This window comes from Pedobacter sp. ASV28 (assembly GCF_016428855.1).
GTDB lineage: Bacteria > Bacteroidota > Bacteroidia > Sphingobacteriales > Sphingobacteriaceae > Pedobacter.
The window spans coordinates 57,672-115,342 of the sequence record NZ_JAELTN010000006.1; the positions used below are offsets into that span (position 1 = coordinate 57,672).

Here is a 57,671-nt window from a genome sequence, read left to right on the forward strand (position 1 = left end):
GCATCGCCAAAGACCTGAAGCGAAAGCTCTCGCAGGACTTTTCAGATCGACTGGATACGGGATTGTACAAGGGCGGCGGCCACGACGAGCCTGTCATGAAACTTCCCCCAACGGCGCAGCCTGCGCCCACCGTTTCCCAACCGCAAGCCACCAGGCCTGAGCAACAGCCGCTCCCTGCTCCGGTAGCCAGCGCTACCGTTGCGGCAAAAGAAAGGCAGTTGAGCATTTTCGATTTGTTCGAAGACCTGGAAGAAACGGCCTTCGTACCCACGACAGTCGCAGCGAAAAGGCAGCCGCCAAAAAGAAACAAGCCTGCTCCGAAAAACCAGCCCGACCTGTTCGGCGGCCTGATGCGACAACCTGTTTCAGCCCCTCCAAAGAAGCAGGACGCTGCCGCCACTATCAATATGCGGGAGGTTATCGGTGACCTGTTTTCCGGCGGGACCGCGGGTGGCGGGACCGAACAGGCTCCTGAAGGAAACCCTATCCCCGAACCGGCCATTTACTCCAAAGGATTACAGCCTGTTCACCGAGACGGCTGCCTCGCCGTGGATAAGGGTTGGGTGGGCTATCTAAAGGATTTTGACAACGGCAAGGGCCAGGCAATGTTCCACCCATTGCCATTGCCTCCATTGCAGAAAACAAGGGCCGAAGCCTACATCTCCGTAAGGGATGCCTACCTCGATCTGTACCGTAAAGAAGCCCGGCTACAGACCGAGCATAAAGCGGAAAGGGAACAACTCAACACATTGTACGGCGCTTTTGTGAAAAGGTTTGGCAACCTCAACAGTGCAGATAACATCAAGCTCATCAAAACCGACAGTTCCGGTAAGGAACTGCCATATCTGGAACGCGTCGTGGGCGGCGTGGTCCATAAGGCGGACATCTTCGAGCGTCCCGTAAGCTTTTCCGTTACCGCATTGGCTGCGGGCAGCCCCGATGAAGCGCTGGCCGCCTCACTGAACAAATACGGCACGGTGGACCTGGACTACATGTCCGGGATCAGCGGCATGCCGGCCGACGACCTGAAGGAGGCCCTACGCGGACGGATTTTCTACAACCCGATGCAAATGCAATACGAGATATCGGAGAGGTGGATTGCGGGCAACATCGTCGAAAAAGCCCAAGCCGCAAAGAACTTCCTCGAAGGCAATCCCCATGCTGTCGAGGCAAAAGAAAGCCTTGCCGCTCTGGAAGCGGCCCGGCCAAGGCGTATCGAGTTTGAGGAGCTGGATTTCAACCTCGGCGAGCGCTGGATACCCACCGGCATCTATGCCCGGTTCGCCTCCAATCTTTTCGATACCGAGGTACGCGTCCACTATGCCGAAAGCAGCGATGACTTCAACGTAAACTGCACCAGCAAAAATGTGCATATATGGGACAAATACGCCGTCAAATCCGAGAGCCGCACGTACGATGGGATTGCTTTGCTTAAGCATGCCCTGGTAAATACCACACCGGATATCACAAAGAAAATTACCATTGACGGCAAGGAGGCAAAGGTTCGCGACATGGAGGCCATACAGATGGCGAACACCAAAATTGACGAGATCCGCAGCGCCTTCACCGATTGGCTGCACTCACAGAACGACGAATTCAAAAAACGCCTGACCGATCGGTACAACGACACCTTCAATTGCTTCGTGCGGCCGCAGTACGACGGCAGCCATCAGGATTTTCCGGGACTGGACAGAAAAGCCCTGGGCATCGGGGATCTCTATTCCAGCCAAAAGGATGCGGTATGGATGATAAAGCTCAATGGCGGTGCCATCTGCGACCATGAGGTGGGAGCGGGAAAAACACTCATCATGTGCACGGCCGCCCAGGAGATGAAGCGCTTGGGATTGGTGCATAAACCCATGATTATGGGGTTAAAAGCCAATGTCCACGAGATCGCCGAAACCTACAGGAAAGCCTACCCGCATGCCAGAATTTTGTATCCGGGAAAAGAAGATTTCACGCCGCAAAAGCGGCAGAGGATTTTCGGGGACATCCGGAACAACGATTGGGATTGCGTGATACTTACCCACGACCAGTTCGGCATGATACCTCAATCGCCCGAGATGCAAAAGGAAATCCTTCAGGCCGAACTGGACAGCGTACAGGACAACCTGGCCGCTCTGGAGGCGCAGGGAAAGGAAATTTCAAGGGGAATGCTCAAAGGCGTTCTCATAAGGAAACAAAACCTTGAAGTGAAGCTCAAGACGCTTGAACACGACATAGAAGGCCGCAAGGACGATGTGGTGGACTTCAAGATGATGGGAATTGACCATTTGCTGGTGGATGAAAGCCACCGTTTCAAGAACCTCATGTTCAATACCCGCCATGAGCGTGTGGCGGGTCTGGGCAATATGGCCGGCAGCCAAAAGGCCATGAACCTGCTTTTTGCCATCCGCACCATCCAGGAGCGTACCGGAAAGGACCTCGGGGCGACTTTCCTTTCCGGCACCACCATAAGCAATTCGCTCACCGAGCTCTACCTTATGTTCAAGTACCTGCGTCCCCTGGCACTGGAAAAACAGGGCATCAACTGCTTTGATGCCTGGGCGGCCATCTACGCAAGGAAGACTACCGATTATGAGTTTTCCGTGGCCAACAACATCGTATCAAAAGAGCGCTTCCGTTACTTTATCAAAGTGCCGGAACTGGCCCAGTTCTATTCGGAGATCACCGATTACAGGACAGCAAGGGACATCGGTATTGACCGTCCGGAAAAGAACGAGGTACTCTACAACATCCCGCCGACGCCGGAGCAGGACGCCTTCATCAAAAAACTGATGGAGTTTGCCAAAACGGGTGACGCAACCCTGCTTGGCAGGGCTCCGTTGTCGCAAAGCGAAGAGAAAGCCAAAATGCTGATCGCAACGGATTACGCCCGCAAGATGTCGCTCGATATGCGAATGGTCAGCAGCAGATACGGCGACCATCCCGACAGCAAAGCCTCGCATTGTGCCGCCAATATCGCCAGCTACTACAGCAGGTTCAATGCTCAGAGAGGAACCCAGTTCGTGTTCTCCGATCTGGGTACCTACAAGCCCGGTGAATGGAACGTGTATTCGGAAATCAAGCGCAAGCTCGTGGAAGACCACGGCATCCCCGCCCACGAAGTCCGCTTTATACAGGAGGCCAAAAACGACAGGCAACGCAAGGAGCTCATCGATGGCATGAACCAGGGCAGGATACGTGTGCTCTTCGGCTCTACCGATATGTTGGGTACCGGCGTTAATGCGCAGAAACGGGCCGTCGCCGTGCACCATCTGGATACGCCGTGGCGACCGAGCGACCTGGCCCAACGCGGTGGGAGGGCCATCCGCAAGGGAAACGAGATTGCCAAGTTTTTCGCCGGCAACAAAGTGGACGTGATCATATACGCCGTGGAAAAATCGCTCGACAGCTATAAGTTCAACCTGCTGTACAACAAACAGCTTTTTATTGACCAATTGAAGAACAACAACCTGGGCAAGCGTACCATAGACGAAGGCAGCATGGACGAGAAATCGGGCATGAACTTTTCGGAATATGTGGCCATACTTTCCGGCAATACCGACCTGCTGGAAAAGGCGAAGCTGGAAAAACAGATTGCCGGACTGGAAAGCGAAAAACAGGCGTTCAACCGTTCCAAGTTCAGGTCCAAATACAAGTTGGAGGATGTTACGGCGACGTTGGAGGCTGCCGGCTCGAGGTTGGACCGCATGCGCCTTGATTGGCAAAACTTGCAACAGCGAGTGCAAAAACGCCCGGACGGTACCGTTGAAAACCCTGTACGCCTGGAAGGTCTGCCTACAAGTGCGGAAACAAAGCAGATTGGCGCAAAGCTCAACCAGCTTGCGGACAAGGCACGAACGGGCGGTCAGTACGAAGAAATCGGTACGCTGTACGGATTTACGCTGTTGGTCAAAACCGAAATGTCGGAGAAAGAGGGCGTGGACATAAGAACCAACCGTTTTTTGGTACAGGGTGAGGGCAACATCAAGTACGCCTTCAATAACGGCATCATTGCCAAGGACCCCGAAACGGCGGCCATGAATTTTCTCAAGGCACTCGAAAAGCTGCCCGGCTACATCGAGCAGGAGGAAAAGAAAATTGCCGAACTGCAAAAGGATCTTCCCATACTTCGGGAAGTTGTCAACGGAACATGGAAAAAGGAAGACAGGCTGAATGAAATGAAAATCGAACTCGCTGCTATCGACAGGAAAATACAACTGTCTATCGCTCCGGACAACAAAGAGCAGGGCGAAACAAACACGACAAATGCTTCACAGGAAAATGAAATAATATCTGTACGCCTAAAGGCAATTTGATACCCTAATAAACCGCTGTTGGCGGCGGTTTTTTACTCAATTCCGAGTTCTCTGTGCATTTCTTGCCATTCTTTTCCAAATTCGATGCTTTCCAGTGCAGCTTTTCGCTTTTCTTCCGGTAGGCATTGAATACAGGTTGGATACTGAAGTCCTTTGTAATGCTGTTTACATTCTGGACATAGTTCCATCCTTTTTATATCAAATTGATAGGCACATTTTTTGCAGGCGGTTATGGTATCCTCAAAGGAAAGATATTTAATACAGTCGTCCAGATAAAGCAAAAACGCTTCTTTCTCAATCTCTTCGGCATCCTTATTTTTCGCTCGTGCTCTTTGCAACCAATACCTAACGCTTGACAGATTATTCTCGTTCCTCCATTTATCTTTTGATACAAAACACTTATCTCGAACCTCGTATGCCTCTTCATTTTCGTAAAAAATAGAAATGAGCTCATCTACCGATTTATAGATTGCTTCATCAAACTCGTGCTTGCAATCGGCGCAGCGATATTTTGGACTTTTTCTCACCCTTTCGTTTGGATTTTTAGCATCGCAATTTGGGCATAAGGGAACGGGCACGTAATCGTAATGCTTTAGTAGGTAACCACTAAGCTCAGATTTATCAATTTCGGAAGCGGCGTTGATGTATTCCTCGGTATATGCCCTTGTAACATCCCTTGAATACTGGGAATATCTTTTGGGATGCGAAAGGTGCTGTATTGTCAGGGTATGTTTACTGCTGCATATTTCACATTGGTCTTTGATAACTTTTGCCCTTCTTTCTTTCCAGTCCTTTGTATCCCAAGACTTTTGCCCCTCTTTAAAGTCCTTCCAATATTGTGCCTGTGCGGATTTAATGTCAATTCCACCGCTTGCTAGCTTATCCCGTAGGTATATTATTTCGTCAAATGTTAACATAGCAATGCCTAAGTTACTAATTTTTTAAACTTATTTTCTCCTAAACCCGTCGCTAACGTTCGGCGGCTAATTTCTTTGTTTTTTCGTTGCGATGATTGGAAATGTTTTCTCGGTTAAGGTAAATTTAGTTAAAAAATTGGTTGGTCGGCAACCCGAAAGGACCACTTGAAATTTTCTTTAAGGTATCATTTTTTAGGGTGGTCGCCTAAGGTTACCATACGGGCAAGAAATCTTTTTCGTTGACCAATTCCCATGAGCGTTTGATCCACTGCAAATCTAAGGATGTCAGTGTTCAAGTTAGGCTTTCGCGATCACCCTTGCGCTATCAAATGTTGCAGATCAGGGTTATTTTTTATCCGTTCCATTTCACTTTCAATGACCAAAACCTTCTGTAAGTTGTACTGTTACAAGCCTACACTATCCTCTGCCCAATATCCCTGAAGTTTAATGTTTTTTGGATTTATACCTGTTTTTTTCAATTCCTTTCTAAAAGCCTGAACAGAAGCTACATTTCCAGTGAGATAGAACACGGTATTGTTCAATGAAAAAGCGGACTGATTTATTAATTGTCTCAACTTATTGATTGCCTGAAGTCCAGGAGTTTCGGGTGTGCGCAGTACAGCTTCCATACTTATGCCCATTAAGGATGGCAATCCTTTATTCTGTGGCCTTGATTCAAGTATTCCGTAATAACTTCCATTGTATTTTTTTAGTTCGTCGATCAATATCAGCATTAAGCTCAGGCTTGTTTCATCTCCAAAAAAGAAATGGTGCATTTGTTCCGAAACATACATTTTTTTACCTCCGGGAACTGCCATCTTAAATATATCACCTACTTCCATCTTGGCGGCTAAATTGCTTCCGGGAGCGTCGCCGTGGATGTGAAAAATAATATCAAAATAGCCTCGTTCTCGGTCAAATAATGAGATGGTGTAATGACGCAGATCATTAGTTCCCGCTCTGAGCATGACAGCCCATCCGGGATGAAAGATCATATTTTGAAGGTCTGCTTTAAATGTCACCTTCAGAATTTCAGGGTTAATCAATGATTTGGAGACCACCTCCGTATCAAAGAATTTGGAGGACAGAACGTTTTCAATTGTATCAACTATCCATTCTGGTAAATGTGGCATATCGTATGATTATATATTACAGAATTTGTCTTCTGCAAAGTAAGGATATGGGTAGAGTGAAAACAATGAAAGAATGTAGGTAATCGCAGGACTATTTACGGTATTTGAGGCGAAAATGCTGAGGGGATGTTCCCGTCATCTTTTTGAAGAGCCTAATAAAATAGGAAGGATCTGAATAACCCAGAGCGTGGGCGATTTCTTTTACGGTATTGTTCGTATAGAATAGTGTTCGCTTTGATTCCATGATGATTTCCTGATGTATCCAATAACTGACGGGATAGCCCGTTGTTTCTTTAACGGCCTCGTTAAGGTACGACGGAGAAATATTTAACAATGCAGCATATTCAGCCGGACTTTTCATCTGTCTGAAATGGGATAACAATAAACTTTTAAACTGTCGATTGATCAGTGCTGGCCGCAGGTTGCTTTTTGTGTTGGTCTCGCTTGCCCGCTGAAAAGTTTGGACAAATAAACTCAGACAGACATTACACATGGATTGGACAACCTGTTTGGAAAGGATAGCGGCATGCTTATCAAATTTTTCAAACAACTGCATAGCATCGTTGAAAGCTTCTTTTTCTTCCGGAGAAGTAATGTCTAAGGCAGCCGCAGAACTAAAATTCTCCATAAAAAACAGACGGGTTTCCAATGGTACCCAATCTGCTGTTACGGAAATGATCCAGGCCGATGTATCCACTGTGAAGCTACCAAAGTGTATTTGTCCTGGCTGGATGCAGAATAAAGCATTTCCAGAGATAACAACGTCCTGAAAGTCTACAACAATGGTACTACTTCCGGTTTCCTGATAGATGAAAATGTAATAATCATCCCTGTGCTCAATGTCTACAGGGTAAATATTCAGTTCGCCATTACCTGGTTTTATCCGTTCTATTTCAAAATCAGATCTTCCCCTTTCCTTCAGGCTTCTTATTGGTATCTGGGTGGATCTCCTCATTTTTCTGCATACTTCTGATTCCGCAATACAAAGGAACAAAATATACTTTAAACTGACTATACTAAATCAGGGTAAAGGCAGGACAAATCGAGGTGGGTGATAGCCGTCTTATACACATCTCTTGGCAAACGCTATTCTAGGTATAAAGGAAAAGTTTCCATCTTTTAGTCCAGTTGAGGAAATCAGCTAACGTTTCTTTATTCAGTGTTTCAAAATGATAAATTTTGTGTGGATATGGAATAGCACTTGTATAAACTCCATCTTCAGAGAAGAACAGCACTATAAGATTCCTATGGTCTGAGAACAATTTGAAATCCTCCGCGTCAAAATCGCACTTATGCTTTGCAAAAGGTTCAAATGATTTGAATAGAACAATACAATCGCAATAATCCAGTGCATTTTTTCCGTCAATTTCCGAAAAACCAATTTCAAGGGCGTCGTTTAATAAAACAGTATTCCCGTTATTCCATAGAAAGTCTGAAATTGTATATACCAACGCTTCCTCAATTTGATTTTTGCCTTCTTTTATTAAAAATTTCATCTACATTTTATATTTCATTAACTCCATTCAAAAATTTGCTTACAAAATTCATCAGCATACTTTCTTGACTTTTTTCCTAACAGTATTTACAACTAGAAAAACGATGGCAACAGCGCATAGTACAGCGATCATCAACCAAAGATGCTGTTTCAGGTTAAAGTCATAATTGTTCAGAAGAAACGTATAGAGATAGTGCCCGGAAAGAACGATAGAGAAAGACCAAACTGTCGAACTTAAACTTACCAATACTACAAATCGGGAAAACTTCATACCGGACACTGAGGCAAGCAAAGGCATGAAAGTCCTGACCAACGGTATATAATGGGAGGATATTACAGCCCAACCACCATATTTCTCAAAGAAAACTTTTGACTTTTCTAAATATTTCTTTTTAAAAAAGAGACTATCGTTTTTACTGTCAAAGTATCTTTCAGTTCGCGATCCATAACTGTATGCTAAAAGGTTTCCTAAAATGGACGCAGATGCGATCAAGCCCGCCAGAGTAAAGGCACTCCCGCTTTCATTGGCAACAGGGATTAACTGATGAACAATTACATTGCTGTAAATGCCTGCTATAAACAGAAAGCTGTCACTTGAAAAAAGTAAGCCTGTAAACAGGGCGGCTTCTGAGAAAGCAATGAACAAAAGGAAGTAAATGCCTATAGAGTAGCCACCAATTTCCAGATTGACATACAATTCAGGGTCTGTGATAATTTTAATCCAATCATTCATAAAGCGTTGCTATGAAACTGCATTGGACTTAATTCGCCAGCCTTTTGCTCTTTCCTTCTCTCTCCAAAAATCTGCATATCGTCCTCCTGATCCGAGTAGTTCATGATGCTTGCCTTTTTCAGCAATGGCATTGTTGTCCAATACGATGATCTGGTCGGCTGCCATGATAGTCTGCAAGCGATGCGCCACAACGATCAAGGTGCGATTTGCACTCAGCGCACTTAATGCTTCTTGCACGAGTGCTTCATTTTCTGCGTCCAAAGCTGCAGTAGCCTCGTCCAAAAGAATAATAGGTGCATCCTTTAAGATAGCCCTTGCTATGGATACCCTTTGGCGTTCTCCTCCAGATAGAGAACCGCCTGCTTCGCCTACCTGTGTTGCTAATCCGTTTGGCAGTCTCTCGATAATTTCATCAACCCTTGCAGCACGGATAGCGTACTCCAACTGATCTTGTGTAGCGTCAGGTCTGGCCATCCTGATATTTTCTTCAATGGTTCCGGTGAATAAATAAACATCCTGAAATACAAAGGATACCAGTTTCATCAGGTCATGACTGGATAACGCTCTGACGTCTTTTTCACCGATGGATACCGTTCCCGAATCAACATCCCAAAAACGGCCGATCAATCTGGTAATGGTGGTCTTTCCTGAACCTGAAGCTCCAACTAAAGCGGTCATGGTGTTGGGAACTACTTTAAAACTGACATTTTTCAGTATCGTTCTCTTCTTATCGTATCCGAACGATACATTCTTAAATTCTATGGCAGTATCTTTTGGTTTTTCAGGATGGGTTGCCTCAGGAAGTCCCGGTGTAGCCATTAGCTTTTCTATACGTTTCAGGTTATTCCGGGCAACCCGGGAAGCCACTCCCAGTCCTCCTGCATCCATCAGGGGTTGTACAAAGCGAGTCACCAAAATCAGTAAGGCGATCAATTCCGGCGCATCAATATTTGCCCCCAATGCGCTTGAGGTACCCACAAAAAGAACAACGGTAAATGCTGCCTGCAATACCACCAGAAATAAAATCTGACCTATTGAACCGTTACTCAGACTTTTTTTTGTCGCATTTCTGCTGCCAAGTAAGGCTTCATCCAAATGCTGCACACTATTGTTTGTTCTGTTGAATGCCCGCAGGATCGGCTGTGCCTGAGCAAACTCCACAATTCTATTGGACATGTTAACGGAAGCCATATACCATTGGTCGTCAAATTTGTGCGTGATCTTTTCTGCCACAAAATAAGCGATGGCAATAAATGGTATTGTGGCGGCAACCGCCAATGCCAGTTTCCAATCAAAAATTGCCATCGTGATGATGACTACCGAAGGCGTTACGAATGCCTCCATCAACGGCTTTAGTAGGTTGGTGGATACGCCCATCACATTTAGCACCCCATCACTGGTCAGTTTAGCAACTTGTCCCACTTGTCCGCCTGAAAACCATCCTAAGGGAAGAATAGAGATGTGATCGCCCAGTCTTTTCCATAAGCGGCTTACCAGATCGGTTGAAATTTTCAGGCCCGTTAATCTTGCCCAATACGAAAGTAAGGAATAGATAACCAGTATAGCAATCTCAGCAAAAACCCAGCTCCAGGCTTCTTCGTATTTCCTTTCAAAAACATTTCGTAAAAGCGGAACCAAAACAGCAAAAGCAATTCCTTGTAAAACTGCACTGAAAAAATGCACAAAAATCAACCACCTTAATTTATAGGCATCGGTATCTAATATTCTTAAAATCTGGCGTAACATTTCTTTTTATTTACTGATTAATTGTGGGTTTAAGTGATTAGTATTTTGTCTTGTTTCGGGAAACCACTGCGATGAACGCTCATGGCGTTGCCATAATGCGGCATATTTCCCTTTCTGGGAAACAAGTTGAGTATGTGTTCCTTGTTCCGCTATCTTTCCCTTATGCAATACAATAATCGTATCGGCATATTGAATAGTGGAAAGCCTGTGGGCAATGACCAGCAGCGTACGTCCAATTACGAGATTGGAAAGGGCATCCTGAATAAGTGCTTCTGATTCGGGGTCTGCAAATGCAGTTGCTTCATCCATTACCAATATGGGTGTGTCCGCCAATAACGCTCTGGCTATGGACAAGCGTTGGAATTCCCCTCCTGAAAACAGAGCGTCAGTACCCACTACGCTGTCATACCCTTTTGGTAGTTCCATAATCCGTTTGTGAATATTGGCGGCATTAGCTGCTTTAAACACTTCTTCGTCACTGGCGTCGGGTTTGGCAAGGGTAATATTTTCCCTTACGGTTGCACTTAACATCTGCACTTCCTGAAAAACAAAACTGATATGCTTGTATAGTATCGTTGAAGGGATCTCTTTAATATCTACACCACCCAGCAAAATTTGTCCGGTAGCGGGATCCCAAAATCTCGGGATTAATTTAGCTACTGTAGATTTACCCGAGCCGGATCTCCCTACCAGTGCAGTAGTGGTTCCTGGCTTCAGTACAAAGCTTACATCCTCTAAAGCATTCGTCTTATTATCGTAGCTGAAAGAAACATTTTTGAACTCCAGTTCCAGTCCTCTGATCTTGTTACAAGATGAGACTTCTTCCAAAACAGGTGTGGTCAGTAGCGCCTTTACCTTTGTTGCGGCTACGGCAGCTTCCTGAAGTGCCGTTCCTCCATACCACATGGCCAGTAAAGGCGCCGCTATTCCTAATCCCAATAAGGTAAATGGAACTATGGCAACCGGCTCCATTAATCCGGACTGAATGGCGAATATGCTCGCTGAAGTGATGGTGACCAGCGCGATCAGGGGTGTTAGTAACAGCTCTGCAAAAGAAGTTATCCGTAATGTACTTTTCATCATATTCCACATCACGGAAAGAAAATTTTCGGCAGCTTCTAAAAAGCGGTTATACGCCTTTCCCGTTTGTCCGAATGTTTTCACCACGCTGATCCCCTGTACAAATTCGATAGCGGCACCACTGATCTTACCCATCGAGTCCGTATAGGTGTCCATCAATTTTAAACCTTTTTTCAGTTGTCGGATATACATGTAAATGCCGATGATTATTGGAAAAAGAGCGACCAGTGATAATATCCAGTTGATGGAAATCAGATAAATGATTGTGACCACAGGAATAACAAAAGCGGTAAGCAGTTCTAATGCCGCATGTGCGATGAGGTAATGTATATGCATAACGTCATCAGCCATTCCTTTTTTCACATCTCCGGCACTGCGATTGGTAAACCAGCCCAACGGTACTTTAACTAGGTGTTTAGCTAACCGTCTGCGGATATAGAGCTGAAAATCATTGTCCGTATCGTGGGAAATGTAAAATGCACAGTAGGTGGTTGCCATTCGTATAATTAATGCAAAAAAGGCAATCCAGCAGGCTTTCCAGGCAGCATTGGTGTCAATAGGACCTTGCTCAAGCAGGACCTTTGAAAGTTCTGCAACAGCGATAAATGGCACAACCGAGGCAACGGCAGATATGGTTTGTAAAATGCAGGCTATGATCATCCTGCCCTGGAAAGGTCTTATCAATTCCAACAGGTCCTTTAGCGAAAGTAATTTTGTATCCTTCTCATCCCGTGTTTTATTGCTGACTGCATCCATCTCTTTTGATTTTATATAACGTCAAAAATTTTTCCTTTTATCAGATATGATTATCCTTTGCAAAGGAACCAAGATGGATGATTTTAAACAATGGCAGTATGTGGGTAAGGACAGGACGATTTGCGGTATTTCGGATAAAGGCGTATATGGTTTACCGTCCTTCGATATAAGAGAAAAATTTAAATCAAAGTGATTTTTGTCAAATGTTATTGTTCATGCCCGGTTACTCTTGCTTTATCAAATGTTGCAGATCAGGGTCATTTTTTATCCGTTCCATTTCACTTTCAATGACCTGGACGATATCGCGTTTTATTTGCTTGTAGTTTGCTTCGATCTCCAGTTTCATGTTATCCGCGCCTTTGTCGTCCATAAAGGATAAAATGTCCGGTATCTTTTGATAGGCTTTGGTTTCTGTAGCAACCTTTTCATTATCTACCACGATCTCCGCATGGAAAATCTTCTGCTCGATGCGTTCGTCGAAATTATCGGATACTGCTCCGACAAACATGCCCTGTGTCAGCGTGGAAATCTTGGAAGCCGGTATCAGGCTGTCCAGTTGTGTGGAAATGGATTTGGAGGTGTCGTTGCGGTTGATGGACAGGCTCTCTCTTTTCTGGAGTACCTTGCCGAAACGCTCCGAAAGGCTTTTGGCGGTGTCGCCCACTACCTGGCCACTAAAAATATTGCCCACGGTGTTCTGGATTACCTTGCTTTCCTTGTCTCCGTAGTCCCTTGCCAGTTGCGAGTAATCCTGAAAACCCAGACATACGGCTACCTTATTGCTCCGGGCCGTGGCGATCAGGTTGTCCAGCCCCCTGAAATAGATGGTGGGGAGCTCGTCTATGATGACCGAACTCTTGAGTTGCCCTTTCTTGTTGATGAGCTTCACGATACGAGAATTGTATAAGCCCAATGCAGCCGAATAGATGTTCTGCCTGTCGGGATTGTTGCCCACGCACAGGATTTTTGGCTCCTTGGGGTTGTTGATGTCCAAAGAAAAGTCATCGCCGGTCATCACCCAATAAAGACTTGGTGAGATCATCCGGGACAGTGGGATTTTCGCCGAGGCGATCTGGCCTTGCAATTGGTCCTGCGCTCCGCCTTGCCAGGCGTCCATGAAGGGCGAAAGATAATTTTCCAGTTCGGGGTAGGAGGTCAAGATGGTGAACACGTCCGCATACTTTTTGTTGAGCAGCTCAATGGCGTGCGGGAACGTGCAATGCCTGCCATTGTCGTAAATTTTCAGAAACCATATGATGGCCGCCAAAAGGATGATCGGGCTTTCCACGAAGAAATCGCCCTGTTTCTGTATCCAGCTTCGATTGAGGTTCAGCATGATGGTGTAGGCTGCCTCGTAGGCATCTGAAATGTCGGTCATGAAATTGGGATTGAGCGGATTGCAGCGGTGGCTCCGTCGTGGGTCGTCAAAATTGATGACATAAAACTTTGGTTTGATTTCGTATCGGTCGTTATGCTTCAGTAAGTGGTTGTAGGCAATGGTTGAAAGGTCGTCGAACTTAAAGTCATAGATATACATCGAAAAGCCTTTTTCAATCTGCTGCTTGATGTAATTATTGACTATCGCATACGATTTGCCCGATCCAGGGGTGCCCAGGACAATCGTCGCCCTGAAAGGGTTGACGATGTTGATCCAGCCGTCGTGCCGTTTTTTGTTGTACCAAAACTTGGTGGGCAGATTTACCGAATACTCGTTTTCCATGAACTTGGTTTCCTGCATGAAACTTTCATTCTCGTTGTTGAAGACGTCCTCCATAAGGTTGTTGCTCAACAACCGGTGCATCCAAACCCCGGCCATCAGCAGGGCGATATATCCCATCGCAAGGCTGAGGATGTAAAAGAAGGTTCCCGCCGCGGGCGCCAGCCTTAGAAGCGGTGCGTTGAGAAAGAACAGCACAAAACCAATTCCCGATGCCAAATGGATTTTGGCCCAGGTAATCTTTTCGTTTTTCACCCCTTTGCTTCCCAGGCAGCTCAACCCCAGCAGGACGATGGCAAAAACCTTGGTGTAAAGCGTATGGGAAAACAGGCCGGCCGTGTGTTGGAAATTGCCCAGTATCTTGTTGATGAGCGGCAGTGTCCAGTTTCTTTCAAGGAAAAAACCGTAACAGTACCAGTATAGGTGCATCAGCACGATAAGTACGCTTACGGCCCTCATGAAGGCCATGATCTTCGCGAGCCCCCTTAAATCATCTTCTCCCTGCATCTTTGAAATTTTTAAATGTTCGGGCGTGAAATTATGGGCTGTGAAGACCTGCGGGAAAATTGTGGCAGTCAATGGCGGTAGGAGGTAGCATTTTGCAAACCCAAAAAAACAGTCTCATTACGGAAAACCGTAATTGGTGCTGCCTTGAATACTGTAGGTTTAGCCCATCTAAAATTTATAACCATGGTAGAATTTGATGAAAGTGATCTCGTTAACGACGATTACGAAAACACGACGACGAAGGGAGACAACCCCAACTACACGGCCATCCGCGACCGGGAACGCGTAAACAAGAAAGAACTTTACGAGGTGGTCTATTTTTGTGATGCCTTTGTAAAGGGATATCAGGTTCCCAAAACAAAAGCCAGTTTCCAAAAGGTCGAAAAGCTGATCAGGCTGCCGGCGGCCAGCAAGATTGTAATGCGGGATGAGCTGAACACGTTTGTTGCCCAAAACTGGAATAAAATTTAAAGGCACATTCCCGACCGGAACTCTCAGTTGGCTAAAATTCCCTGCTGGGAGTTTCGTTTTTATGTTCAGCGCCCCGTCTTGCGTTTGCGTTTTCTCATTCGGGTCGCAAAGTCCAGTTCCTCAAAGTCTTCGCCCTGCACTTGAGGCAGCAGGCCTCCAAGGGCTTCGATCAGGCCGACCTGTTGATGTTCTGTTGTTGTTGCAGCATCGAGGAAGTCAAATAGATGGTGCAGTTCTCCGGCGGGCAAATCTTCCGAAGTAGCGGGTAGGACGATTTTCGGCGGGGATGCCTGAGGCTCCTTTACCTGCGGACTGATCCGATGGTTCCAACAGCCTTCAAACACATTGGCTGGAAAATCAAGCCGCGAGCCATTGCATACTGATCTGGAGTTATGGTCAATGAAGGTGATCCCATAGATACGCCCCGTTTCGTTTCTTCTGACCACTACATTAATGCCCTGGTCTGCCAACAGCCTTTTGAAATCTTTCTCGTTGTCGGTGGAACGCACCGCGATGTCGATGGCGGCCTTGAGGGTATCTTTTGCCCCATTTCCCCTGAGGGCTTCTTTGGCCTTGGCAAAATGCAGTTCCAAAGCGGCAAGTCCGGCAGTTCTTCCGAACAATGAAGCCTTGAGTGGATGACCCGCCCTTTCGCCTTTTTCATCTAAAGGGATGTACAGCAACCCTTGCAACGCATTTCCTTGCGGCCCGACCTCTATTTTTTCGGCAGTGATGTTGAAAAGGGAAAGCAGTGCGTTGTATTCGCCCAAGGTTTGGAACAGATAATGTTTGGGCAGGTGGCGTACAACGGATGAAACCTGGCTTTTTGTATCGCCCCGTCGATAATCCACCGGACGGAAAATCCTCTCGTTCTGCAGGTGCTCTTTCTCGGTGGCGGGTATCAGTCCGTACCTGTTTTCCAGCTCGCGGCATACGCTCATCGACCGCCGTTTCTCAAACCTGTCTGAAATTTTTTTGCCCTCTTGGTCCACGCAGACCGATACGATGTGGATGTGCGTTCGGCTGGTGTCGGTATGCTTGAACACCAAAAAGGGCTGCTCCCCATAACCCATTTCCTGCATATACTGCTGGGCCATCTGCCGAAACTTCTCGTCACTAACTTCGTCCTTCGGGTCGGGATTTAGCGAAACATGCAGGGCGGTCTTCTCGGTGTTGCGGTTGGCCACAAGGTATGGCTCGAAAGATTGGGCCAATTGAGCCACCGAATAGTGGCCGGTGGGCGTTTCTATAATCTTATTCGCAAACAAAATCCGACCGTTTTCATGCGCCACTTTGAGCTGATTGTAGGCCAATGCCCCGTATAAATTTCCGCTTCTGCCGATTTTTGCGATCATTTTTAAGCCTATTTTTTCAGGTGCTTCGCTTCAAATTCGTGGGTAATCCCGATGATTTTTTGGCACAATGCCGCCATTTCTGCCGTCTGCTTTTCCAACTTGTACAGGTAGGCCGCTGCCTTTTTCTCCGAAAAATGGCGGTACAGCAGCTTCACGACTTGGTTGTAATTGACCCCGACTGCGCGAAACTGACTGTATAGGGAGGTCAACCGCATATAGAAATCGACCGCTCCTTTGTCAATTTTAACCGACCTCATCTCTTTTCCGAAAAGCAGGGAAATGATGAATTTAGCCTTATTGGTCATACCCGAGGCCTCAAAAAGCGAGAGCAGCTTGGCATTTTCCCGTTCCGTAAGGCGAAAAACGTGCCTATGGATACTCGGATCGTCTTTGGGTGCCCGACCGCCTCTGTTCCGTTTGTAACTCTTGTTCCCATCCATATCCCAATCCAGTTTAAATCTCCAAAAACCCTGACTTCGGAAGGTGTTTTTCAAGCCCCTGCGGGCAAGTTGTTTTGAGGCACCAACCCGGTTTCGGGTGCCTCAAAACACAACTTGCCGTGTTCCGGTGAACACAAAAATCCGCCCTGCGGGACGGATTGGATGTAAAAGGGAAAGACAGCCTCGGGCTGTCAGCCTTATTCCGGATGGGCGACATTGTCCTTTCGTAAGCCAGCGCATAAATCACTTTGCAAAGTAAGGTACTCTTCGGGAGAGTGCCGCCACGTGCCACCCGACCAAATGCTGCCTTTGAGCGCCAAATTGTGCCACCTGTCCACCAGCGCATAAATCAATTGCCTTATTTGCCTTATGGTATCAGGGCAGGCAATAAAAAAGGCGGGAAAACAGAGCATCTTGAAGGGTTCGCATACAGGCAGCCTGGCGTAAAGGCATATGCTTTTAAAAGCATAACGCCTTAAAAGCGTAAAAGCATGAAAACGGTAGGGCGTTTTGATACCTGCAAGGTTTGCCGCATGCCGAAACACGGGCTTGACAAGGCAGCAGTGAAAGTGAATGACTATGCAGAAAAGCGGGAAAAAGGGATAACAGGACTGCTGGAATGAAGAAATGTTCCGGTACGGGGCTATTCAGGCCCGTCTTTCAAACAGAATGGACAACAGTAAAATTTTAAATAATGGAAGCAACAAAGAAACCTTTAAAAATCAGTTTCTCCACCCAAAAGGGAGGTGTGGGAAAATCAACGATGACCACCTTGACGGCAAGCGCGCTGCATTACCGGCTAGGCTTTAACGTACTGGTTGTGGATTGCGATTTTCCACAGCATAGCCTGACCAATATGCGGGAGCGCGACAAAAAGGCCATCATGCAGAATGACCATCATAAAAAGGCGGCGATGAGGCAATTTCAGGCAATCAACAAAAAAGCGTACCCGATCATCAAGTGCAGGGCCGAAAACGCTTTGGACACAGCCTTGGACTATGTAGACCAATCTGCACTAGAGCCGGACGTCATATTTTTTGACCTGCCGGGAACGGCCAACACGAAAGGGGTGCTGACCACATTGAAGGCGATGGATTTCATCTTCTCGCCGATTACCGCAGACCGTCTGGTAGTGGAAAGTGCCTTGGGATTTACCAAAGCGTTCCTCGGGCTGCCGAAAGCGCACGAGAATGACAAGGCACCGGCGTTGTGGCTGTTCTGGAACCAAGTGGACGGTCGGGAGAAAACGGGACTGTACGACGCCTACCAACGGGTGGTTAAGGAACTCGACCTGCCCATAATGGAAACGAGGATCATGGACAGCAAACGTTTCCGAAAGGAAACCGACGATACGGGCAGCTACGTTTTCAGGTCAAGCCTGCTGCCGGCAGAACCGCAGCTGATGAAAGCGACAAAATTGGACCTGTTCATCGAGGAGTTCTTAAAAATCGTACACCTGTAATTCATTAAGGCTATGGCGACAGATAAAACGAGGAAAGATTTTGAAAAGCCCGAGGTTGATGAGGACTACCTGATGAACGTTATCAATGGCGATGGTCCACTAGGCAACGAACAACGGGAAACGGTAAAAGAACCCAAGACCAGGGAAAAGGTACGAAACGGCCCGTCCCGGAAAGTGGACTATGAGGAAACCTTTCTGGTAAACCGGTTTCCCTCGGGGCGCAACGGCAAGGTGGTCTACATCCGCCCCGAATATCACGAGAGGCTGCTTCGGCTGGTGCAATTGACAAGGGAAGAGAAAACGACCCTGTACTCTTACATCGACAATATACTGGAACACCACTTCAGGGAATTCGGCGAGGATATCACCAGTTATTTTAACGAACGTTTTAAACCTATTCTATAAGTCATGGAAACAGTAATAATCGTGTGCCTGCTGATCGTGATCTTTTTGCTTTTGCCGGATAAGTTTGCCGCCAAAAGACGATCGGAACCAAAACAAGAAACAAACCCGAACCTGCCCGACATTATGGGGCAACCCAGGCCGTTAAGAAGCCTCCTGTTGCCAAATGATGCCAATGGAGGCCACGTTCAGGATACTGATGAAATTCCCGATAATTTAGACATTGAATATGACGAAAATGAAAACGTCGGTATTCAGGTTCCGCAGGAAGAGCTGGACGAAGTTTTTAGCGATATGCCTGATTTTGAGCAGGAAGAAGAGGAATGGGACGGCTATGGGATATCCGGTGATGATGACGGTCTGGCCCAAGGGGTTACCTTCGAAGAACTGAGCGCCGTGGGGATGCTGCTCCAAAGAGAAAGATTGGAGCCATCCCAGAAGGAAACAGCGGTTGCGTTGGTTCAGAAAATACAGGGGACCGAATTACTCAGCCTACTGGAAAATTCCATGGAAGGCGCATCACGGAAGATAGCCGAGCTATTGGACGGAAGCCTTTCCGCTGAAACTAATGCCGGTTCTTCCACTTTGCGGAATAATGATTTGGAGGAGTTTGATATTGGGGAGTTTGTCTGAAAGGGCAGCTTCCCTTTGTTTTTCCGAGAATTACCTAAAATGATTGTTTAACCTAAACAGCACAAATATGATTTCGAAAAATGATCCGGACTTTATACTCGAGGAATATAAGGGTTATACCATTGCCAGCCACAAAAGCAACGTTGCGAAAAAGGATGTGAATAATTTCATCGTCGTATATCAGCCAAATGCCTTTCCGGAAAATGGTTTTATCATCGGGCTGGACGATTCGAAGTCTTCTGGACGGCGAAAAACTCTTCCCCATAATATGGAAGACGCAAAGCGCTACGTCGACTGTGTTTTGAAAGTCCGTCAGCAAAATGAAATTGCCCAGCCAAAAAAAGATAACCCGAGCGTCATTAAGCGTAAAGGCAGGAGATTGTAAGCTAATGTGCCGATTCGGCAGGAGCATACTGGTCGACTCGGCTATCGAGTATACAATTTTTAAAAATTGGCGTTACGAGATTTCCCTCAATGGATTATTCTCGTGATAATCGTCCTTGTCGAGATTAAATCTCTCGTTCAAGAACTCCTTAATGGCTACAAAATTTGGGGTCATTAATTTAGTCTCCAATCGGAACGTTTTGAGTAAGGAAGGCAAACTGATGTTAAACTGATCGTTAAATTCTTTTGTCTGGAAGGCCTTGAGTGGGAATTGCACATAGCAGTCCTTTTCATCCATACTCATAAGTTTATGAAATGTCTTTTGAAGATGCTCCATTTCCTCTTTCTTGGTGCCAAATTCTTTACGCTCCTGAAGTTGCACTTTATAGTTTATCATAAAGTTCTGCATGTTCATCAATATCTGCCAATCCTTGTAGCCTTGGTTTCGCAGACCATTGAGCCATAATGCGAAATCAGGAAGTTCCCTTAATTTACCCAGCGTCAGATATGTACATTTCTGCATATTGTTGAAACGGTTTTCGATGGCATGTAGACTAAACACCTTATCGTATTTTGCGCTCAACGAGCCGTCCCAAACCATCACCTTGTTCTCTCTTGGGAAATTCAGATCGAACTTTTCTTTCTCAAAAGACGCAGCCTGAAAAGCCTCAAAGTCATCTTTGGAATAAACATCTCTGTGTATCTTTTGATACAGGTTGATCACGGTCTGCTTCGAGTCCAGTTTTGATTCCTGGAAGAATTTCCAAAATAACCCATTAAACTCTTTTGACTCCAGAACGCTTATATTGTCCAGCAATAGCCGCAAAGATACCATGTTGAATGCAGAATGTTGGTTTATCTTTTCAGGTCCTACCGCTTGGGAAAAACAGATGTAAACTTTCCATTTTATTACTTCATTGGAGGCAAGCTGCTCCGGAGGAAGAGGTTTTTCAGTCAAAACCAACTCTATTTCGATAGTCGATCTCAGCAAATGAAAGTCAACTTCCGATAAGGCAATTTCCGCCAGAACAATCTGGATGGCCGAAATATATTCTTCGGCTACCGAACGCACTTCATGCGTATTTTCAAAGCTTATTCGCCACAAGCTCCCCAAGGCATAAAAATTGATAATCCTTGTCTTTCCCACATCGTTGAGCGGAAAATCGTCAACCTTGTTCTCGATAACTTTTTTGTACTTATCGTCAGGTTCCAATTCCTTTCGGATTTCGGCCTGGATAGATGAGACAATCTCATCCCCAACGTAATCGAGAAAGGAAATGTAATTTTCCTTGAAATACTTGAACTGGTTGGAACTTCTTTCCATTACGTAGAGCATAAACGCAATGTTAACCATGGCCATCTGCTCTGCTTCGGCATCCGAATCGTCAAAATTGCCCTCCAACTTTAGATGGATGTACCTTCCGTAAATACTTAACGCATTAAACCAGGAACCTTGCAGATAATCTGAGAAGGCCAGCAAAGAAAGACTGTCTTCGATTCTCTGGATAAGTTCTTTGTTGGTACTCATGCGGAATGCCGCCAGGGCATAGTTCTTGGCCGCAAAATGCATCCCTACGGAGTTGTAGAGTTGCGCGATATTCAACAAGGCCAACACAAAACCCTCTATCGTATCTTCCTGTAGGTAATTTTCCTTGGCCTTATGGAAATAGTCCAATGCCTTAAGCAAGTTTTTCGGGATTGTCGTCTTTAAGTAGCTACTGCCTCTTTTCACTTGCGATTGCGCAAGTTTTATCTTGCCTTCCCGTTTTTCGACCAGGGGAAATAGTTTTTCCGAAAAAATTTCTAATGCTGTCACAATGCCCATCGTATCTTGGGGATCTATGTTGAGATGCATTTTGATGTATTTTTCTATCCGGTCCCCAAATTGGGACAACTTGAATAACGGCGCTTGGTCGACTACCTTTAAAATGCTTTCAAAATATTCTATGAATTCGGTATTGCCCTTATTTCTTAACTTGTTTATGACCAACAGGAAAGTGCCTTTCTGTTCCAGTAGGCTGCACCTTTCGCTAATGTCTTTTTCAGCTGCTAATTTTTGACTGATTCTTCTGTAGAGTTGTACATACCAATGCCTTAACTCAACCTCGTCAATTGATGCCTTTCCGTTTTTGGAAGCAACGAATACCAGAGTGATAATGTTATGGACATTTTCGATGTCCGCGGCAGTTGTTAAAATGGGAATGGCGCTGAAGTAATATCGGATATCGTCTTCAAATCCTAACAAACTTCCGTCGGGACGCTCTCGAGCAGCCAGATTTTCGTAATCGACTTCGTAAAACTCATTATTGAGGAATACAATTTCATAGATTGCCTTCCTTCTGAAGAGCGGATCCAATTGGGCGTTACGTGCATAGTAGATGAGGAAAGGATTCCAGACATCTTTGTGTTTGTGCAGATACTTTTTTCGTCGGCAATAGTTTACAAGATCCAAAATCTCATAGAATTCCCCGATCCTGAAGTCCTCCAAAGGGTCAACAGTCTTGTAGAAGTCGTACCTGGTTGAATACCATTTGTCCTCAGCGTTGCCAATCGAGAGCAGGCTCTGTTCCAACTTGTCATAAGTCAGCCTGCGTTCCTGATCCCGGCTTTCGCTGACCGTCATAAAAACGGTATCAAGCAATACTCCAAAAACTTGTGCCGGACTGCTCTCTGCGATGTCGAAGGGCAATTTCTCTATCAGCGACTCTATATTTGCCCTTGTCGAAGAAAATTCGTCGTCAGGCGAGATTCCTATAAATTTCCATTTTATCATTTTGGCGAACTCTTCCCAAAATGTGTCGTCCAGTTTCTCGAATATTCCGATCGCCTCATCTAATCCGTCTTTGTCTTTCAGGGCTTTCTTTTGTTCATGTATGTAATCGGTCACTATGGCTTTTGTTTTACCGGCATACTTCGCAAGCTGTGCTCTGCTCATTTGGTATTGGTTCTCAAACCAGTCCCTCAGCAGATCGGCGTCGTTATCCAGGTATTTTTGGGCAATTTTTGTGTTGGTTTCAAAAACATACTCCTTGGAGAAGTCATTGTAGTCCGATTTAACGTGAAGCGTAAAAAAATGGCAGATACACTTTTTTATCTCTTCACTTGAGAATGAAAAGTTACTAGAGTAGAGTTTTATTTGACGAAACTTGAGTTTTTGCGCAAACGGGTCGCTATGGAAGATATCTTCTTCAAACTCACAGTAAATATCCTCCTTTATACCGACGGTAAAATTGCCAATCCAGGTTTCAAGAGTCTTTAGCGTCTGATAATTGTACCCCCGTTGCGAGGCAAACGCGTCGGTATTTTTCGAAAACAAAAACAGCCTGTTCAATTCCATTTGCACATCATTTTTTTTTAATCTTATCGCTGGTTAATCGTTGAGGCAAGATAGCCAACAGAACGACCCGTCAAAGATATAATTTGTTCTTGTAACGCCGCCCACCGCCAAGTAATTCCACTGAAGGACACATCATTACAGCGCGCATTTTTCCATCACACCTTTGTTGCGAAGCCCGCGTGAAGCGGGAAAAGCGATAAAACCAATTCAGTTCAATCATGGAAAAACAAAGCAAAAAAGTCGTGCTGACGGGCCTTGCGTGCCTGTCGGTAATCGGTGCGCTCGCACAGGGAAACGGTTCTGCCGGGATCAACGAGGCCACGCAGATGGTCACCAGCTATTTCGATCCCGCCACCCAGTTGATTTATGCCATCGGCGCAGTCGTCGGGCTCATCGGGGGCGTAAAGGTCTACAACAAGTTCAGCAGCGGCGATCCAGACACCTCCAAGACCGCGGCCAGCTGGTTCGGGGCCTGCATCTTCCTGATCGTGGCCGCCACAATCCTACGTTCCTTCTTCCTGTAATCCTTGCCATATGACCAACTACAACATCAACAAGGGCATCGGAAGGACGGTGGAGTTCAAGGGCCTGAAAGCGCAATACCTGTTCATTTTCGCCGGCGGCCTGCTGGGAACGCTCATCCTGGTGATGATCCTCTACATGGCCGGCGCGAACGCCTATGCGTGCCTGTTAACCGGGGCAGGCGGCGCGTCGCTCATCGTCTGGCAGACCTTCGCGCTCAACGCCAAGTACGGCCAGCACGGGCTGATGAAGCTTGCCGCCCAAAAACGGCACCCAAGGTATATCATCTGCCGCAAGGCACCACGCCGCTATCTCAAGGTCACCCCAAAATCCGCCGCCGTATGAGAAACGCAGCAAAAACCACGACACTCGAAAGCAGGTTCCCTCTGCTGGCGGTGGAACACAACTGCATCATCTCGAAGGATGCCGACATCACCGCCTGCTTCCGCGTGTACCTTCCGGAACTCTTCACCGTCGCCTCGGCGGAGTACGCCGCCATCCATGCCGCCTGGCACAAGGCCGTCAAGACCTTGCCGGATTATTCAATCGTCCACAAACAGGACTGGTACATCAAGGAAAACTATGCGCCCGATCTGGCCCAGGACGGACAGAGCTTTTTGGCCAAGTCCTACCAGCGCCATTTCAACGAGCGCCCTTTTCTTAACCATTACTGCTACCTGTTCCTCACCAAGACCACCAGGGAGCGGATGCGGATGCAGAGCAATTTCTCCTCGCTGTGCAAGGGCACGCTGATCCCGAAGGAAATAAGGGACAGGGAAGCCGTCCACCGTTTCATGGAAGCCGTGGCCCAGTTCGAGCGCATCATCAACGACAGCGGCTTTGTGAAACTGGAACGTTTGGACGAGGACGACATGGTCGGCACGGACGGCAAACAGGGCTTGCTGGATCAGTACCTCACCCTGTCAAGGGACGAGGCAACGCCGATGCAGGACATCGCCCTGGGGGGAGAAGAGGTCCGTATCGGCAACAAGAGGCTGTGCCTGCACACCCTCTCCGATACGGACGACCTGCCCGCGACGGTATCGGCAGATACCCGTTACGAGAAACTTTCCACCGACCGAAGCGACTGCCTTTTGTCCTTCGCTGCGCCAGTGGGATTGTTGCTAAGCTGCAACCACATCTATAACCAGTACCTTTTTTTGGACAACAGCGAGGATAACCTGCGGAAGTTTGAGAAGTCGGCCCGGAACATGCATTCGCTGGCACGCTACAGCCGAGCCAACCAGATCAACAAGGAGTGGATTGAACGCTACCTGAATGAAGCGCATTCTTTTGGTCTGTCATCCATACGCGCTCATTTCAACATCATGGCCTGGTCGGAAGATGCCGCCGAACTCAAACAGATCAAGAACGACTGTGGCAGCGCCCTGGCCCTGATGGAATGCAAACCCCGCCACAACACTACCGACACGGCCACCCTGTACTGGGCTGGCATGCCCGGCAATGCGGGCGATTTCCCGAGCGAGGAAGGCTTTTACACCTTTATCGAACCTGCCCTGTGCCTCTTCACCCAGGAGACCAACTACCACAATTCGCCTTCGCCGTTCGGCATCAAGATGGCCGACCGGCTCACCGGAAAGCCGATCCATCTGGACATATCGGACCTGCCGATGAAACGCGGCATCATCACCAACCGCAACAAGTTCATCCTCGGGCCTTCGGGAAGCGGCAAGTCCTTCTTCACCAACCACATGGTCAGGCAATACTACGAGCAGGGCGCACACGTACTGCTGGTCGATACCGGTAATTCCTATCAGGGATTGTGTGAACTCATAAAAGGCAAGACGAAAGGTGAAGACGGGATATACTTTACCTATACCGAAGACAATCCCATTGCCTTTAACCCTTTTTATACCGATGACGGTGTGTTCGACATCGAAAAAAGGGAAAGTGTCAAAACACTTATTCTTACCCTTTGGAAACGCGATGACGAACCGCCGACCCGCTCGGAGGAAGTCGCCCTGTCCAACGCGGTAAGCGGTTACATAGAACGTATCAAAGGCGATGAGGCATATCCGTCTTTCAACGGATTTTATGAATATGTTCGGGGCGATTACCGTGGCATACTCCAGGATAAACAGGTAAGGGAAAAAGATTTTGATATCGCCAACTTCCTCAACGTGCTGGAGCCTTATTACAAAGGTGGGGAATATGATTACCTGCTCAATTCCGACAGCCAGATGGACCTGCTCTCCAAGCGCTTTATCGTCTTTGAGATCGATGCCATCAAGGACCACAAGATCCTGTTCCCGATCGTGACGATCATCATCATGGAGGTCTTCATCAACAAGATGCGCCGGCTCAAAGGTATCCGCAAGCTCATCCTGATCGAGGAAGCCTGGAAGGCCATCGCCAAGGAAGGCATGGCCGAATACATCAAGTACCTCTTCAAGACGGTCAGGAAGTTTTTCGGCGAGGCCATCGTGGTGACCCAGGAAGTGGACGACATCATCCAGTCGCCCATCGTAAAGGAGAGCATCATCAACAACAGCGACTGCAAGATCCTGCTCGACCAACGCAAGTACATGAACAAGTTCGATGACATTCAGGCCATGCTGGGCCTTACCGAAAAGGAAAAATCCCAGATCCTGTCCATCAACATGAACAACGACGCCTCTCGGCTCTACAAGGAAGTGTGGATCGGATTGGGCGGTACGCACTCGGCGGTATATGCCACCGAGGTAAGCCTGGAGGAATATCTGGCCTACACCACCGAGGAGACCGAAAAGATGGAGGTCATGCAGCTCGCCGCCGAACTTGGGGGCAATGTGGAGCAGGCCATCAAACGTATCGCGCTGCAAAGGCGTGAGCGAACAAACAAATATTAACCCATTTAAAAATCAGACACAATGAAAAGAGTAATCCTATCGGTGTGTACGGCATGCATCCTTGCCGTCGCACCTTCCGCAAAAGCGCAGTTCGTGGTTACCGATCCGGCGAACCTGGCCTCGGGCATCCTCAACAGCGCAAACGAGATCGTGCAGACCTCCTCCACGGTTTCCAACGTGATCAAGAACTTCAACGAGGTCAAGAAGGTCTACGAGCAGGGCAAGGCCTATTACGACAAGCTGAAGGCCGTGAGCAATCTGGTAAAGGACGCCCGAAAGGTGCAGCAGACCGTACTGCTGGTGGGCAACGTATCGGAAATGTACGTGAGCAACTTCGGCAAGATGGTGAACGATCCCAATTTCACGCCGCAGGAACTCACGGCCATCGGCAACGGCTACGCGGCGCTACTCAGCGAGAGTACCGAGCTGCTCAAGGAACTTCGGCAGATCGTGACGGCCAGCGACCTTTCCCTCAACGACAAGGAACGCATGGACGTGATCGACCGCGTGTACAAAGAGGTCAAGGACTACCACAGCCTGGTGCGCTATTACACCAACAAGAACATTTCGGTGAGCTACCTGCGCGCCAAAAAGAAAAATGATGCCAAGAGGGTGCTCGATCTCTATGGAACCGCCAACCAAAAATACTGGTAGCCATGGAATGGAACAACCTTCACGAAGTCCTGCGCTCGCTCTATGACGACATGATGCCGCTTGCGGCGGACATGGCCGCCATAGCCAAAGGCCTGGCGGGACTGGGCGCACTGTTCTATGTGGCCCTAAAGGTTTGGCAGGCCTTAAGCCGGGCCGAACCGATCGACGTCTTTCCCATGTTGCGGCCGTTCGCCCTGGGCCTGTGCATCATGTTCTTTCCGACCGTTGTGCTGGGGACCATCAATGCGGTGCTCAGCCCGGTGGTCACCGGCACCCATGGCATTCTCGAGGGCCAGGTGCTTGACCTGAACAAGCTCCAGGAGCAAAAGGACCGGCTGGAATATGAGGCGATGGTCCGAAACCCCGAAACCGCCTATCTGGTATCCGATGAGGAGTTCGACAAGAAACTCGACGAGTTGGGCTGGTCGCCTTCCGACATCGGGACGATGGCCGGGATGTATATGGACAGGCAGGAATACCGGATGGAGAAAGCGATAAAGGAATGGTTCCGCAACCTTCTGGAGATACTTTTCCAGGCGGCGGCGCTTGTCATCGATACCGTACGGACGTTCTTTCTCATCGTGCTGTCGATATTGGGGCCGATTGCCTTCGCCATATCGGTATGGGACGGCTTCCAGTCCACGCTCGCCCAATGGCTCACGCGCTACGTGAGCGTTTACCTGTGGCTGCCGGTTTCCGATCTGTTCAGTTCGATGCTGGCCCGGATACAGTCCCTCATATTGGAGCGGGACATCGAGATGCTGGCCGATCCGACCTTCATACCCGACACCTCCAATACGGTCTACATCATCTTCATGGTCATCGGCATCGTGGGCTATTTCACCATCCCGACCGTTACCGGCTGGATCATCCAGGCCGGCGGGGCAGGCAACTTCACCCGCAACGTCAACCAGACGGCAATGAAAACCGGGAACATAGCCGGAGCCGGGGCCGGATCGGTTGCCGGAAACATCGGCGGCAGGCTCATGAACAGGTAAACCCAGAAAACAAAAAAACATATGGAATTCAAGACCCTAAGAAACATTGAAAACAGCTTCAGGCAGATCCGGCTCTACGCCATCGTGTTTGCCGTGCTCTGCGCCGCCGTGGCAGGATACGCGGTATGGAAATCCTACCGCTTTGCCGAACTGCAAAGGCAAAAGGTCTACGTGTTGGACAACGGGAAATCGCTGATGCTGGCCCTCTCGCAGGACGCCTCCATCAACCGCCCCGTGGAGGCCCGCGAGCACGTGCGCCGTTTCCATGAACTGTTCTTTACGCTGGCACCCGACAAGAATGCCATCGAGAGCAACATGAAACGGGCCTTCAACCTTGCCGACAAAAGTGCCTTCGACTACTATAGGGACCTTTCGGAAAAAGGCTACTACAACCGCATCATATCGGGAAACGTGCAGCAGCGCATCGAGCTGGACAGCGTGGTCTGCAATTTCGACACCTATCCCTATGCGGTGCGCACTTACGCCAAACAGTTCATCATCCGCTCCAGCAACGTGACCAGGCGAAACCTGGTCACCTCTTGCTTTCTGGTGAACTCCGTGCGGTCGGACAGCAACCCGCAGGGCTTCAATATCGAAAAATTTGCGGTGCTGGAAAACAAGGACCTAGAGGTGATCGAACGCTAGAAACGAGAGGACATGGAACAGAAACATGATCTGCAAACTTTCGCCAAGATCCTCACCGAGAAAGGCTACGACGGCTATTTTACCACCCAGGCGGCCTATCCCGACAAAATAAGGGAAAGCCTCGGCCGGTACATGGAAAGCTCCGGGAAAGGTTTGGAACCGCAAAGCAACAGGTTCATCCTGCGAGGCTACCTGCAATGGTCGGGAGAGGACAAGCCGCGTGTGGAATGCAGCATTTGGGTGAGGCACGAAAAGGGAAAGCTCGATCTGCTCAAGATGGAGATAACCAAAACGGACCGCTACGGGCAACCCGTCGGGCGGGCCACCCTGACCGGGCTTTCCGCAACCGAGCTGCCCAAGGCTACCGAGGCCGTAGCGATGGTGGCCGATACGGCAAAACGCCAGGCCACGCCCGTAAAAAACCGCTTCAAGCTGTAATCCCTAGATACTTAAAACATGAAAAAGATACGTGAAAATCTGGACAGGTGGTCCGGCCAGCTGCAAGAGCGCTGGCAGGCGTTGCCCGTCGGGGCGCAGCGCCGCTACACGCTGTACTTCTTTACGGGCTATCTGCTGCTTACCGCGGTGGCCATTTTTGAGGTGTGGCACGACACGGCGAACACCGGCAACGGTATGGCCATCGAACATATCGAAAACCCTGTCCCCAAAAACAAAAAAAGTCCCGCATCGCCGCAGGACACTTCGTCAACAATCCTAAAAAACAACAGTCATGAAAGAAAATGAAAAAAAGGTCAGCATCCGCCTCGGGCAGGACGACCCAAACGAAACCTCCCATGTGCCGGAGGATAAAAACGGCAGCAGGGAACGCCTTAAGAAGCCCCTGATATTCGCATTGATGGGCGTCGTGTTTCTGGGCTGCATGTACCTGATCTTCAAACCGTCCCAAAACCAGAAGAAAACCGGGGACATCGGCCTGAACGATGCCGTTCCCCAAGCCAGTGAAGCGGGCATGCAGGCCGACAAGCAAAAAGCCTACGAGCAGGAAATGCTGGAAGAGAAAGCGCAGGAAAAACGAAAGGCACTGACCTCCCTTTCGGATTACTGGAACACCGACAGTACGCAAAACGGCCAACAGGGCTCGCCCGAAAACGAACAGGGCAATGGGCATTCGGGCAGATCGGGCAATCCGACACTGAACAGCTACCGCGAGGCGCAGAGTACGCTGGGTTCCTTTTACCGGGAAGACAATGCCGAGACGCAGCAGCTGCGCAAACAGCTCGAGGAACTCAAGGAGAAACTGGCCGAAAAGGACATACCTGCGGGAATTACCGCCCAGGACCAACTGGCACTGATGGAGAAGTCCTACCAGATGGCCGCAAAATATCTGCCCGGTACCGCCAATGGCACAAAAGCCGAAGGCAACGAGAGTGCCGGCAGCGCGTCGGCCAATAGGCAGAAAGAATATTTCGTGGCCGTAACCCCGGTGCGGAACAACGCCGTATCGGCCTTGCGCCGCGGGCCTGCGGACAGCTCTTTTCTGGCCGGTTCTTCCCGGGAGATGAACCGGGATTTCCATACCGCTGGGCCCTTAGGGCAGGCGTCGCAGCCGAGAAACAGCGTGAGGGCCCGCATCGAGGAAACGCTCACCCTTATCGGCGAGGGCGTGGTGCGCCTGCGCCTGCTGGAGCCCGCCCAAACCCCAAACCGTACCATTCCCGGGGGAACAATCCTGACGGCCACAGGTAAGTTACAGGCCGGACGCCTGCAGTTGAAGGTCACGTCCATGGAAATCGGGGGCAACATCGTCCCGGTGGACATCACCGTGTACGACCTCGACGGACAGCAGGGCCTTTACGTGCCGTATTCGCCCGAACTCAGCGCCCTCTCGGAAATGGCCGGCAATATGGGCCAGACTTCCGGAACCAGCGTAATGCTCACCCAATCGCCGGGCCAACAGGTTGCCGCCGATCTCAGCCGTGGGGTGGTGCAGGGTGTCTCGGGCTATTTCTCCAAAAAAGTCAGGACGCCGAAAGTTACCCTGAAAGCCGGGTATCAGGTGTTCCTTGTCTCCAAAAAATAATGTTGAACGCAAATACATAAAGCAATGAAAAACCATTTGAAAACCCTTTGGGCAACCGCCCTGATGATCGTCGGCATTGCCGATGCGTCTTTTGCACAGCAAGCCCCGCTTGCCCTGGGCAGGATCGCCCCTTATGAGATGGAGGTCACCTACGACAAGACCTCCCATTTGATCTTCCCCGCTGCCATCCGTTACGTGGATCTGGGCAGTGATTACCTGATTGCGGCAAAGGCCGAGGATGCGCCGAACGTACTTCGCGTAAAGGCCGCAGTAAAGGGGTTCGGCCCCGAGACCAACTTTTCGGTCATTACAGACGACGGGCGCTTTTACAGCTTCGACGTATTCTACAGCCCGTATCCCCAGGCGCTGAGCTATGACTTGGTGGAGATGCGAAAGGCCACGGAGAAGGCCGTGGCGAACGACGTGCTTTTCGGGGAACTGGGCGACAGCTCCCCATCGCTGGCCGGGCTGCTGATGCAGACCATTTACAAAAAGGACAAACGCACCGTAAGGCACATCGGGGCCAAAAGTTTCGGCATCCGGTTTACCCTTAAAGGGATTTACATCCACAACGGCAAGTACTATTTCCACACCGAGCTGGCAAACGGCAGCAATGTGCCCTTCCAGATCGATTTCGTCAATTTCAAGGTCGTGGACAAAAAGGTGGCCAAGCGAACCGTGGTGCAGGAAAGGCCGCTCATGCCGCTTCGTACCTACAGGCCCTTGGAGAGCATCGGCGGAAACACCACCCAGCGGAACGTGTTCCTGCTCGATCAGTTCACCATAGCCGACGACAAGGTGCTCCAGATCGAGATTTTCGAGAAGAACGGCGGCAGGCAACAGCGCCTCCAGGTCGAGAATTCGGATTTGGTCAAAGCCCGTCCTGTTGGGAAGATGCACCTGAAATTTTAACGATCACCAAAAGACGACAGACATGAAAAAGCATATCTATACCCTGACGCTCCTGCTCATGGCCATCATGGCCGCGCAGGCGCAACGGATGTTACCCAAGCAGAAAGGACTGGAAGTGAATGCGGGCGTATTGTCCGACGATAAAATCGGCAAGGACTACTATGTCAACATGGCCATGACTGTCAACGGAAAAAACGGGAACTACCAGCTTTGGGCTTTGGAATACACGCACCGATACCACGCCTACAAAGAGTTAAGCATACCGCAGGAGACCTATACCGCCGAAGGCGGCTACAGCCTTTTCCTTCTGGGCGATGCCGGTAAGAACATTACGCTGAATGTTGCAATCACCGCTGTTGTGGGTTACGAAAGCATCAATCGGGGCCGGGCGACGCTGTATGACGGGGCGGCGATACTGAGCCGGGAGGGCCTCATCTTCGGGGCCGGCGGACGGCTCACTCTTGAAACGTACCTGTGCGACCGCCTGGTGCTGGTCCTTCAAGGGCGTGCCAAGGCCCTTTGGGGTACCGACCTGGAACGGTTGCGGCCGTCGGCGGGCGTGGGTTTAAGGTTCAATTTTTAAAACTAGACACAATGACTTCACTATTCAACACACTCAGAACAGAACTGATGCCGGTTGGCCTGACCCTGGCCATCCTCACGGCTTCCGTTTCCCTGGTATCCTGCGGCAAAGGCGACGACCTCGAAATACAGAACGATTTTCCGTTTGAGGTAGGCGTGATGCCGGTTCCCAAGGAGGTAGCCAACGGGCAGACGGTAGAGATACGCCTTACCATACAGCGCAAAGGGAATTACAGCAACACGCGGTATTTCCTTCGGTACTTCCAGTTCGACGGACAGGGCACATTGCGGCATTACGGTGATCCCGCATATCTGCCCAACGACCTCTACGCCTTGCCAGCCGAACAGTTCAGGCTTTACTACACCTCACATTCCACCGTTTCCCAGTCCTTTGACGTCTGGATCTCGGACAATTTCGGCAACGAACGGAAACTGAGCTTCGCCTTCAACAGCAGCGATTAAAGCCGGAAAGTCCTGCCATCCGGCAGGACTTTTTTGTTGGAATAATTTCTTTTTCGTAAATTCAAACTATTGAACCAACGTGTTTTTTATGGTGTCATCATTGGTCATAGGGATCATCTTTTTGGTTGCGGGCCTGGGCCTCCGCTACTGGATCAACCGCAGGAGATTCTATCGGCGCGGACCCATGGGAGGGCAGGGCTTTTCCTCCTATGAAAAGTCCGTTGCCGTTACCCTTCTGGAAAGGGTCGGAAAATGGATAGCGTATGGGCTGATCATCTTCGGGCTGTTGTCGCTATGGGTGTATTCCCGCGAGAAAGAGGCGAAAGAAAAGACAGTCCAAAGCGTCGGGACAGGCAAACAAAAATAAATGGGCAGCATTTCGTTACCGTCCGTTTCGGGTGACTTATGCGCCAAAATAAGTATCGGGATGCGGAACATCCCACACCATAGGCCGCAGCCCGTTGGGCAGGACGTTCCTTTTGCCACGTCCTGCCCAACGGGCTGCACCGCTTGACACGCAAAAAGGCTGTCCCGACCGCAGGAAGGGTGCGTCTTTTTGCCGCCCGATTTTCTTGTCAGGCCACCTTAAGGGGATGTGAGCGAAAATCGCGGAGGTTGAGGAAAAAGCCCCTGTTCTCGGTCATGCCATAGCGGAAAAGGCTCCATAGCAGGGAACAGCCCATCTGTGCCAGTGACGAATTGATGAACAGTTCCTGTTTCTCCAAGGCCTCGGCAAGCGAGCAGCTCGGGGTGTCGTCCTGCGCTTCGGACTGCCTGAGCAGTTCCCCGAACTCATCGGTGACAAACGGCAGGCCTGCCACCGTAAGGTACTTTTCCGAGCGGGGCTGTTTGATCTCCCCGACGGTGGACAGTATCGCCTGTCCCGTATGTTGGCCGTTGCCGAAGTCCAACCAGTATCTTGGCTCGTCGTGGTGGTGCCTGCGGTGGCCATCTTTCAGTTCCTTCAGGATTTCGGCAACCCCAAACCGTGCCTGTACGCTGTCCACGCAGGTAATGGTGATGATTGCCCTCGCATTCTCGGGCAGCCTTCCAACGCTGTCCTTGCCGAACTTTACCGTTTCGGCCTTCCAGTTCGTGCCGACGCAACGGTTGATGCGGTTGATAAGGGCAACGGATTTGTACAGCCCCGTTTCACATCCGAAAAATCGCTGTCTGCCCAAATTGGCCTCGGTCACGACATCGTCGTCCCAAAGGCGCACCTGCAAGCCCGCATGTCCCAAGGCAATCAGGCTCTCGTTTATTTCCATCAGGGCGGTCAACGCTTTTGATCCCGTTCCGCCCGCCCCGATGAGGTTTACCGAAATCGGGTTGGTCGGATTGAGCAGATAGTTGTCCGTGAAATGGACTGCCGTTTTTTGCGTACTCATCACAGTAGTTTTTTAAGGGTCTTGTTGTTCTTTTTCAATATTTCCTTCGGAAAGGGGCTGTCCGTATCGACAAGGCCTTTCCAAAGGCTTACAATGTTTTTGCGTGTCAGGTTTTGGCACAGCGAATGGCTGAAATAGGAATGGAAAAAATAATGCTCCCACGCCTGAACGAATTCCTCTACCGAGGCCGAGTTTTTGATCTCGACGCTTACCGTTCCCATGCATACCCTGCCGTCCTCATAAATGTTGAAAAAGGGGGCGTAATGCAGGGGCGTCTTTTCCGTCGGCCTCCTGTCGCTTGCCAAGGCGAATACCGAAAGGCTGTTTTTGTCGGCCGACCACAGCATCGCCGGGACGTGCGCTTTTCCGTTGGGTATGCCCAAGCCTTCCACAAAATACAGTTGCCGTTGCCCTGCCTTGGTGTACCAAAGCACCTTGCCCTTTTCTCGGGTATCGATGTGCAGGATGTTTGTCGGCAAAATCCCGTTCGGCCTTAAAAACGCGTTGTTCTTTTGCCCATCGGTCTGCAATGCCTTGGCCAGTGCGCTGGCTTCCTTTACGGTCAGCGGGTGGGCGTTGATGGGCATACCGTTGCCGTCCATATCGAAATGCTCTACGTAGGTGTCGGCTTTGGCTCCTTTGGCTTCATAAAAGACCAAGAGGGATTTTGGTTGGTACAGCGTGCCGAAGGTTTCGGTCAGGTCAGTTGAGTCTTCCATTTTCTTCCATTTTGTAATCGTAAAACAGTGAACACAGGTCATCCAAAAGGGCAAAGAGGCGGTTCTCGAAATCAAGGTCTGTCGCCGTAATCTCCCTTGCGTCGAAGGATTTGACAAGGGTCGGCTCTTCCATCGCACCGTATTCGTTGAACTCGCTGGAGATGCTATCGTTAAGGCTTTCGTAAAGCCACCCTTTGGTATCGGCAACGAAGGAGATGTACTTTTCCATCGCGACGGCTTCGTTTTCGCAGTCATAGCCGTCGTGGTCGTCATCGTGCACGGGCGCATTCCTGAAAATGGTCGCCGTGGGGTATTCGGTATAGAGGGCGAAAGCGTTGCGGGCCACCCGCCAACAGTCGGCATCGAAGGCGTCACGGCTGTTGAATCGGTCCAAACGCTGTCCGAAAACCCGCAGGTTGATGCGGTTGAAAAGTTTTCGTTCCATACTGTCCCCGATATGTTCGGCTTTCTCCAGTTCACTTCTGTAGATTTCGGTGGCGTCGGTTTCCTCGTCCTGTTCCACCCATTCCCTGTGCATCTCATATTGCCAGTACAGATAGCTGTTCTCCTGCCTGTAATACGGGACGTCGGCGATATGGTAGAGGTAACTGCATGCCGACAGCAGTAGCTGTGCCGCCCGTTTTCGCTTTGGGTCTTTGAGCATCAGAAAGAGCGGTACGACGGGAACGTAGAACAGGGTTGCACCCACATCGCACCGTTCCTCGCTCACCAAAGACGCTTTGCTGTCTTCCCGCACCAATCTGATGCCGACGCAGTTCTTGTTGGTACGCTTGACCTTGGCTTCCATATCCCACATGGCCAAGGCCATATTGTAGGGGAAACCAAAATCGCTGGTCTGCATCGGGTCAATGCCGTAATGCCCCGCAAGTCTGGAAAGGGACGCATAAAAATCCGCTTCCGTTCTCCGGTAATCCTCTAGGGATGGTGTCTTTTCCAGTTTGGGCAGGAACCTGCACTTTAGGATACCATCGGCAGCATTGCCACCGGTACGGACTTCCGTCCGTCTTTCAGCACGTGGCTCGCGTCCCTTGGTTTCTGTAGCCAAGTGGCGAACTCGCCCAACTGTCGGTGCAACTGCCGCTGTCGTTTTTCTTGGGGCAACCTGATGGTTCCCGATATAATGTTTGGTTGCATAGTTCATCGTTTTGTGATTTGTGTTCAACCTTTCGTACCCATTACGCTTTCAAATCTGTACTCGACCGCATCGTCCCTGATCTGCGGTGGGGATATTTTTGCGGTGGTCAAAATCGGGTACAGATTGGCGTAAAAATTCATTACCGCCTCCACGCTCCAACGTGGTTCGGGGTCGGTCAGCCTGATGTCCTGTTCCTTGTCCTTGAGTATAAATACCCGTTCCAATTGTGTTGCCAATAACATAACTCTTCGATTTTTGGATTAACAATTCTATTCTTCCCCGTCCGATTCATCGACGGTATAATCGGCAGTAGCTTCTTCCGCCTTTGGCGGTTCGGGTACTGCCGTCTCCATTGCCCCGAACAGGCTCGGTGTGGCGAACCTGTCGGAGAGTGAGGTCTTGCGTTTGCGTATCTCGTCCGCTTTTTCGGGAAACTCCGTTATGTCGGGCACTTTCATCCACGCCTCACGGAACTTGCCCTCTTTTTCGAGTTCATCCACCTTTGCCATTGCGCCCGTGTACTTCTTGTCCTTGGCTTCCTGCTCTTTCTTCTGCCTGTCGGCCTTTTCCTTTTCCATTGCCGACTGGCGTTTGACCTCCTCCAGTTGCTTCAGGAATTTTTCCATGTCAACCATAAGTCCCGAAACCTTTTGCACGGGCGCTGTTATCCGCTCAAAAAATCCTTCGTCGAACTCCTGAGGAGTGGTGTTGAACGTCAACGGCGGGATGCCGTTCTTGGCAACGTCCCCGCATTGCTCGTTCAGGAGCATTACCGATACGACAAGGTTGCCGCCCATGCCTTTGGCCATTGTCAGTTGCAGGTTTCCCGTAAAATCCAACTGCGCTATCTGGGTGAAAAAATTTGTGTTCATATTGCTGTATTTAATTGTCCGCTAATCATTCGCTATCGCCCGTAATTTTTCGTGCATGTCCGTCCAATAGGCGGCTAGCCTTTTGTCGAGGTCTGAAAAGACAGTCTCCCCGTGGCGATACCCTGCATACCGTTTGGCCATGCGGACCGCTTCCTTAAGGTCGGTTACCTCGATCAGGCAACCGTCCATGTCCTTTATGTGCATTGGGCTACCCGTTTGAGCTTATCGAAAGAAGTTTCTCGTTTCCGAAAAGCAGGTGGACGGCCTGTTTCAGTTGGGCGTTGCAGTCTGCCGTATCCGCATACTCGACAAGGCCGTATATCGTGAACAGCGCATTGTAGCCGTCAAAGAAATGGTCGGCAAACCATCTCGGGCGTCTGCACAGTTCCTTTTTGTACCTGCCGATGCGCTTTTCGGCATCCTGTACGAGCCTGTACCAAAACTCCGCCGTCACAAAGGCCTGCCGATGCCATGCCGTGCGGAATGCCTGTTCGTTTTGCAGAAAGTGGCCGCACTGTTTTTCTACGGCCTGCTGTAGGTTTTCGAGTTCTTCGGGAAAGAGCCTGCACAGCAGTTGCCCCTTGTCCAAATTGTCCATTTTGCTTAAAGCTTTCATATCATTTATTTTTTATAGCTACCGCCGATTGGGGCGGTAGCTTGTTGTCATCTAATTCAGGTTCAGTATTTCCGCACCGTCCAAGGCGAACGCACTGCACAGGTCGAACGCCTTCTGCGATTTCAGTTGGGCAGTGCCGCCCAATACAATACTCTGCAACTTGGCTTCATCGTCCTTGTAGTTTCTTACGTTTTGGTAGTAGCCCGTCACGGCGTTGTAGGCTCCGAACAACGTGCCCTTTGTGGTGTCCATCTGCTGTGTATCGCTCACCATCGCATAGGCGAAGGCATCCTCAACGGTGTTTTTAAATACGGTGGAAAGATCGTTTTCCGCACCTTTTTTGATGAGGTTGAGCGTCTCCGTGTTTGGGCAAAGTGCCAACTGGATAAGCTTTCTTACCTCCCTGTCCGTTACCTTCACCTTCGTCCAACTGTTGAAAATGCCCTCCAATTGGTCGCTGAACGTGTTGGCCAGTCCCATGACCTTGTGTGCGTCTTCCAATCGCTGATTGGCACCCGAGGTGTGTTTGATTCGCACCACGTTGCTCATGTTTCGGAGCGAGGCGTTCAGCGTGTTTTGGCAGACGATGCGGATCGGCGTGAATGCGGCGGTAATGCTTCCGCTACCGTCGTGCGAGGTGGTCAGGAAAATGTATTTTTCGGTCACGTCGTCGCCGTTGCCCACACGGATATAGCCGGGCAGTTTGGCTGTGATGAAGATGCGTTCCCCATCTCCCAAAGCCCCCGCAGTCTCGTACAGTATTCCGTCGCCACCGCCCACGATGGCATCGAAAAAGTTGAACGCCTCGCGGTTCTGCACGATGTGGTAATCTTTGCCCACCACGCCCAATACTGCGTTGCTGTCGGTGCGGACGGTAGCGAAATAGTCGGGAACTTCAAGTTCGGTGTTGCCGATCTCCGTACCGTCGGTAGTTTCGGTAATGCCCGAACCTTTGGCAAACAGCGGGGATTTTTCGACTTCGTAGTCCAGACCTGCATGCCTGATGGCTTCGGCGCTGGTCGGGTATTGTTCCACGATCTGCCCCAATCCGTGCCAAGCTTTCTGCTGAACGCTGAAGAAGGAATAGCGCCCTGTTTTTTCGTTGAAATTGATATTATGTGCCATGATGAAATATTTTAAAGTTTGATAATTGTTTAAGGGATTGGGTTAAAAAGGGAAGTCTGTCTCGGGCATGTCACCGTCGCTGTCTGCGGGAGCCTTTGCGGTTTCTGCTGTTGTACCGCCACCGTGCTTTTTTATCTGCGAGGCGTTGAAGCTCAGCGATGCACGGAGTTCCCCGCTGTTCGACGTCCATGCCCTTGCGCTCGGCCTGCCCGTGAGCTCCACGAGCGTTCCCTTTGTGAGGATTTTGGCCACTTTGGTGCTGAGCCAGTAGGCACAGTCGAAGTAGGTCGTCTGCTCGACACGCTCGCCCGCCTTGTTGCGGTAGCTGTCGTTGATGGCTACCGAAAAATTCACGACCTGCCTGTTTTCCGACACGTTGCGCACCTGCGCATCCGATGTCACTCGTCCGATGATGTTCATGTTTTCTGCTTTTTTTTGTGAATACTTTTTTTTGATTTATTATTCGGCAATGGAGAGGGGGCGCTGTTTTGTTTCATTTTTGCCGTTTTCGATATTTTTTCCAGTGCTGACATTTTTTTTATTCGTGTAAAGGTTCGGAGTATGCTATGTTTCGTTTCATGAGCATAAAAAGGTTAGTGCCCAGCGCTGGCAAGGCTTTGTCGGAAAATACGACCCGGATGGGTGGAGATTTTTTGGCAAATCCGCAGGACTTGGCCTTGCCTGTGCGTCACGGGCACGGAGTTACCTTTGCTCCTGAAATGGGACAAGAGCATACGGGGCTTTACTATAAAAAATAAGGGAAGCGGATGGATACCGTAACCCGCACTATGGGATCAGAAGGGAACGGTCGTTCCAGCGGATAGCGAAATATGGTGCTGGATAAGGGGAGCGAAGCGGTCAAAGTATGAGTGTTCGGGTGGAGAGTTGCTATTGCTATCGAATCTGATGCATAATGGACGTTGATTTATGTTAAAATTCATATTTTATCTATATTCACGATATAGAATCTAAATTAAAAGGCTCGTGTACAAAGAATTCGTTGATAAAATACATCAGGAAAAAGCTAAAAACGACAGCAATTCCAGGGACCTTGCCCATTCGCTGAATGTGTTGTCCAAAACAGTCTTCGGCGAAGTCAACCGTTTCATTTTTGAATTGCTTCAAAATGCGGATGACTCCTCTTCCGATGGAAGCCCCATCAATGTTCAATTCAAATTATTGGAGAACTATCTGGTGTTTTCCCACGACGGCAAACACTTCACAAAAGAGGACGTGCAAGGTATATCGGGCATTGGTAACCGGGCCAGTGAAAAAGACAAAAACGTCGAAAAAACGGGCTATAAGGGAATTGGCTTCAAATCAGTTTTTGGGTCATCCGATTACGCGCACATAGTATCAGGTGGCTTTTCTTTTCGGTTTGATAAGAATTTTGAGGGTTATCACGGTTCCGAAGAATTTCCTTGGCAGGTGGTGCCGATCTGGACGGATCAGCCGGCAAGGGAGGTCGCCGAGTGTTACGACCAAAAGCGGGTCAATACGATCATTCACATCAGCGACCGTAAAAACATCAAGAAGGAGATTATCAATGTTTTTGAGGATTGCCAAATAATTCTTTTTCTAAGGAAGGTCAAAACGGTCACGCTTTTCGATGGGGACACAAAAATATTTGAGGTTACCAAAGAAGTCGCGGACGGTGTGGTAGATCTTTATAACGGTGGCCGGTTGGAGAGTTCCTGGATACTCAAGACGATGGATCTGGCCATCAATGATGCGTTGTCCTTAAAACTCAAAGATCTGTCCGAGACAGCGTGCCCGCAGAAACTAAAAGAAGCAAAAGCGACGAAACTTACTTTTGCTGCAAAGGTTAAAGACCAGCAGATCGTGCCGGTCGAAAGAGCAGTTATTTACTCATATCTTCCGACAAAAGCGAAAAAGGATTTTCCGTTCCTTATCAATGGGGACTTTTTGACAAATGCCGAACGCACTGAATTAATGCCAAATATCTGGAACGAATTTCTGTTTAGGGAAATTGCGGTACGCCAATTGGAATGGTTCCGGGAGCTGCAGGATACCGAGTACCGCTTTGATGTGCTCAGTTTACTAAACGGCAAGTATCCGGATTACTCCGATTCGGTAATTGACCTTGCATATAACGAAAGCTTGGAGGCCGCCGCGGCAACCGTTGATTTTTTACCGGTCCAGCATGAGGAAGGACGTACCGTTGTGATAAAAGCGGCGATAGTAGATAATCCCGGCTTTTCTGAATACTTCCGGCCCTCTACAATAACAGGGTATTTAGAAATTACGGGAACACATAACGTTTTAGACTTACGTCTGAAAAATCAGGCCAAACTAAAATCGCTGGGGGCCATTTCCTTTACCTTTCCCGAGCTTCTTGGGCTCATCGAATCGAAGGCTATAAATGATGTTGCTGGTGCTATTGAAACAATAAGATTCTTCTACAATAAAACGCTCAACGGAAAAAACCAGACATGGCTGCTCCCGCTTGAGTCGGCGGCATTTATCATGGACGAATCCGGAGAGTACAAAACGCCGAAAGAGATTTTCATTCCCGCGCAGACTGCGGTTGCCGATGTCGCCTTCAGCCTTAGTTACGTTCATGCGGACATTTTGGCCCGCTATGCCTCCGCACCACAAGTCTTGGTATGGCTCCAAAATTTAGGGGTGCGGGAGCCTACTGATCTGGAAGTAGTTAAAAAGTCTATTATTCCGATGATTGCAAACGGTGGTGTAAATCAGCAAAATGTAATGGCCGTCACCCGCTTTGTCTTTAAAGTGTTCCGGGCAAAACAGCTTTCGGACAAAGATTACTCTGATTTGCGGATGTTGGAGGTTCTTACCGTAAACGGTCTAAAAATTCCAAGCCAATGCTATTTCTCAGATGATTATGTTCCTGAAAAAAAGCTCTCATCGGTATTGCCTCATGCCAATTTTTTGGTGAACGACTACATAGAAGATAGCGCAGATGTCTTGGACTGGAAAACATTCTTCAAAAAAATCGGAGTGCGGGAAAATATCTCCATTGAGCTTATTGAAGAAAAAATAGAAAGACAAGCTTTCGAGAGGCAACATCCAGAGGCCAGCAGATATTTTAGTTGGTTAGATAAAATAGAGGCATATCCGTCGTTGTACCATCCGTGGCGCAATAGCGGGCAGCATTACATACAGAATTACACTTCGATAGAATTCAGGTTAAGCCTGCTCGAACCGGCTTTCTCCAAATTTTTTTGGGGTAAAATGTTGGATAATTGGGATAATTTCATATCAAAATGCGATATCACCAAGTACTTTCGTCTCGGTGGTAGCGACACTGTTCCGAGCTACATCCAATACTACATTGAAAATTTTGAATGTATTCCGTGTACAGATGGAAAATGCTACAGGTGTGGCGATGTATTTGCGCCCACATTAAAATCTGTCATCGGAAAACATCTTCCTGTGGCAGACCTCCCAGTATCGATGACGGTGGAACAATTGAGTTTTTTCAAATTCAAAAGGAATATCAGCCCCGAGGAGTGTTTGAAGCTTCTTGGTCTAATCAGTTCTGAGCCCCTGGGCAGTGAAACCAACAGGCAGTTATTTTCGATATATGATCAGCTGACCGGAACACCTACCAACGTGGTGCGTTTATTGCGTTCTACGATAAATGAATGGAAAGCTAGTGGGTGTCTCCTTAACACGGACAACAATTTTCAGCCGGTTAGTGACCTTTATGTTTTTGGCTTACATAATACGCAGCCGCCAATGGGTTCCAATAGATTTCTTAAAGTGGCATCCCGTTCGAAAGACGAGATCAGCGCACTCGCTGACTTTTTTGGCCTTCAGCAGATCACGGAAGATTTATTGGAGTTTGTTCCTGTCGACGCTATCGAGAATACCGAAATACGACAGGCATTGTTGGAGCGTACACCACACCTTGCACTCATCTATTCTAAGAAAAGTACAGAGGATTATCGTAAAATACTTTCACGGATCGTCACATCACTTCAGAACACCACGTTCATAAATGCAAGTTCCCTTAGCTTGGTCTACAAGGACAAAGGTCAGGTGATTGTAGATTCCAAAATAGACTGTTGGCCAGGAAAATCTGGTGAATTTTATTTTACAGGCAAATGGAATTCTCCGATTACCGTGTATAGTCTCAGCGGTAGTCTATGTGATCTTTTGAACATGGAAGGCATGGCAAGAGAATTCGGGTTGGTCATGCAGCTCTCGCCAAAGGACATACACCTATGGCTTACCGAACAGGGATATCCAGTTAGTGAAATCAGTGAAGGAGATGACTTATTTAAAGCTGCCGCCGTCGAAGCTTCAATCGATCACACTGATGCGGAAAGTCCTTTTACCGGTGTTGATATCGCTTTTGAAAATGTATTTACACCAGAGCTGAATGTAGAGGATATTAACTTCAAAAATGTTACTGCGGTAGTAAACAATTTATCGCAAGTAACCATTAGCACGAATAAAACATACCAGCCGATTGAGAATTCGCAGGTTAAAATAGACATAGGAAGATGGTCAGAAGAATATGTTAACAGATACCTTCATGAGAATTCCGAACGTTTTACAGAGATAATTTGGCATAACGAGAATTCTGAAAGTTATCTTCCTTACGATTTTACAGTTAAGGAAAATGGGATCCCTAAGTGCATAGAAGTAAAAGGCACGCCTTCGCAGACAAAGGAAATGATAAAATTATCTTTAGAGGAATGGAAACAAATGTTCGCACATGGAAATAACTATTCGATATTCCGGGTCTATGGTGCAGGGTTGACCAAATACAACAGATTAGAGATAAATGACAATATCAGGCGCGAAATAGAAACGGGGAAACTATTAGATTTTCCAATGGAGATTTTTCTTCCTTAGCCTCTGTTGGCAAAGTTGAAAAAACCATCGCTCTAATGGAAAAATTGCCATTTGTTTGAGATACATCTACGAAAGAATAGGTGATGGTATGTCTAATCATGCTTCTATTAATTCGTAACTACTCTGAAAAATTAAATAATGTGAAGTGTTTTTTTCAATCAAATCAATTCGATTAACATCGTATGATTTTAAATAGTCCACTTAGGCTTCCTTCTTGACTAACGTCTAGCGTAGGAATATTGATGAAAAGTCTACCCTTGGCTCGGCTGATCCCTACATATCTGACACGCTGCTCTTCTACGTTTAGGTTTGGGGAAGTTAGATAGCCAACGTCTTGTGAACCGGTCATCACAACCAGTACGTTCTCAAACTCGTCGCCCTTCGCTTTATGGATTGTCTTACATTCCAGCACTTTATTTTCGGTATCTACGAACACTGCTACTTGCTGATAGCTGTGGTGATCATAAAAATCCCTAGGTCCCCCTCTTGTAAGAGTTGGCATGCTCGGACTTATATTGGCTTTCACGAGTTCATAAAACTTAAAGAGCGGTTCACCCTCAAAGGAGCTCCTTTCAGATAACAGCACGGCCAACTGATGGAACGCAGCTTTTCTTCTTAGTCCACTGTCTGTGATATGCAAAAAACTCTTCTCCATCTCTTTGATCGCCGCCTTGAAGTTTTTCTCAACCCCCAATTCTACGGATTTCATTGTACGAACAATGATCTTCCTACGGTCTGAAGAAGTATCTTTTTCATATAATTTGTCCAAGAGATTGACTGTTGGAATATCAACATTGTAGAGCCTTTTCATAGCGTTCACTGTAACATTGTCTCGTGAAAGCGTGACCAGTAGTTCTGCTCCACAAATCGCCAGTGCCTTTTCAAAAGCCTCGTCCTGCTTTCCGACAAAGATAATCGGCTTTTCACCAGGATCACGCCTCAAGGGATTCTGAGTGATATCGCTCCGAAGATAGTTGAGTACATCGACAATTTTATTTGTACTCCGCCTATTGTCCTTTATGACAAACTCCTGCTGACCCGGAAGCGAAAACCGTTCAAAGTCACTTACAGCAGCGCCCTGAAAACTGTAGATTGCCTGAGCCTTATCACCAATAATTCCAACTATCGTCTCTTTTTGTGCCAAGAGCTTTACGATAGCGGTTTGTACGGGACTGGTATCCTGAAATTCATCTATAAAGAAATAGGGAAATTTAGCCTGGAGTACTACAATGATGAACGGGTATTTTGTGATGAGCTGGTATCCAAAAAACAGCACGTCCTCATGGTGAAGCCATCCTTTCCTCCAGAATATCTTTTTATAGTCCATAAGCCCTGGGAAGAGAATGTCAAGACATTTTATCTTATTTAGCCCGGTACTAGCTTCATAGTCAAATGCCTTAGTATTGTCTACAGCAATTTCCAGATTATCCCCATTAAATTTAAAGTGAATGGAAGCCAGCCAATTCTTTAGGGCGTTAATATTGCCTGGTATCTTGATTAGCTGATTCGGCATCCAAGGGCTCTTTAGCCTTGAGACGTTTTGATGGGCGTCAATCCATTCCTTGACATATTTCCTTGAAACTATATGGTCATCGTGCCCATCCATATATTTCACTTCGAACTCATATTCATCCGCAATGAAATGCATATAAGGCCGGATGATATTGTTGTAAATAAAACTGTGGATGGTTGAAGTTTCCACCCGCTCTGTACCGACATTCAAGCGACTGTTGATCGTATCAACAGCAATATTGGTGTAGGTGATGCAGGCAACCTTTCGATAATTGCTCAATCTTTTCGACTCCGCAAGTACATGTTTAATATGGTTCACTAGCCAATGTGTTTTCCCGGCACCAGGGCCAGCCTTGATCTTGAATGGCAGTTCTATATCGATGCTATCGTTCGAGGTAATCGTATTTACTGGCATATCCAAACAATTGCGTCGTTGATATAACTGGGTACATTAAAGGCCTGCTGAACTGGCGTAGCCGCACCTGCTGGTGCACCTGTTGGAAGACCAAGGTTGATCTCGAGGAGGTTGGCAAGTTCCAATGCATTCTCGCCCTTGCCCACGGATTTTAGGTAACGGGTTGCAATGATTGCCTTATTTTTATCATCGTCTGTCCAATCGGGTGCCGTAAGCGAAATGATAGCATCTTTTAGATCTTCATTTGCTCTACTTTTTCCCAATCGACTAAGCAGGTCCGCAGTCGGCTTTGCCTGTGCATACAAATCCACCAGGTCCTCTAATTCCTTTTTGTTTGCGATTGATTTTGTGATGAGCAGCTTCGAGTCAATATTGACTAAACTTAGCTCATACTCAAAAGTCTTGCCCTTGGGATGGTTTTGACCAAAGAATCGGATGTTAGGGTGCCGGCTATATGCAGCAATCTTGGCGGCCAAATGGTCCCGATAAACGTAGTTTGCGTTATCCTGTTCGTACCGATAGGGATAACAGGACTCATAGTAACTTTCAGCATTTTCCTTTCGCTCAGGATCACGATCCTTAAGACACGCCACTTTTTTGGGTATCGCATAGGAATTGGTGGTATCGAACAGAGTAAGAAAATGATCGAAGAAACGGCCACCTACGGGCACGACGGCCACATGTTGGTCTTCTAAATTCTCACCACAGTATTTGGCCAGGGTGGGGATCAGCAGCTCTTCGGCAAGGCCCTCGACAAAGATGATCTTTTGGGCAAAGAGCATATCTGACCGCGTGGCATCGAGGAAACGCTGGACATACGCCTTGGCATCCTGTCCTTCAGCCGTATTGGGGAACACCTTTCCTGGATAGCCTGCTGAGATAACGCCTTTTTCATTATGCAGGCAGATGATCTCATCAAGGGATACCGCCGAGGTAATCTGCGTCGAGTGGGTAGTCACGAAGATCTGGCGAACCTTACGCTTGTTCTTGTTCTCCTTCAGAAACTTGAGGAACTTATACTGCATGGCCGGATGCAGATGTGCTTCCGGTTCCTCAATGGCCAATACCGGAAAGACCTTCGCATTGCCTCCAAGGTAATTGCCATCTGCATTGACCTGCATCTTAGCAAGGAGCAGGGACATAAAGATAAGGTTATTGTAGCCAAGGCCATTATGGGTGGCGGGTATGGTAATATCGAGTCCGGCGTAGCCGATGATCAGCTTAAGGGCAGAATACATTTCCACATCGGAGATTGCCCCATCGAAATCAGGAAGGGCATTATTAAAGGTAGCACCAGTCTGGGTGGCATAGGAAAGGATATGTTTCTTTCCCGCTTCCATCCTGGTCTGCAGGTCCTGAATAAGTCCTCCTGCCTTAGTTGTAAAACTGGCTTTAAGTGCCTTGATCTCCGCAAGCTTGACATCCTTGTTCTTGACAGCGTCATCAGCCGACTTGATCTCATAATCCATAAAGAAGTCCAGTACGTCCCGTAGCATTGTGTTCTTCCCCGTGAACATGTCCCTTTCCACATCCCGGATCGCGGTCAAGAATTGGAAGTCGAATTTTTGAAGGGCGGAGCTGTCTGCGATCACCCTCAGCGCGGGTTCACCTCCATATATCTTATTCTGGTAGAATCTTAAAAACTCATGCTTGATTACCAGCCACGCATCTTGCTTGGTTGTACATCCCGCGAGCGCGATATGGTAGTCTCCATGTTTTTCAAAGGGCAGTGAAAACCTGTAGGTCAGTTTGGCCTGATAGGGCGCATCAAGCTTAACCAGCCAATCCGCTACGGTGACTAGATCATCGCTGGTCAAATCCTCGCCTTCACTCTGGTCAATAACTAAACTGATAACAACCTCCGGCGCCTTCGCCTGGAGGTCTGCTATGCTAACGGCCTTGGAGAAATCATCAATTTCGAGTTTTTTTGTGAGATTTTGATCAATGATCAAAGCTATCGCCTTTAACAAACTAGTTTTACCTGCGTTATTGTGGCCAATAATAACGTTTACACCATCATTGAATTCGACAGTGTTTTTAGGGAAATTTCGAAATCCCTCAATGATAACTTTTGAAATGTACATAGAGCGTTGGTTTTAGCCGTTGTCGTCTTCAATACTACCTCATTTTTTTTTGCGAACATCATATAGCGAAGAGTCCGTAACGGGTATAATCAAAACTATAAAACAATTGTCTTACTTACAATTATAAAAACATCCTTTGCAAAAATGCCTAAAATACTTGCGTTTAATTTGGACGATCTCGTTTACGATATCTATCAATTGTGTAGTCTAAATACGTTCTGATAAAATAAAAGTTACTGTTTTACAAGCAACTAAGGACTAGCAACGCCAACACATTTTGTATTAAGTAATTTTTTAATACATTTGCATATATAAACGGTACATTGACTGACTGAAGTAAGATTAATAGGAAGCACAAAAGGCTACAGAGTAATTCATTTTAAATGAGACCTATTCGGTTACCCTTTTTTGATTTCGCTTGATAATATACGGATAATCAACGAATTATAAGGAGTAGTGGTAGCCCTGCCACCCCGACTTCAGAGGACAAATCAAATTTACTTTTGGTTTGTCCTTTTTTATTTCCCTCTGATTTCTTGTTAATCAAATAAATATATTGGGCAGGATAGTTTTCATTCTGACGGCTCGATACGCCAGCTAGAAGAACAGATAGAGTCTGTAAAGTAAACTATTTTGATAGGTTTGGTTGGTGATGAAAGATTGGTTTCCTCTTCAGGTTTTGTCGTTTCCGGTACGCCGCATATCCCTGTTTCGGTGCCACATAGCGCCGGATTTTTATTTTCTTTCGTATTCATATTTTAATATTATTCTTGGTTTACCTGTGATGAAGTTTAAATTGCAATAAAAAGACTTAAATCTCTTGTCCAGGCAAAGCAACCTCGTTTTGAAATTTTAGGTAGGAATAGTAGGATAATAGTGTTCACGTGCTAGGTTTATCATTTGAATAAATGGGCAGGTTCCAGTGGTAACGCAGGGCTAATAAACGTAATCCGAAGCATATAATTAAAGCAATAATGGAAGCCCAATCATTTGATATCCACTTTAAATGATTTCCCAAAACTACAATTGAAGCCCCTATAAGCGCTGCTGATGCGTAAATCTCTTTTTCAAATATAATGGGAATTCGATTGAGTAAAATATCGCGCAACACCCCACCTCCAACGGCTGTAGTGATGCCCAGAAGAACAGCGACTTCTGCATTATGACCATAGGCCAAACTTTTTTGAGCACCTGTGACCGCAAATAAAGATAAACCCAAGGCATCAAAAAATAATACTGGATGGTTAAGTCGTTGTACAAAAGGATATAAGCCAATAGTCATTCCTGCAGCCATAATTGCTGCAACTAAGTATCGCCAGTTTGATAATCCAGTAGGGGGAATAGCCCCAATGCAGAGATCACGGATAATCCCACCACCACAAGCTACCATAAATGCAACAGCACAAATTCCAAACAAATCCAGACCCCGCTGCTTTGCTGCTACCGCTCCGCTGATCGCAAATACAAAAGTACCTGCCAGATCAAGAAAATAGTAAAGTGAATGTAGTTTATCCATTTTAAGTAATTCCTTAATCTAACCAGGCTATTGCAGCTGTCATCATAGCCTGCAAACCAGTTTTTAATGTCGGATTTAATACCGGCGCAAATTTAGGAGAGTGATTGCTGGGGATAGAATTTAATAAGTTGTTCTTTTTAGCTTCCAGATACACCTTAGGTTCAGTTCCTCCTACGAACCAAAAAACATAAGGAACTTTCCAATTCCTACCAAAAACACTAAAATCTTCACTGGCAGAAGCTGGTTGTGTTTCATATGACCGATCGCCAAACTGAGTACGAAAAGCCTCTGCTACTTTCGCTGTAGCGATCACGTCATTGTCCGTAATTGGATAACTGTCCAGCATAGTAAATTCAGGATCTCTTGGGGCATTGGAAGCAGCACATTCAGCACAGCAAATACGCTTAACTGCAGAAAGGATATGATCTCTTACGCCGTCATTAAAAGTTCTGATGTTCAATTTCAATGTCGCATCATCCGGAATGATATTCTCCTTGGTGCCGGCCTGCAATGCGCCTATGGTGAGTACAGCATTTTCTATAGGGGCAACTTCACGGGAAATAATAGTTTGTAGTCGCATGGTGGTAGCAGCAGCCATAATCACAGGGTCAATTGAGGTTTGTGGCTGTGAACCATGTGCACCACGCCCAAAAATCTTAACTTTAATGCTGTTCCCCGCCGATAAGATTGCACCACCACGATAGCCAACTGTACCAGACTCACCAACCATGACATGCTGTCCCAGAATAATATCTGGTTTGGGAAAACGATCCATCAGGCCATCATCTATCATACTTTGTGCACCACGGCCAACTTCTTCCCCGGGTTGAAAAACAACCATTAAAGTTCCTTTCCATTGGTCTTTATGCTCCGAAAATAATCTGGAAGCACCCATTAGCCAGGTAACGTGCAGATCATGGCCGCATACATGCGATACACCAACCTCTATTCCTTCTTCATCGCGGGCTATTGTTGTACTTGCGTAGGGCAGGCCGGTCGCCTCTGTAACTGGAAGTGCATCCATATCCGCACGAAGCATCACCGTAGGCCCTTCTCCATTTTTCATCAAACCTACCACACCAGTTACCCCTATACCCGTAGAAACTTCATATTTATATTTAGTCAAATAATCTGCAGCAATTTTAGCCGTATGAAATTCTTGCATTGATAACTCGGGATTGCGATGAATGTCTTTATAAATCTCTTCCAGTTCGAGAAGTAACTGATCAATAAAGCTTTCCATTTTATCATTAAAGGTCTTAATTTGAGTATTTTCCATAATTTCTAAAGTATTATTGAATATAGATTGGATGCCCTGTATTTATTTAATAGCTGGTTTTAAATTACGCTTTGGAACGGTTAATACGATTGCTATAATTGCAACTACAACCATAAAAACATTAAATAATAATGCCATCGCAGCAGCATATCTAACATTTACATTATCAGTCCTTCCCATAGCAATTTCTGCCATCGGTGAAATACCTTTCATATGACTAAGTCCATAAAAAATGGCGGCTGAAATGGCCACGCCAAAAGCAGCTCCCAGAGAGGAGGCCATTTTATATATCCCAGATGCCGTACCTGCTTTATTGTCAGGGATACTACTTAAGGCCGCATCAGTAGAGGGAGTGGCATAAAATCCTAGTCCTATCCCAAAAAGGGTGAAACCAATAAATGCCGTAATGATGTATTCTTTAGCCAAAAGAAAGGTAAAGGTGGTCAGTAAAATGCCTAAGCCAGTGATAAAACAGCCAAGTAACATAGGTTTTCTTGGGCCCAATTTCTGCAATAATTTTTCTCCTATCCTGATAGTACTAAGGATAGCCACTAAGTAACCAACCGTAATTAGCCCCGATTGTAAGGATGATAGACCCGCCTGCTCTTGTACAAGTGATAAGGAGACCAGTAGGGTTCCCGCAGCACCATTGAGTAAAAAGTTAGATAATGTGGCCCCAGAGTACGTTTTGTTATTGAAAAGTGAAAGTTCAACGAAACTGTTTTTACTTCTCGCTTCAATCCTAAAGAAAATAACAGCTGAAATGATAAAAATAATAACCCCAGTTAATATAGGTGAACTTAACCATCCAAGCTCCGAACCTTGTCCGATCACAATGTTTAATGCCACCATGGCTATGATAAAAGTGATGAGCCCGGACCAGTCAAAAGCCTTTTTTTCTGTAGCTGCAACTTTACTTTCCGGCGTACCTCGTAATACCAAATAGCTGATAATAGCAACAACGATAGATAACACAAAAATCCAACGCCAGCCAATTGTGGAAGCGACGAACCCACCAAATAATGAGCATAAACCAGAGCCACCCCATGAGCCGATAGACCAAAAACTTAATGCACGTTGTCGTTCTTTACCATCAAAGTACGCTTTCATCAAGGCCAATGTTGCAGGCATAATACAGGCAGCAGATAATCCTTGGAAAATGCGTCCAACCAATAGAAATGCTGCAGTTCCAGATGGCGATATGACAATTAACAAGGATCCAACAATGTTTAACAATATACCGATATTTGTTATCTTCATTCTGCCTACTCTGTCTGCTAATCCACCGGCGACCACAATAAATATTCCAGAAAATAGTGCGGTAATACTAACGGCAATACTATTTAGGTTATTACTGATTTTTAAATCTGCACTCATTGTTGGTGCAATATTCAGTGTGGTTTGAGCGAAGAGCCAGAAAGTGATTACGGCTAAAACAATTCCTAAAATGAGCCTGTCTGTTCCACGATAATTTGTAATCGCGGCAGATTTTTGTCCGGAATAAGCCATATTGGTATTATTTAGTTCTAGAGGAACTCTATGATAAAACAACAATAAAAATAAACTATAATTCATTAATGAACAATTAAACCATATAATAGTTTTAAAATTTAAACCACAATGAAATGCCTAAGAAACGGTTCGAAAATTGTACAGGCAGGTCAACTTCAGAGGACAAATCAAATTTACTTTTGGTTTGTTTTTTTTATTTTCCTCTAAAATCTTGTTGATCAAGTATATTATGGAATTCTGTATTGTGCCTAGAGATTTGAATAACATAACCATCAAATTAGAAATTATTAAATCTGTTTTGGAAGCATATAATGCCAAATTAGGTTTCAATGAAGAACCCATTAATTGATATCCAAAAACGGCCATTTCTTAACACAGAATTAATGTACTTAAGTTAGCTTTGCTACAAATGAAAGAAATTGCAGATAGTGAACTGCTCGAACTGACTAAGCAATCAAGCTATCCGGCATTTAATGAACTTTACCAGCGCTATTGGAAATATATCTATACCATCGCCTTTAAGAAACTTGGAGATAAGGACGATGCTGCCGATCTGACGCAAAATGTTTTTATGGAGTTTTATCATAAAAGGGAAGGATTGGTCATCAATATCCCAGTCAAAAACTATTTGCGTACGGCAATCCTGTTCAAGCTTTCCAACTACTTTCGTGCCAAGGGCTTTCAAGAAAAACACTACCTGAATTTCAGGCAGTTTTTTCAGCAGTCCCAAAATTCTGATAGCTCATTTGATATACTGACCACAAGGGAAAACGAATTGGAATTTGAAGAAATGGTTGAACTGATCTACAGAACAATAGACGAAATGCCAGAGAAGATGAAGGAAATTTTTCTGATGAGCCGCAGTGAACAACATTCCATTGCAGACATTGCCGAAAAACTGGGATTGTCTCCGCAAACTATCAAAAATCAGATCAGTAAAGCTTTTGTCCGTATCAGGGAGGCTGCTGCAAAAACCAATTTAACTGCTAGTCAGGTAGTGATTTTGATTTGGTTAACACAGCCTTAATAAAAAGTTAACAATTTTTTTGTGGTACTTTTTCAGATCTGTGTTTAATAGTTATGAATGCAGAACAGAAAAAAACTCACAGCCTCGTTTAGACGGCTGTTCCGTAAAAACACAGACTATCGGGAAAAACAACTCTTTGCCCGCTGGTTTATCAGTCTCGATCTTTCTGAGGGACAGATATTTGATGACGAGCAGGAAGAACTGAAAATAAAAAATAAAATTGAACAGAATTTACATGCCTATTTTTTTCAGGTACGACACAAGACACTCTTAAGGAAGTGGTATTCTTGGAGGCCAATGGCAGCGGCGGCCGCTGTACTGGTCATGGTAGTCGGTACGATATGGTTAAGTACACCCAAGAAACATGCAAAGCTCCTTTTTGGAAAAACCATTACCCGGGCTGGTGAGCGAAAGATTATTACGCTTTCCGATGGTTCTGTTGTTACCCTTAACAATGATAGCCAACTTAAATATCCCCAAATATTTAGTGATACACTCCGCGAGGTCTATCTGGAGGGAGAAGCATTTTTTGAGGTCTCCAAAAATAGGCAGAAACCTTTTGTGGTAAAGACTGGAAAACTGAACATCAGGGTATTGGGCACGTCATTTAACGTAAAGCACTATAGTGCCGATAAGGTTATGAATGTGGTAGTGGCTACTGGAAGCGTCGGCGTAAATGTAAGGGGAAGCAAGAGGGGATGGTTATTAAGTTCTGGAAGTCAACTATTGTACGATAAATTGACAGCGGACGCATACCAAAATCTAGTGGATCCGGCTGACTATACCGGATGGAAGAGGAACGAGCTGATCTTTAAGGACGAAAGGCTAGAAGATATCTGTAAGCGCTTGGAAAGATGGTACGACATAAAGATAAACATACATGCCGTGAAACTGAAAAATAGACGCATTAGCCTGAAGCAACACAACGAAAGTCCCGGCACCGTACTCAAGATGTTAGCCATTGTGGGAGACTTCCGGTACAAAATAAATGGCAGAATAGTTGAAATCTGGTAGGCCGCCGATACCAATTCAAGAAATTAAAAAGAAAGGAAAAACTATGGAATAGACAATTTCAGCAAGCTAAAAAGAGCGGAAGAATCTCACCTCTCCCGCCCAAAAGCTTTTATAATCATTAAGCTACTAACAAAATAATCATTTAAAAAAAGCCATGTACAATTCTACAAAAAGAAGTGCAATTAAACTACTATATTTTATGACGAGATTAACTTTTCTGATTGCCATCGTTACCCTGACCTTTTCGGGCGTAATCTTGGCATCGGATGTCAAATCTCAAAGCCTAAAGGACGTTAAGGTAAGCCTTGGCGCCAAGCCCAATACCCTACGAGAACTGTTCCGAGCATTGGAAGAGAAATCTGGGTTCAGTTTTACTTACGCACAGGAGATTGGAGATATGTCGGGGATACATATCGAAGATAGTACCTATACGCTCTACGATATCCTGAAGTCGATTTCAATACAAAAGCACTTACGCTTTATTCAGGAAAACTTCCTGATTGCAGTAATAGCTGTACCGATACCCCAGCAGCCCGGCCGCATTTCAGGAAAAATTATAGATGATCGGGGCGAGATATTACCTGGAGCCTCCATCAAAATAATAGAAACCGGACAGTTTATACAGGCCAGCGTAGATGGGACCTATCAATTTAGCATCAAGCCTGGTACCTACACTTTGGAAGTGAGCTACATTTCCTTCCAAACAAAACGAATCACCGAAGTTATTGTAAAGGAAGGAAAAATGACCCCGCTAGATGTCATCATACAGCCTGCGGCCAATGCCTTGCAACAAGTTATAGTTACTGGAAGTTTTAAAAAGGAGAGTATAGCCGGCCTGTACGCACAACAACAAAACAGAATCGCACTTTCTGATGGGATCAGTGCCGAACAGATTGGTGCCACACCAGATAAACATCTTGGAGAGACATTAAAGCGTATTACCGGGGTAAGTACCACAGATAATCGGAAAGTAGTGGTCAGGGGTATTGCCGAACGGTATAATGTTTCGGTTCTAAATGGAAGTACCTTGCCCAGTACCAATGTTCAGGAGCGTGACTTTGAATTCAACCTTATTCCCACAAGTTTGGTAGAAAATGTAGTGGTAGCCAAATCCATCACTGCCGATATGCCTTATGGCTTCGCTGGTGGTCTGGTTCAGATCACTACCAAATCGGTGCCTAATCAAAATTTTCTATCTATTAGTGCGGGAACATCCTTCAACTCTCAGACTACAGGTAGGGACTTTATGGGTTACGGAAGAGGTAAATATGATTACCTGGGCTTTGATGATGGGGGAAGAGATCATTTTCCGGAGGGCCTGGTTGACCTCGGGGGGTATGACCCAAGGATCTCAGATGCCCAGAACAAATTCAAGGCGGCACAAGTTGCCGAGCAGAATAAAAGAATTGGCGGAACAGAAAGATTAGGTACCAGAATATATCAGGCGATGCCTTCACAGCACTACCAGTTTAGCTTGGGCAGGACCTATGCTTTAGACACCAGCGATAGAAGTAAGATTGGATTCGTAGGATCGGTGAGCTACCGTAATACGCAGTCTAATGACAATATTGCGAGTATGCGCAGGGGGGATTGGAGCAGGCAACCGGTCAAAGCGGACGACCTTACCGACATAAATACGGGGAACATTTACGGTTTTAACACTACATTAGGGGTTTTGCTAAATGGTGGATTTAAATCGGCCAATCACCAGGTAGATACCTATAATCTATACACCCGTATTTTCGACAACAGGTTTTCCAGGATTACGGGTTGGAGCGACGAAAACCCTAAAAATGATCTCGAGCAGAAATTTCCAGGAACATCAGAAGATGATCGTCCTAAATTTACTGACCTCTTGCAGAATAAGTTAAGTGGTGCACATCGGTTCGGTAGTCTTAAACTGGAGTGGAGTATGGCAAGAACTGCACTACAATCTTTCGAAAAAGATGCGGTGGCCGCTGCGCTCAACGCCCGTGAAATCGTCAATAAGGCACCGCTATACTTTTACCAGCCAAACAGCTCATCAGATCCAGGTTTTGGTGTGGTGCATCGAGACCAATACGTCTACAATGAAAAAAACTATGATGCCGTTGTCACGGGATCTTATAACTTTAGGATTGGCACCACTGCTCATACTTTTAAAACAGGGATCAATTACCTGAAAAAAGATGCGACCTACCATTGGGGGATACTGCCCATTAGTGTGGGGACCAATTCGACCATACCGTTTGCCCAAATCCCCATCCAGGAATGGGGCAACTACATGACCATGCAGGGAAAGGATAGTAATATTTTCTATTTTCCTGCCAGCTATTCCCTGAATTCATTTGCGGCAAAAAGTACCAGCAAAGGCGGATTTGTGATGATGGACCACAAGGTGTTTTCAAAGCTTAGGATTGTTTATGGTCTAAGGGCCGATTACTTTAAGTTGGATACCGTGAAGAATTCGGCCAGTCTTCTGACTGATAAAAACAGTAGGCTTACCTTTGAGGAAAAAAAGGATTGGTATTTCCTGCCTTCGGCAAATATTACCTACAGCCCTGTTAAAGAACTCAATTTAAGGGCGTCCTATGCAAAGTCTGCAGTTAGACCAGGGTTAATGGAAAATTCAAGGTTCTCTCGTTTCGATCCTAGTTATGGATCACAGGTAAAGAGTAGCGGCGTTTCTAGTACGATCATTGATAATTATGATGTAAAGGTAGAGCTGTTTCCCGGAGCTGGCGAACTTTTATCGGCAGGTTATTTTTATAAGTATTTCGACAAGCCTGCAGAGTTCTATAGGTTGGATAGGGAAAATAATGGCAGGGGCTACATCAACATCACCAATTCAGATTGGGCAAAGGTAAAGGGATGGGAGTTTGAGTTGCGCAAGAGCCTAGGTTTTGTTTCGGATAAAGTCCCATTTATGGCCAATGTTTTCCTCAGTGGTAATCTTACCCTACAGCAATCGACCGTAAGAGCTAGGGAACTACAGTCAAAGACTTTGCCAGACAAAACAGACTCCCTATATTATACTTATTCCAAATATCCCCGGGCACTTTATGGACAGGTACCATTGCTTTATAACGTTGGCATACAATATGCGGGCAAGAAACTTGGACTAAACTTTACATTCAACCATGCGGGGTATAAAACTTTCATTACCGCAATTGATCCCAATTTTGTTGAATACGAGAGACCAAGGTCACAGTTCGATGCGCAGATCAGTTATAAATTTTTCAAGGGAAAAATGGAAACAAAACTGAACATGAGCAACCTACTAGATGCCCCATTTAGGCACTTTGTAAATGATCATACTACCTATGAGCAGAAGCCAGGTACAGAAGGGGGCTTAGATCTGGAATGGCATGACAAATATGCCTATAAATATGGTTTCTCAGAGAAATTTGAGGAAGGTTATATAGATACTAAAACCAATAGACGGGTTGGAGACAGGCAAACTTCTACCCGCTATGTAGGCCGCACCTTCAGTTTATCCTTTACCTACAACTTTTAATCTAATCATCATGAAAATAAATCACAAACATTATATCATCACCATGATTGCAGTACTGTTTTTAGGCAGCTGTAAAAAGGAAGGTGAATTTTTGACCAGGCCCATCAAAGCAATCAGACCCTTTAATATGACCGGTTATGCAATCGGAGATGCCCTAGAGCTATATTTTGATGATGTCAAGATCCGCGACTATTATGGCAAGATATCACTTGGGACAGTAAGTCCGCAACTGGCTTTTGAGAACGATGTAACAATTATGCAGTTGAGGAAAAAGAGCACAGGTGAAGTCGTTTACGAACAAAAATTCAACATCGCTGATGCAAAAAATGAAGTGCCCAAATTTTATTTCAATGGTACCAGTATTGCAAAAAGCTACACATATCCAAAACCCCAGGGAAAGGATTACCTTGTGAACTTCTACTTTGATGGGCCAAAAGATTTGGGGCCGGTTGATGTACAGATGGAAGTGCTGGAGTATTATTATGATAACAATAATAATCTGGTAGTGGTAAACATTACAGGTTTCCCCATTGCAACTGAAATAGCTATTGGCAA

The 57,671-nt window shown here is 46.8% G+C and carries 52 protein-coding genes (2 of these 52 cut by a window edge); 27 read left to right on the forward strand and 25 right to left on the reverse strand.

The features are described from left to right. On the forward strand, window positions 1–4,301 hold the 3' portion of the coding sequence (locus tag JHD79_RS03455) for an N-6 DNA methylase (protein ID WP_199117803.1). 1,054 nt of this gene lie to the left of the window's left edge; only the last 4,301 of its 5,355 coding nucleotides appear in the window; the start codon falls outside the window, past its left edge; its stop codon occupies window positions 4,299–4,301. 32 nt (window positions 4,302–4,333) lie between these two features. Here JHD79_RS03455 and JHD79_RS03460 read toward each other — a convergent pair whose 3' ends face one another. From JHD79_RS03460 to mobC, 8 genes are all read right to left on the reverse strand, one after another. Beyond that, window positions 4,334–5,218: a hypothetical protein gene (locus tag JHD79_RS03460; protein WP_199117804.1), complete on the reverse strand. Its 885-nt coding sequence runs from the start codon at window positions 5,216–5,218 to the stop codon at window positions 4,334–4,336. Window positions 5,219–5,622: 404 nt separating this feature from the next. Next, the gene (locus tag JHD79_RS03465) at window positions 5,623–6,351 is read right to left on the reverse strand and encodes a siderophore-interacting protein (RefSeq protein ID WP_199117805.1); all 729 of its coding nucleotides are present in this window, start codon (window positions 6,349–6,351) and stop codon (window positions 5,623–5,625) included. Window positions 6,352–6,442: 91 nt separating this feature from the next. Next, complete coding sequence (locus JHD79_RS03470) at window positions 6,443–7,306, reverse strand: AraC family transcriptional regulator (protein WP_199117806.1); 864 nt, start codon at window positions 7,304–7,306, stop codon at window positions 6,443–6,445. Window positions 7,307–7,442: 136 nt separating this feature from the next. Further along, window positions 7,443–7,847 carry a hypothetical protein gene (locus JHD79_RS03475; protein WP_199117807.1) on the reverse strand — a complete coding sequence of 135 codons (405 nt, stop codon included), beginning with the start codon at window positions 7,845–7,847 and terminating at the stop codon, window positions 7,443–7,445. A gap of 51 nt (window positions 7,848–7,898) precedes the next feature. Next, the gene (locus JHD79_RS03480; protein WP_199117808.1) at window positions 7,899–8,579 is read right to left on the reverse strand and encodes a DedA family protein; all 681 of its coding nucleotides are present in this window, start codon (window positions 8,577–8,579) and stop codon (window positions 7,899–7,901) included. Window positions 8,580–8,588: 9 nt separating this feature from the next. Beyond that, entirely contained in the window at window positions 8,589–10,325 is a 1,737-nt protein-coding gene (locus JHD79_RS03485; protein WP_199117809.1) for an ABC transporter ATP-binding protein, read from the reverse strand. A gap of 6 nt (window positions 10,326–10,331) precedes the next feature. Further along, the gene (locus JHD79_RS03490) at window positions 10,332–12,161 is read right to left on the reverse strand and encodes an ABC transporter ATP-binding protein (protein WP_199117810.1); all 1,830 of its coding nucleotides are present in this window, start codon (window positions 12,159–12,161) and stop codon (window positions 10,332–10,334) included. A 223-nt stretch (window positions 12,162–12,384) separates the two neighbouring features. Beyond that, the gene (gene mobC, locus JHD79_RS03495; protein WP_199117811.1) at window positions 12,385–14,385 is read right to left on the reverse strand and encodes a conjugal transfer protein MobC; all 2,001 of its coding nucleotides are present in this window, start codon (window positions 14,383–14,385) and stop codon (window positions 12,385–12,387) included. A gap of 183 nt (window positions 14,386–14,568) precedes the next feature. On the opposite strand from mobC, the gene JHD79_RS03500 reads away from it, so the two are divergent. Continuing rightward, window positions 14,569–14,856, forward strand: coding sequence for a hypothetical protein (locus tag JHD79_RS03500; RefSeq protein WP_199117812.1), 288 nt, complete (start codon window positions 14,569–14,571; stop codon window positions 14,854–14,856). 65 nt (window positions 14,857–14,921) lie between these two features. On the opposite strand, the gene mobB is transcribed toward JHD79_RS03500, so the two are convergent. Together mobB and mobA are read right to left on the reverse strand one after the other, a co-directional pair. Continuing rightward, complete coding sequence (gene mobB, locus JHD79_RS03505; protein ID WP_199117813.1) at window positions 14,922–16,211, reverse strand: conjugal transfer protein MobB; 1,290 nt, start codon at window positions 16,209–16,211, stop codon at window positions 14,922–14,924. 8 nt (window positions 16,212–16,219) lie between these two features. After that, entirely contained in the window at window positions 16,220–16,651 is a 432-nt protein-coding gene (gene mobA, locus JHD79_RS03510; RefSeq protein ID WP_199117814.1) for a conjugal transfer protein MobA, read from the reverse strand. A 248-nt stretch (window positions 16,652–16,899) separates the two neighbouring features. Here mobA and JHD79_RS03515 point away from each other — a divergent pair, with 248 nt between their 5' ends. The 6 genes from JHD79_RS03515 (at window position 16,900) to JHD79_RS03535 (ending at window position 19,533) form a co-directional block, all read left to right on the forward strand. Beyond that, window positions 16,900–17,130 (forward strand): hypothetical protein, encoded by a 231-nt coding sequence (locus tag JHD79_RS03515; RefSeq protein ID WP_199117815.1) that lies wholly within the window; start codon window positions 16,900–16,902, stop codon window positions 17,128–17,130. A 12-nt stretch (window positions 17,131–17,142) separates the two neighbouring features. Further along, window positions 17,143–17,274, forward strand: coding sequence for a hypothetical protein (locus JHD79_RS22930; protein WP_255533744.1), 132 nt, complete (start codon window positions 17,143–17,145; stop codon window positions 17,272–17,274). 71 nt (window positions 17,275–17,345) lie between these two features. Continuing rightward, window positions 17,346–18,113 carry a ParA family protein gene (locus tag JHD79_RS03520; protein WP_199117816.1) on the forward strand — a complete coding sequence of 256 codons (768 nt, stop codon included), beginning with the start codon at window positions 17,346–17,348 and terminating at the stop codon, window positions 18,111–18,113. A 12-nt stretch (window positions 18,114–18,125) separates the two neighbouring features. Then, complete coding sequence (locus tag JHD79_RS03525) at window positions 18,126–18,518, forward strand: DUF3408 domain-containing protein (protein WP_199117817.1); 393 nt, start codon at window positions 18,126–18,128, stop codon at window positions 18,516–18,518. 3 nt (window positions 18,519–18,521) lie between these two features. Beyond that, window positions 18,522–19,148, forward strand: coding sequence for a conjugal transfer protein TraD (locus JHD79_RS03530; RefSeq protein ID WP_199117818.1), 627 nt, complete (start codon window positions 18,522–18,524; stop codon window positions 19,146–19,148). Window positions 19,149–19,215: 67 nt separating this feature from the next. After that, window positions 19,216–19,533 carry a hypothetical protein gene (locus JHD79_RS03535; protein ID WP_199117819.1) on the forward strand — a complete coding sequence of 106 codons (318 nt, stop codon included), beginning with the start codon at window positions 19,216–19,218 and terminating at the stop codon, window positions 19,531–19,533. 72 nt (window positions 19,534–19,605) lie between these two features. Here the strand turns inward: JHD79_RS03535 and JHD79_RS03540 are convergent, their stop codons facing one another. After that, window positions 19,606–22,869: a hypothetical protein gene (locus JHD79_RS03540; protein WP_199117820.1), complete on the reverse strand. Its 3,264-nt coding sequence runs from the start codon at window positions 22,867–22,869 to the stop codon at window positions 19,606–19,608. 218 nt (window positions 22,870–23,087) lie between these two features. On the opposite strand from JHD79_RS03540, the gene JHD79_RS03545 reads away from it, so the two are divergent. From JHD79_RS03545 to JHD79_RS22700, 13 genes are all read left to right on the forward strand, one after another. Then, window positions 23,088–23,393 (forward strand): DUF4134 domain-containing protein, encoded by a 306-nt coding sequence (locus JHD79_RS03545; RefSeq protein WP_199117821.1) that lies wholly within the window; start codon window positions 23,088–23,090, stop codon window positions 23,391–23,393. A 10-nt stretch (window positions 23,394–23,403) separates the two neighbouring features. Next, a complete protein-coding gene (locus tag JHD79_RS03550) occupies window positions 23,404–23,736 on the forward strand; it encodes a DUF4133 domain-containing protein (RefSeq protein WP_199117822.1) in 333 nt (110 codons plus the stop codon). Next, the gene (locus tag JHD79_RS03555) at window positions 23,733–26,240 is read left to right on the forward strand and encodes a TraG family conjugative transposon ATPase (protein WP_199117823.1); all 2,508 of its coding nucleotides are present in this window, start codon (window positions 23,733–23,735) and stop codon (window positions 26,238–26,240) included. Before JHD79_RS03550 ends, JHD79_RS03555 begins: the two co-directional genes overlap by 4 nt. Before the next feature lie 21 nt (window positions 26,241–26,261). Next, window positions 26,262–26,894: a DUF4141 domain-containing protein gene (locus JHD79_RS03560; RefSeq protein ID WP_199117824.1), complete on the forward strand. Its 633-nt coding sequence runs from the start codon at window positions 26,262–26,264 to the stop codon at window positions 26,892–26,894. A 2-nt stretch (window positions 26,895–26,896) separates the two neighbouring features. Then, window positions 26,897–27,892, forward strand: coding sequence for a conjugative transposon protein TraJ (gene traJ, locus JHD79_RS03565; protein WP_199117825.1), 996 nt, complete (start codon window positions 26,897–26,899; stop codon window positions 27,890–27,892). Between the two features lie 21 nt (window positions 27,893–27,913). Then, the gene (gene traK, locus JHD79_RS03570; protein WP_199117826.1) at window positions 27,914–28,537 is read left to right on the forward strand and encodes a conjugative transposon protein TraK; all 624 of its coding nucleotides are present in this window, start codon (window positions 27,914–27,916) and stop codon (window positions 28,535–28,537) included. A 12-nt stretch (window positions 28,538–28,549) separates the two neighbouring features. Continuing rightward, window positions 28,550–28,975: a hypothetical protein gene (locus JHD79_RS03575; RefSeq protein ID WP_199117827.1), complete on the forward strand. Its 426-nt coding sequence runs from the start codon at window positions 28,550–28,552 to the stop codon at window positions 28,973–28,975. An 18-nt stretch (window positions 28,976–28,993) separates the two neighbouring features. Next, window positions 28,994–29,281: a nitrogen regulatory IIA protein gene (locus JHD79_RS03580; RefSeq protein WP_199117828.1), complete on the forward strand. Its 288-nt coding sequence runs from the start codon at window positions 28,994–28,996 to the stop codon at window positions 29,279–29,281. Beyond that, a complete protein-coding gene (traM, locus tag JHD79_RS03585; protein ID WP_199117829.1) occupies window positions 29,268–30,578 on the forward strand; it encodes a conjugative transposon protein TraM in 1,311 nt (436 codons plus the stop codon). Before JHD79_RS03580 ends, traM begins: the two co-directional genes overlap by 14 nt. 24 nt (window positions 30,579–30,602) lie before the next feature. Next, window positions 30,603–31,490, forward strand: a complete 888-nt coding sequence (gene traN / locus JHD79_RS03590) for a conjugative transposon protein TraN (RefSeq protein WP_199117830.1) — start codon at window positions 30,603–30,605, stop codon at window positions 31,488–31,490. A 22-nt stretch (window positions 31,491–31,512) separates the two neighbouring features. Further along, entirely contained in the window at window positions 31,513–32,073 is a 561-nt protein-coding gene (locus tag JHD79_RS03595) for a conjugal transfer protein TraO (RefSeq protein WP_199117831.1), read from the forward strand. Between the two features lie 11 nt (window positions 32,074–32,084). Beyond that, window positions 32,085–32,534, forward strand: coding sequence for a DUF3872 domain-containing protein (locus JHD79_RS03600; protein WP_199117832.1), 450 nt, complete (start codon window positions 32,085–32,087; stop codon window positions 32,532–32,534). Window positions 32,535–32,622: 88 nt separating this feature from the next. Further along, complete coding sequence (locus JHD79_RS22700) at window positions 32,623–32,901, forward strand: molybdenum ABC transporter permease (protein ID WP_233164544.1); 279 nt, start codon at window positions 32,623–32,625, stop codon at window positions 32,899–32,901. 208 nt (window positions 32,902–33,109) lie between these two features. On the opposite strand, the gene JHD79_RS03605 is transcribed toward JHD79_RS22700, so the two are convergent. From JHD79_RS03605 to JHD79_RS03640, 8 genes are all read right to left on the reverse strand, one after another. Further along, complete coding sequence (locus JHD79_RS03605; RefSeq protein WP_199117833.1) at window positions 33,110–33,922, reverse strand: PRTRC system ThiF family protein; 813 nt, start codon at window positions 33,920–33,922, stop codon at window positions 33,110–33,112. Beyond that, entirely contained in the window at window positions 33,922–34,641 is a 720-nt protein-coding gene (locus JHD79_RS03610; protein WP_199117834.1) for a PRTRC system protein B, read from the reverse strand. The genes JHD79_RS03605 and JHD79_RS03610 overlap by 1 nt, the downstream gene beginning before the upstream one ends. Beyond that, the gene (locus tag JHD79_RS03615) at window positions 34,625–35,803 is read right to left on the reverse strand and encodes a hypothetical protein (RefSeq protein ID WP_199117835.1); all 1,179 of its coding nucleotides are present in this window, start codon (window positions 35,801–35,803) and stop codon (window positions 34,625–34,627) included. The genes JHD79_RS03610 and JHD79_RS03615 overlap by 17 nt, the downstream gene beginning before the upstream one ends. A gap of 17 nt (window positions 35,804–35,820) precedes the next feature. Continuing rightward, window positions 35,821–36,039 (reverse strand): PRTRC system protein C, encoded by a 219-nt coding sequence (locus tag JHD79_RS03620; protein ID WP_199117836.1) that lies wholly within the window; start codon window positions 36,037–36,039, stop codon window positions 35,821–35,823. 27 nt (window positions 36,040–36,066) lie between these two features. Continuing rightward, window positions 36,067–36,669, reverse strand: a complete 603-nt coding sequence (locus JHD79_RS03625) for a prtrc system protein e (RefSeq protein ID WP_199117837.1) — start codon at window positions 36,667–36,669, stop codon at window positions 36,067–36,069. Between the two features lie 208 nt (window positions 36,670–36,877). Beyond that, window positions 36,878–37,285 (reverse strand): hypothetical protein, encoded by a 408-nt coding sequence (locus JHD79_RS03630; RefSeq protein WP_199117838.1) that lies wholly within the window; start codon window positions 37,283–37,285, stop codon window positions 36,878–36,880. 51 nt (window positions 37,286–37,336) lie between these two features. Next, window positions 37,337–38,410, reverse strand: a complete 1,074-nt coding sequence (locus JHD79_RS03635) for a DUF932 domain-containing protein (RefSeq protein ID WP_199117839.1) — start codon at window positions 38,408–38,410, stop codon at window positions 37,337–37,339. Between the two features lie 42 nt (window positions 38,411–38,452). Further along, complete coding sequence (locus JHD79_RS03640; RefSeq protein ID WP_199117840.1) at window positions 38,453–38,830, reverse strand: single-stranded DNA-binding protein; 378 nt, start codon at window positions 38,828–38,830, stop codon at window positions 38,453–38,455. Window positions 38,831–38,988: 158 nt separating this feature from the next. On the opposite strand from JHD79_RS03640, the gene JHD79_RS03645 reads away from it, so the two are divergent. Both JHD79_RS03645 and JHD79_RS23105 read left to right on the forward strand, forming a co-directional pair. Next, the gene (locus JHD79_RS03645) at window positions 38,989–39,168 is read left to right on the forward strand and encodes a hypothetical protein (RefSeq protein ID WP_199117841.1); all 180 of its coding nucleotides are present in this window, start codon (window positions 38,989–38,991) and stop codon (window positions 39,166–39,168) included. A 226-nt stretch (window positions 39,169–39,394) separates the two neighbouring features. Beyond that, on the forward strand, window positions 39,395–43,261 hold the full coding sequence (locus tag JHD79_RS23105) for a sacsin N-terminal ATP-binding-like domain-containing protein (protein WP_199117842.1): 3,867 nt from the start codon (window positions 39,395–39,397) through the stop codon (window positions 43,259–43,261). A gap of 172 nt (window positions 43,262–43,433) precedes the next feature. Here the strand turns inward: JHD79_RS23105 and JHD79_RS03655 are convergent, their stop codons facing one another. The 6 genes from JHD79_RS03655 to JHD79_RS03680 all read right to left on the reverse strand — a co-directional run bounded on the left by JHD79_RS03655 (window position 43,434) and on the right by JHD79_RS03680 (window position 51,642). Then, window positions 43,434–45,188: a UvrD-helicase domain-containing protein gene (locus JHD79_RS03655; protein WP_199117843.1), complete on the reverse strand. Its 1,755-nt coding sequence runs from the start codon at window positions 45,186–45,188 to the stop codon at window positions 43,434–43,436. After that, on the reverse strand, window positions 45,179–47,272 hold the full coding sequence (locus tag JHD79_RS03660; RefSeq protein ID WP_199117844.1) for an ATP-dependent endonuclease: 2,094 nt from the start codon (window positions 47,270–47,272) through the stop codon (window positions 45,179–45,181). Before JHD79_RS03660 ends, JHD79_RS03655 begins: the two co-directional genes overlap by 10 nt. 572 nt (window positions 47,273–47,844) lie before the next feature. Next, entirely contained in the window at window positions 47,845–48,027 is a 183-nt protein-coding gene (locus JHD79_RS03665; protein ID WP_199117845.1) for a hypothetical protein, read from the reverse strand. Between the two features lie 125 nt (window positions 48,028–48,152). Then, a complete protein-coding gene (locus tag JHD79_RS03670) occupies window positions 48,153–48,788 on the reverse strand; it encodes a trimeric intracellular cation channel family protein (RefSeq protein WP_199117846.1) in 636 nt (211 codons plus the stop codon). Between the two features lie 13 nt (window positions 48,789–48,801). Beyond that, window positions 48,802–50,067 (reverse strand): M20 family metallopeptidase, encoded by a 1,266-nt coding sequence (locus JHD79_RS03675; protein ID WP_199117847.1) that lies wholly within the window; start codon window positions 50,065–50,067, stop codon window positions 48,802–48,804. 42 nt (window positions 50,068–50,109) lie between these two features. Then, a complete protein-coding gene (locus JHD79_RS03680; RefSeq protein ID WP_233164546.1) occupies window positions 50,110–51,642 on the reverse strand; it encodes an MFS transporter in 1,533 nt (510 codons plus the stop codon). Between the two features lie 346 nt (window positions 51,643–51,988). Between JHD79_RS03680 and JHD79_RS03685 the strand changes: the two genes are divergently transcribed. The 4 genes from JHD79_RS03685 to JHD79_RS03700 all read left to right on the forward strand — a co-directional run. After that, window positions 51,989–52,606, forward strand: coding sequence for a sigma-70 family RNA polymerase sigma factor (locus JHD79_RS03685; protein ID WP_199117848.1), 618 nt, complete (start codon window positions 51,989–51,991; stop codon window positions 52,604–52,606). Window positions 52,607–52,663: 57 nt separating this feature from the next. Further along, a complete protein-coding gene (locus JHD79_RS03690) occupies window positions 52,664–53,620 on the forward strand; it encodes a FecR family protein (RefSeq protein ID WP_199117849.1) in 957 nt (318 codons plus the stop codon). A 199-nt stretch (window positions 53,621–53,819) separates the two neighbouring features. Further along, window positions 53,820–57,116 (forward strand): TonB-dependent receptor, encoded by a 3,297-nt coding sequence (locus JHD79_RS03695; RefSeq protein ID WP_199117850.1) that lies wholly within the window; start codon window positions 53,820–53,822, stop codon window positions 57,114–57,116. A 10-nt stretch (window positions 57,117–57,126) separates the two neighbouring features. Beyond that, window positions 57,127–57,671 carry the 5' portion of a hypothetical protein gene (locus JHD79_RS03700; RefSeq protein WP_199117851.1) on the forward strand. It continues 268 nt past the right edge of the window, so only the first 545 of its 813 coding nucleotides appear in the window; its start codon is at window positions 57,127–57,129; the stop codon falls past the right edge of the window.

What these genes read in the sequence shown, in the direction of transcription:
- JHD79_RS03460 (WP_199117804.1), bottom strand. Translation starts at nt 5,218, where the DNA reads ATGTTAACATTTGACGAAATAATATACCTACGGGATAAGCTAGCAAGC.
- JHD79_RS03465 (WP_199117805.1), bottom strand. Translation starts at nt 6,351, where the DNA reads ATGCCACATTTACCAGAATGGATAGTTGATACAATTGAAAACGTTCTG.
- JHD79_RS03470 (WP_199117806.1), bottom strand. Translation starts at nt 7,306, where the DNA reads ATGAGGAGATCCACCCAGATACCAATAAGAAGCCTGAAGGAAAGGGGA.
- JHD79_RS03475 (WP_199117807.1), bottom strand. Translation starts at nt 7,847, where the DNA reads ATGAAATTTTTAATAAAAGAAGGCAAAAATCAAATTGAGGAAGCGTTG.
- JHD79_RS03480 (WP_199117808.1), bottom strand. Translation starts at nt 8,579, where the DNA reads ATGAATGATTGGATTAAAATTATCACAGACCCTGAATTGTATGTCAAT.
- JHD79_RS03485 (WP_199117809.1), bottom strand. Translation starts at nt 10,325, where the DNA reads ATGTTACGCCAGATTTTAAGAATATTAGATACCGATGCCTATAAATTA.
- JHD79_RS03490 (WP_199117810.1), bottom strand. Translation starts at nt 12,161, where the DNA reads ATGGATGCAGTCAGCAATAAAACACGGGATGAGAAGGATACAAAATTA.
- mobC (WP_199117811.1), bottom strand. Translation starts at nt 14,385, where the DNA reads ATGCAGGGAGAAGATGATTTAAGGGGGCTCGCGAAGATCATGGCCTTC.
- JHD79_RS03500 (WP_199117812.1), top strand. Translation starts at nt 14,569, where the DNA reads ATGGTAGAATTTGATGAAAGTGATCTCGTTAACGACGATTACGAAAAC.
- mobB (WP_199117813.1), bottom strand. Translation starts at nt 16,211, where the DNA reads ATGATCGCAAAAATCGGCAGAAGCGGAAATTTATACGGGGCATTGGCC.
- mobA (WP_199117814.1), bottom strand. Translation starts at nt 16,651, where the DNA reads ATGGATGGGAACAAGAGTTACAAACGGAACAGAGGCGGTCGGGCACCC.
- JHD79_RS22930 (WP_255533744.1), top strand. Translation starts at nt 17,143, where the DNA reads ATGAAAACGGTAGGGCGTTTTGATACCTGCAAGGTTTGCCGCATGCCG.
- JHD79_RS03520 (WP_199117816.1), top strand. Translation starts at nt 17,346, where the DNA reads ATGGAAGCAACAAAGAAACCTTTAAAAATCAGTTTCTCCACCCAAAAG.
- JHD79_RS03525 (WP_199117817.1), top strand. Translation starts at nt 18,126, where the DNA reads ATGGCGACAGATAAAACGAGGAAAGATTTTGAAAAGCCCGAGGTTGAT.
- JHD79_RS03530 (WP_199117818.1), top strand. Translation starts at nt 18,522, where the DNA reads ATGGAAACAGTAATAATCGTGTGCCTGCTGATCGTGATCTTTTTGCTT.
- JHD79_RS03535 (WP_199117819.1), top strand. Translation starts at nt 19,216, where the DNA reads ATGATTTCGAAAAATGATCCGGACTTTATACTCGAGGAATATAAGGGT.
- JHD79_RS03540 (WP_199117820.1), bottom strand. Translation starts at nt 22,869, where the DNA reads ATGGAATTGAACAGGCTGTTTTTGTTTTCGAAAAATACCGACGCGTTT.
- JHD79_RS03545 (WP_199117821.1), top strand. Translation starts at nt 23,088, where the DNA reads ATGGAAAAACAAAGCAAAAAAGTCGTGCTGACGGGCCTTGCGTGCCTG.
- JHD79_RS03550 (WP_199117822.1), top strand. Translation starts at nt 23,404, where the DNA reads ATGACCAACTACAACATCAACAAGGGCATCGGAAGGACGGTGGAGTTC.
- JHD79_RS03555 (WP_199117823.1), top strand. Translation starts at nt 23,733, where the DNA reads ATGAGAAACGCAGCAAAAACCACGACACTCGAAAGCAGGTTCCCTCTG.
- JHD79_RS03560 (WP_199117824.1), top strand. Translation starts at nt 26,262, where the DNA reads ATGAAAAGAGTAATCCTATCGGTGTGTACGGCATGCATCCTTGCCGTC.
- traJ (WP_199117825.1), top strand. Translation starts at nt 26,897, where the DNA reads ATGGAATGGAACAACCTTCACGAAGTCCTGCGCTCGCTCTATGACGAC.
- traK (WP_199117826.1), top strand. Translation starts at nt 27,914, where the DNA reads ATGGAATTCAAGACCCTAAGAAACATTGAAAACAGCTTCAGGCAGATC.
- JHD79_RS03575 (WP_199117827.1), top strand. Translation starts at nt 28,550, where the DNA reads ATGGAACAGAAACATGATCTGCAAACTTTCGCCAAGATCCTCACCGAG.
- JHD79_RS03580 (WP_199117828.1), top strand. Translation starts at nt 28,994, where the DNA reads ATGAAAAAGATACGTGAAAATCTGGACAGGTGGTCCGGCCAGCTGCAA.
- traM (WP_199117829.1), top strand. Translation starts at nt 29,268, where the DNA reads ATGAAAGAAAATGAAAAAAAGGTCAGCATCCGCCTCGGGCAGGACGAC.
- traN (WP_199117830.1), top strand. Translation starts at nt 30,603, where the DNA reads ATGAAAAACCATTTGAAAACCCTTTGGGCAACCGCCCTGATGATCGTC.
- JHD79_RS03595 (WP_199117831.1), top strand. Translation starts at nt 31,513, where the DNA reads ATGAAAAAGCATATCTATACCCTGACGCTCCTGCTCATGGCCATCATG.
- JHD79_RS03600 (WP_199117832.1), top strand. Translation starts at nt 32,085, where the DNA reads ATGACTTCACTATTCAACACACTCAGAACAGAACTGATGCCGGTTGGC.
- JHD79_RS22700 (WP_233164544.1), top strand. Translation starts at nt 32,623, where the DNA reads ATGGTGTCATCATTGGTCATAGGGATCATCTTTTTGGTTGCGGGCCTG.
- JHD79_RS03605 (WP_199117833.1), bottom strand. Translation starts at nt 33,922, where the DNA reads ATGAGTACGCAAAAAACGGCAGTCCATTTCACGGACAACTATCTGCTC.
- JHD79_RS03610 (WP_199117834.1), bottom strand. Translation starts at nt 34,641, where the DNA reads ATGGAAGACTCAACTGACCTGACCGAAACCTTCGGCACGCTGTACCAA.
- JHD79_RS03615 (WP_199117835.1), bottom strand. Translation starts at nt 35,803, where the DNA reads ATGAACTATGCAACCAAACATTATATCGGGAACCATCAGGTTGCCCCA.
- JHD79_RS03620 (WP_199117836.1), bottom strand. Translation starts at nt 36,039, where the DNA reads ATGTTATTGGCAACACAATTGGAACGGGTATTTATACTCAAGGACAAG.
- JHD79_RS03625 (WP_199117837.1), bottom strand. Translation starts at nt 36,669, where the DNA reads ATGAACACAAATTTTTTCACCCAGATAGCGCAGTTGGATTTTACGGGA.
- JHD79_RS03630 (WP_199117838.1), bottom strand. Translation starts at nt 37,285, where the DNA reads ATGAAAGCTTTAAGCAAAATGGACAATTTGGACAAGGGGCAACTGCTG.
- JHD79_RS03635 (WP_199117839.1), bottom strand. Translation starts at nt 38,410, where the DNA reads ATGGCACATAATATCAATTTCAACGAAAAAACAGGGCGCTATTCCTTC.
- JHD79_RS03640 (WP_199117840.1), bottom strand. Translation starts at nt 38,830, where the DNA reads ATGAACATCATCGGACGAGTGACATCGGATGCGCAGGTGCGCAACGTG.
- JHD79_RS03645 (WP_199117841.1), top strand. Translation starts at nt 38,989, where the DNA reads ATGAGCATAAAAAGGTTAGTGCCCAGCGCTGGCAAGGCTTTGTCGGAA.
- JHD79_RS03655 (WP_199117843.1), bottom strand. Translation starts at nt 45,188, where the DNA reads ATGCCAGTAAATACGATTACCTCGAACGATAGCATCGATATAGAACTG.
- JHD79_RS03660 (WP_199117844.1), bottom strand. Translation starts at nt 47,272, where the DNA reads ATGTACATTTCAAAAGTTATCATTGAGGGATTTCGAAATTTCCCTAAA.
- JHD79_RS03665 (WP_199117845.1), bottom strand. Translation starts at nt 48,027, where the DNA reads ATGAATACGAAAGAAAATAAAAATCCGGCGCTATGTGGCACCGAAACA.
- JHD79_RS03670 (WP_199117846.1), bottom strand. Translation starts at nt 48,788, where the DNA reads ATGGATAAACTACATTCACTTTACTATTTTCTTGATCTGGCAGGTACT.
- JHD79_RS03675 (WP_199117847.1), bottom strand. Translation starts at nt 50,067, where the DNA reads ATGGAAAATACTCAAATTAAGACCTTTAATGATAAAATGGAAAGCTTT.
- JHD79_RS03680 (WP_233164546.1), bottom strand. Translation starts at nt 51,642, where the DNA reads ATGAATTATAGTTTATTTTTATTGTTGTTTTATCATAGAGTTCCTCTA.
- JHD79_RS03685 (WP_199117848.1), top strand. Translation starts at nt 51,989, where the DNA reads ATGAAAGAAATTGCAGATAGTGAACTGCTCGAACTGACTAAGCAATCA.
- JHD79_RS03690 (WP_199117849.1), top strand. Translation starts at nt 52,664, where the DNA reads ATGCAGAACAGAAAAAAACTCACAGCCTCGTTTAGACGGCTGTTCCGT.
- JHD79_RS03695 (WP_199117850.1), top strand. Translation starts at nt 53,820, where the DNA reads ATGACGAGATTAACTTTTCTGATTGCCATCGTTACCCTGACCTTTTCG.